We start from the raw sequence: 57,079 nt of genomic DNA, 5'->3' as shown, positions 1-57,079 counted from the left end.
GCAGCGTAGAAAACCGCTACGCTGGACTTGTGGCTGCTGTCGCTGGCGGCGCAGTTGCCAATCGAATGATGACACTCGATCGCCGGTTATCTCGTCTTTCTGTCGCCGCCAATTTAACCAGGGTTCAAACCAAAGAACTCTATGCCGATATTGAAGGGGCGAGCCGCGAATTTCGGATTGACCCATATGAAGCTCTCTCTGGTATTGAGGTCATCATGGAGAAAATTGGTGATCTCGATTTCGCACTAAATAACAAACGCAATATATCCATGGTTATCCAAGCAACCGGTGCGGATGGCGCATCTGTTGGTTCAGTATTTACTAACCTCAAAAAAATGGGGCTAGAAACTCAAGAAGAGATGCTTCAAGCCATCGATATTTTGAATATGCAAGGTAAGAGTGGAGCCTTCACCCTCCAACATTTAGCCCAGCATGGTAATGAGATTTTTGCAGCCTATGCCGCCACAGGTCGAACGGGCTTAGAAGCCGTTCGAGAGCTCGGCGCGGCTATGCAGGTCATTAATGGTGCAACAGGTTCGGAATCACAAGCGGTCACCTCATTTTCGGCTTTTATTCGTGACGTCACTTTGAGCGCCGAAAAGCGTAAGAAACTGAATCAACTAGGGGTTGATATTTTTGACCCAGAACAGCTTAAAAAAGGTGTTGAAATAATGCGTCCAATGCCGGACATCGCTTCTGATATTTTGACTAAAGGCGGAGAAGCAGCAAAGAACGCAGGTAAAACAATCAGTGATGTACTCGCCTGGATTGGTCTTGAATCTGAAGCGCTCAAAGTTGTGAATGCTTTGCGGTCAGGTTATTTAAAAGACGGAGAAGTAAAAAGCTTTGACCAATTTATGCAAGTAGACGGTGATGGCACAACGACCATGGCTGACGCACAAAAAGTCGCTGAAGATTCCCGTGCTGCTTTCCAGAGCTTAGCGACTGCACTTGATAACCTTGCTCGCAATGAACTTGCTGAGCCCATGCAAAAGTTGGCTGATGCGGTTAATTCTCTTGATAAAGAAGCCGTTGATAACTGGATGCAAACGGGTAAATACATCGCATACACGGTAGGGACTCTGCTAGTCGCCCGTAAAGCATTAGGCGTAGCGAAAGATCTAAAAGTGGTATTCGGCAAAAAAGGTGGCCAAGGTCAAACCGGAAATGACATGGGCTATGGTCTAGGCGTAATGCCAGTCTTTGTCACAAATATGGGCGCAAGTTTTTCAACGCAATCATCTCTGCCAGATAAGAGCGGTAAACATGACACTGGTCATGACAAAGGTTCTGCAGGTTCTAAGCTTGGCGGCATTGCTGAGAAAGCGGGCTTGCTATATGCCGGTTATGAGCTGACAGACCTCGCTCTTGATTCTTTGATTGGTGACACCTCATTTGATAAATGGGCGAAAAATACCACGCTGGGCGATCTATTCCCGAAATCAGAGCCAACCAATAAATACGAAGACGTTATCAATCCACAGTTTAGCTATTTAGCTGGCAACTATGGTCAGCAACCAATGCAAACGAATTACCCTGATTACGGCGGCAAACTGCGCGTCAGCGTAAACACTTATCACGATGGTCGCCCGCCTAAAGTGGGCATCGATATTAGTCAGTTGCCTGGTGCAACGATGGAGGACTAAATGAGCGAAGATATCGAACGCCTTGAAGCTTCTTTTCGCGGTGTGTCCTTTCCTCTTGAGAGCGTAAAAGGCAAGTCTGGTCGCAGAGCCATTGCTCACGAGTATCCTAAACGTGATGGCGGTTTTGCTGAAGATAACGGCGGCGTGCTGAATAACGAAACCATTCGTGCTGTGTTTGTTGGTCCAGCGGCAGAGCAAGAGTTTGAAAGCCTCGTGGCGGCATTAAATGTCGCTGGTCCTGGTGAACTTGTACACCCTTGGTTTGGCATTCTACAAGTGCAAGTGGGCGAAGTGGATTATGAGTTCAATAACGATGAATTCAATATCGCTCGTGTCAGCTTTCAGATTTACGCTGCAGGTAATGATTTCACTATCGAGCGCGTTGATAGCCAGAACGATACGTGTGAGAAATCAGACCAAGCCAAAGAAGCGAACCTCACTCACTTTGAAGAGCAAACGCAAGAGCTCACACCTGAGCAAGAATTAACGCTAGGTGAAAGCATTGATAACGCCCTTAATGACTTAGATAACTTTGTTGCTGATTTACCTGGATTACCCAAAGAGATTGGTCAATGGGTTGATCGCCTTGAACATGCCAAGTATTCAGTCTCTAGTTTGCTGGCTTATCCTGGTGAGTTGATGCGTGAAGTGACAAACCTTGTTCAAGATGTCGGTAACCTTGTAACAGAAATGCCGCAATCACTTGAGGTTTACGACCAAATGTCGAATCGCTGGAAAGGTATGTCAGAGGCATATAATCCAACATGGAATAGCGACCAGGCAAAGACGCAAGAGCTGACTTATCAAACACTGCAAACTGCAGCGGTGATTGCGAAGGTGGACGCTATCGTTGCCGCACCGGTAACAGGTGAAGATGGAGGTTTTAGTGATAGTGAACAAGCGAAAGATGCCTCAGAAACACTGAACAATCAGCTGAATGATTTAGCAGAGAACGCTATCGAGTCGGGTAACCGATTGAGCTGGCGTTCGCTGCGGGTACTTCGCACTGCAGCAGCAAAAGATTTGTCTGAGCGTATTCGTCAGCTGCCTAATGTTGTGGTTATCAGTCCTCGCAATCTTATTCCAGTTGCTTTGCTTGCTTATCAACAGACCGGAGATACAGAGCAGCGCAATCAAATCATTAAACGCAACAAGCTTTCACGTCCGTCATTTATCACAGTACATCATCAAGTTGAGGTGGTGAAACGTGGATAGAGTCGTCGCAAAAGTACGTAATAAAGCCATTGAGGGTTGGACTAGCGTTCGCATTCAACGCTCACTTAAGAACGTCGTTGGTGAGACTCGATTAAGTGTCACCAAAGAGTGGAACCAAGCACGAAAGCTCATCATGGATGAGGGCGAGCCGGTTGTTATCGAGATTGGTAATGACCGAGTGGCTACCGGCTACATTACGGAATTTGTCCCAAGTTATGACGGCAAAGAAGTGCGTTATGAGTTGGTGTGCCATGACAAGACTATCGATTTGGTTGAGTGCTCGCTTATCCATCCCTCTGGTGAGTGGAAGAACTCGACGCTTACACAGATTGCTGTAGATGTTTGTAAGCCCTTTGGTATCGATGTCGTGGTTGAAACGAGTATCGGTGAAGCTTTTAGTGTGGTTCGTGTGGAGCATGGTGAAACGGTCTTTAACTTTCTCGATCGTCTTGCTCGCCAGCGTGGTGTTCTGTTGACTTCAAATGCTTATGGCAATTTAGTCATCACGACTGCAAGCAAAAAACGCCTATCTGTAAAGCTGGAAACCGGCATAAACATTCGCGCTGCGCGTGGACGTTTCTCGATGCAAGGCTCTCATAGTGACATTACCGTCAAAGGTGATTCCGGTATCGGTGGCGAGTTTACGTTGGCGCAATCGGGTAACCAGTCGGTCACTGAAAAAACGAACGAGTGAAGCGCTATCGTCCATTAATCGTGTTGATGGAAGAGCCGTTTACGGTTGCCGGTGCAAGCCTTCGTGGTCAGTGGCATATCAAACACACCGAAGCACAAGCCAATACCAGTGAAATAACGGTATCGGGCTGGCGAATGGGTATCGATTTTAGCGGTGAACTCTGGCCCATGAATCGTCTTGTTCGAGTTGTTGACCCTATCCAGACCATCGATGATGACATGTTGATTAGCGGTTTTCTGTATTCAGAAGACGACAACGGTCGAGCCACGGTTTTAACTATGGCTTACCCAGAAGCATTAGAAGTTCCTATCGAGAAACCACAAAGCCAGGGAGATTTTCCATGGACGCCTTAAAGCGCTTAAGACGTGTTGTTGCCAACATGATAACCCGTGGTGTCGCACTGGCGATTAAAGATGAAGTCGCTAGACAGGTTATCCAGGTGCGCACAGTTTATGGTGATGTCCTTGATGATGTGCCACGCATGCAGCAATACGGGTTTTCATCCGTACCGCCGGAGAATTGTGATGTTCTTATTGCTGAGTTGAATGGCAATTCATCCCATCGTGTTGTGCTTTGCGCAGAAGATAAAGACGTGCGTTTAAAAGGCGGTAAACGCGGTGATTCGGCGCTGTATCACCTAGACGGTCATTACTTTCGTTTGACTGAAAACGGCGTACTGGAAGCCATTGGTGACGAACTAACGGTAACCGTAAAACGCATCAAGTTGGTTGCAACAGAGCAAGTCATCGTGGAGACACCCAAAGCCACCTTTTCCCAAGATGTCGAGATAGGCAAAAACCTATTAGTAAAAGGCAAAGTGGAAGGCGAGAAAGGCGGTAAGTTTGGTGATATCGATGTCGTAACACACGACCACGATTACACGGATAACGGTGCGACATTGCAAACGAAACGACCTAACGGAGTCTCAGAATGATTAAAGTGGTTTGGACTCAATACGGCACAGCTTACGACCTATCACAAGGCAAATTGGCTGAAGATGATGGCATGAGCAGTCTGGTTATTTTGATGCTGTTTACTGATGCGAGAGCCAAAAATTCTGATGTATTACCGACCCAATCGACTGATAAACGCGGTTGGCCAGGTAACACCTATTCAGAATTCGAATGGGGAAGCCGTTTGTGGTTAGTTTATCGAGAGAAAGTCACCAATGAGACTAAGAATCGCATCAAAGATTACGCTACCGAAGCTTTAAAGCCACTAGTTACTTATGGCTATGCTAAGACGTACAGCGTCACCACTGCCAGAACTGGTGGTCATCAAATCTCGATGTACATCAAAATTCAAAAGCCAGATGGCAGCACGATAAGTTATGAAGCAGCACTTCGCTGGGAACACACAATGAAAGAAGAGTTTTAACTATGGCCTACAAATCACAGTCACTCCGAGAAATCGTGCGTCAGGTTGAAAGCGATATTGCAACAGAACTCGACGTCAGCCAATTACCGCCTATTGGCGTAGAACGTGCCGTTGCGTTTGCTGTTGCTGCAGCTAAACGTGATACCCATGACCATATTGATTGGCTAAGTAAACAAATCGTGCCAATTAGCCAATCTGACGAACAAACAATTGTCGAGCGTGCTGCTTATGAAGGCGTACCACGTAAACTTGCTAAAAAGGCAAATGGTATTGCGATTGTTAATGGGCAGGTAAGCCAAATCGCTCAAAGCGATATCCTGCTGCAGCATGCTAATGGATTACGTTACATAGTCACTGAAGCAGAGCAATCGAATCAAGGTACAGTTCGCTTCACGATTCAGTGTAAAACGACAGGCCGTGCGGGCAACTTAGCTGGTGAAGCTCAAGAGCTTACTTTAGTTAACCCTATCGCTGGATTAGAAAGCAAAGCCACAATCGAAAGCCTTGATGGTGGTGCAGATTTAGAGCCGTTAAATGAGCTGCTAGGTCGTCTCTATTTCCGTAAGCAAAATCCACTAATGGGCGGCGCTGTTCACGATTACAAAGCGTGGGCTCTGGAGGTGTCAGAAGTCACCCGTGCGTGGGCGTATGACGCTTATCAAGGTGGAAGCACAATGGGTTTAACGTTCGTGTGCGACAATCTAACAGACATCATTCCAACCGACGCTAAACAGGATGAGGTAGATAAATACATTTACTGTCATCCAGACCCAGCGACAGGCATTGAAGTCGGACGACCAGGTGGTATTGAGCTAGTACCGTTTAAACTGCGTTTAAAGGTCGTTCAACTGCAGATTAAACTCACGCCAGATAATGAACAAACACGCAAATCGGTTGTTCAAAGTCTTAAGAACCTAGAGCGTAATTATTCTAATCCGGCTAGCACTATCACACTCTCTCAGGTGCGAACGGCTATTGGTATAAGCACTGGCGTACAGGATTACTCTTGTACATTAGATAAAAACATCACCAGCGAAGAGAAAGAGCTAATCACCTTTGGAGAACCACAATGGATCGTCTAAAGGCACAAAGTACAGATGCATGGCTTGAGGTATTAACACTGTTAATGCCTCGTGGGCTTGCCTGGAATACAGAAAAGAAAGCAGGTCAAACGAAGCTCTTAAACGCTTTCGCTAAAGCCCTAGCGGATACTGATTTGCAGTGCGATGCTATTCAGTTAGAAATGACGCCTTCACAAGCCAATATACTTCTACCTGAGTATGAACAGTATTTGGGTTTGCCTGAGTGTGAAGGGCAACTAGACTCTATTGAGTGGCGTCGTCATTCCGTTGAGACCAAAGACAAAATGCAAGGTGGTCTTGCTACTTGGCAAATTGAAAAGCTGGCTGAAGACCTTGGTTTTACCATCAAAGTGGAAGAGATATTTCCGCATCATTGCCTTCGTTCTTGTACCTATCCAATCTGGCCAGAGCGTTGGCGACACATTTTAAAGGTTACGGTTCTTGGCATGCCTGACGTTCGCATGACCTGCCTTGATAACGTAATGACGCCTTTAATCAGCAATGATGCACGTGTATTGGAGTGCACTCTGAACAAATACAAAATGGGTGGTAAGTTCTACGACTATAACTATGAGGAAACCATCTAATGCATCCACTGCAAAATGGATCTCAAACAACAGAAAAGCCACCAGCGAACAATCCTATTGGTGATGCGGGTTACTTTACAGAATCAGGTAATGATGCTCGTCCATCGTATCCAGGTGCAGATTATTTCAATGCACAAATTGATGAATTCAAAAGTTTGTTACTTGCAGCTGAGATAAAGTTTGATCCTCAAAAATTTAATCACTTGAGTCAAGCCGTAGTTGCAATCATCAACGCTAACAAATCAAGTCAATGGCAGCCTTGGAACAAAGATACAACCTATCATACTGGTGATATTTGCACTTGCATAATTGATGGAGAAGTTCGCCCAATGCAAATGTATGCAGGTCCAAATATGTCTTGTGTAGGGAAAAATCCAACAGATCCAACAAACCGTCACATCGAATGGCAAAGTATTAACTCACCTTTTTGGTGGATTGACTACAAAGCAGATATTACGGGAATGCCATTTTTGTGGCTTCACACGACAGCACCAGAGTGGGCAGTGATGGAAATCAACGTTGATTTACCTGTTGCTGTTTATTGGCGCTTGGCTCGTCGCTATCCGCATTTAGTCTCTGACGGCACTATCAATACAGGTGAGATTCGTGGCGAATTTTTACGTGTGCTTGACCAAGGGCGTGGAGCTGACCCAGGTCGTGTTATTAACTCTTGGCAGAAATCAACAGCCTTTATGGGGGACGGCGATGGTCAGAATATGGCAATACCAAACTTAAATGACTCGGCTCATTTGCGAGTTCTTGGGTTTGAGTTTGATGCTCCGGGAGATCCAAGAGAAGTCATTACGATTAAGTTTGGAACGCAGACAGGTGCGGTTAATACAGAGGGTATGGCAGGCCCAGGGCAAGGTAATATTAGCTCTGACTTTGCTCGAGGCCGTGTTCGAAACATTGCTCGCCCAATGGCGATTAGTATTTAGAGGTCGAGATGAAAGATAAAGTTAAAAAATACTGGCCGATAAACAAAACCACGCTAGAAGTGCTTTCAATGTGCAAGGCGGAATATCGCGGTGGCTTGTACCATATTCCAAAAGATGCTTTGGAATCAGAACCTTTACCACCGAAGCAAGGTTTTGCAGTAGTAGCAGTTCTTGATGAATCCGGAAAGGCTATTGATTCAGAGTATATCGAAGACCATCAAGGCACGATGATTTATGACGAATCGGATTGTACTAAGTCGGAAATGGTCTCTGAACTTGGGCCCATTAAAGAGGGCTTCACACCTGATAAGCCGTTAACCGAGTTTGATGAGCGTACCAATGGTGTTTGGGTCACTAATGAAACTAACAAGTATCTTCATGACTATGCGTCAACCGATGCAAAACGAGAAGCTTCGTATAGACAATTGACAGACAAACTAGAAATTGAATATGCACGCAAAGTACGTCAAGGAAAAACGGAAGAGGCTCTTATTCTGAGTGAGCGTATCAACGAATTAGAATCTCAAATCAAAGAAAATAATCCTCATCCAACTCCACCACAAGCTTAAACTTGAAACCGCTTAGTTTGAGACTAAATGCAAATCTCACATTAAGCGGTTTTGCATTTCATTTTTGGCGGCGGGCTACAATGTTGCGTCGGATAAGGTATTCGGCAATGGGGTAGGCATAAAGGCCAATCGAATAATGGGCAACACGATCAAACTGATTGCGTTCATGAGAGCCGATTAATTGATTGAACCAGTCAAATGGCACTTCTGCAAAGGTATATTTGGAGCCGATGGTGTGCAGCACTAGCCAGACAAACATCAGAATATAAGCGGTATTTGAAAAGGTATAATGGCGGGTAACCCACCAAATGAGTCCTAAGACGCCAATCGCGGGAATGATTTCTGCAAACCACACCGGCCGTGATACGGGTTCTATGGCGGAAAAGAGAAACACCAGAGTATAAAGTAGCGTAAGCAGTGTTAAGACCGGATTACGGCTTATAGTTATCATTTTTTCCTCCTCAAATTGGTCACCATCGAGCTTTGACGAATCCAATAATCGCGCTAGATTGCGTGACCGACGCGAGTTAACGCTTTAATTTGGTGATTCATCACGCTGATTAAAGCGATTTCCGACGTTTCCTATTTATGTAAGCATACATCCAAATAAAACAGTGTTCAATTGTTGTTTTGTGCGGTGTTTTCTTTATGAATAGGAGAGACATGTAGTCTTGGCAAGCGTAAAGACGAACAATGAAAGAGAAGATGAGGACTTGCTTCAAACTGTCGCAAAAAGTAAACCGATAGAGGTTGAATCAAACTTCACAGCAGAGGTAATCTACTACAATCTAGAACAAAGACGCCATTCTAATTAGGACGTTATGACTGAGCAATATGGCCTAGCGACACTCGGTGAAGTAGAAAACCCGCTTTTATGGCCAATATTAGAAATCTTGCGCAAAAAACCGATTGGCTGGAAAGTTCATATCTTGGCTGCACATCTCAGCGAAAAAGGGTTAATGCCAGCGCTAGATTCACGTCCAGATAAAGATTTGTTTAAAAGAAACTTTCTTATTATGAATGCCTTGTACCAGCTGCAAGATACCCTCTATCCTGAACGTTGGGTGCAAGTAGAGGCAATGGATATTGCATTGCTCCCTAATTGCCATCAAGGTAGGCAGTATGAAATTGACCTTCAAGATCCTCTGCGAGATTACTATACCCAATGGAGCAATTATGAAGCGGAAGAAGGTGAGATTAAGCGCCTTCTGAATGAATTTTGGACTCGATATCGTGAGTATGTGGGCAAGAACACCGACAGAACCGGCACGTTAGATCGAGTCAAAGCACTGCGTTTATTTGAGTTAGAGGAAGGGGCGAGTGATAGTGAAGTTCGGAAGAAATGGCGCAAACTTGCGTTAAAATGGCATCCCGATCGGCAAAGTGGCAACAGCGACCAATTCCGTCTTATTTGCGAAGCTTGGCATGTACTCAGAGCATGATGTTTGAATTGTGCGGGTAGCTCCGCTTTAAGACGAGAAAGTGTGTTGATATCGCCGTTAGATAAAATTAAAGCGCCAGTAGGCGCTTTAATTTTATTCGCTAAAGCGTTATTTCTCTGCTCTAAACTGCGCTTTACGTAAACGGTTTAAGGCTGCCATAACATCAAGCACACGAGGTTTTGCTAGATCGCCCTGTTTTGGCATCGTCTGGTGCCATTCACCGACAATCATCTGTGCGACTTCTTTGGCAGGATTGTTTGTCCAACCTGGCAATTGTGCCAATTGGAACCACAACCAACCGATCGCGTTCACTTCTGAGCTTGATTGAAGCTGCTCTAGGGCTGAAATGTCAGCGAATTCTTTACCAAAACGCAGTGACTCAGTACCTTTGCCTGATACGCGGAACTTGCCGTCAAGCAAGATGGCTTGCAAAGCGGCACCGTTAAGTGCACGAGGCGGGAACGTTTCAAGCGGGCTTTCACTTTCGTTACAGCGTTGTGTTGGATGCTGGGCAATCACTTGCTGCGCTTTTTCTGTGACGTCGACCGCTTGGTAGTCGTGCATTTGAATCACAGTATCTGCAACATCCAGATAGTCACCAGACCCACCCATAACGACGATGGTTGAAATATCGAGCTCAGAGCGCAATTGACCAATACGATCAACCAGTGGCGTGATAGGCTCAGCCCCTTTACTGACCAGAGCTTGCATTCGTTCGTCACGAATCATGAAGTTGGTTGCCGAAGTATCTTCATCAATCAACAAACCACGGGCACCAGATTCAATCGATTCTTGTAACCATGCCGCTTGAGACGTTGAGCCTGAAGCATCTTGGGTTGAGAAATTAGCGGTATCTTTCCCCATTGGTAGGTGGTTGATGTAGTTAGAAAGATTCAAGTTGTGCACACTGCGTCCATCTTCAGCTCGAATCTTCATCGCATCAAGGTTGGTCACGATGCGTTCACGACCATCACCTGGAATATGGTTGTAGATCGAGCGTTCAATCGCTGTCAGTAGCGTTGACTTACCATGGAAGCCACCACCAACAATTAGCGTAATACCTTTAGGAATGCCAAGGCCAACGATTGAGCCTTGGTTTGGAGTCTCTAATGTTACTTGCAAAGATTCTGGAGCGGTAAACTCGACTGCCTCTTTCATTGGCAAATCGCAGTTACCCGCTAGGCGCGGCAGAATAGAGCCATTACCAACAAAGGCAATAAGATTATGCTGCTCTAATTGAGCGCGCATGGCTTCTTGGTCTTCAACGATTTGGCAGTGGCGTTCCAGTGCTTCTATGTCGATTTCGCGGGCAATGGTCGCGCGGCGAACAAACTTAGGCAAATGGAAGGTCAAAATGTTGATGGTTTTTTTGCCCAGTACTGAGCGACCTTCTGCAGGTAAGTTGACGCGGAAACGCAACTCAATACCTTCTTCAGTGAAAACAACGGCAGTCGAGTCAAGTACCGTCTGGCCATGCAGTGCGATACTGACGTGTGATTCTTGCTTGGCAAAGTCTGCGAAAGTACGGGCAATAAAATCACGCGCGGCAATTTGATAAGCCGGTGATTTTTCTTTTAGCCAATCTAGGCCTGTTAATGACCAAGGGCGGAAAGCACGTAGACGTGATGCGGAAGCGAATGGGTCAGCTTGTACATGATCAACAAATAACGTGAAATCAGTCAGGTCGTACTGACCTTTGATTTGTTGATACGCGCGGTAGTTCTGTTTTTCGATTTTTTTTAGGGTCGCGATTAGCTGATCCATAAAGAACTCACATTAGGAATGTCGGTAAAGGCGAGGATTATAGAAACCGCTTGGCAGAGAGTAAAGCGCAAGCGGTCTATCTTAACCTTTTTATCGCCTTTGAGTGGCGTGTTTGGGGTATTTCAGCTTAGGCAAGTGGGTTTAACTTGCTTGAAAGTAGTTTTGACCCAATAAGTTTGTTTCAAATTCATCACAGGGCATGGGTTTACCGTAATAGAAACCTTGACCAAATTCGCAGCCTTCTTCGATGATGAACTCTTCATGTCGTTGGTTCTCAATTCCCTCGACGGTGACCGAGAGATTGAGTTTCTTGGCAACGGCAATGATAGAGCGCACGATCTCTTTATCTTCTTCACAATTATCGAATTGTTGAATGAAACTTTTATCAACCTTGATGGCGTCAAATGGAAATTTTTTCAAGTAATTGAACGATGAATAACCGGTTCCAAAATCGTCCAAAGACAAAGTAACTCCTAGCTGGTGTAGAGCGAGTAGTGAGTTTTTTGCCATGACTTCATCAGAAATTAAGCTGCTTTCTGTGACTTCCAGCTCAAGATATTCCGCAGGGAGTTGATAGGCAATCAACAGCTCTTCGATTTGTTGAGCAAAATGCGGGTTTTTCAATTGTACTGCGGAGATGTTTACCGCAATTTTGAAGTCGTTTACATGGGTTGCCCATTCGGCGGCTTTTTGAATCGCAGATCGTAAAACAAAAGTACCCACTTCGAAAATTAGGCCATTTTGTTCGGCCATATGGATTAATGTTTCGTTGGAAACGTCGCCAAGAATTGGATGACGCCAGCGTAACAACGCCTCAGCCCCAGTCCATTTGTGGTTAACGGGTGACACTTTGGGCTGAAAGTAGAGCAATAGGTCTTCACTACGAACGGCCTGCAAGAGATAGCTTTCCAACTGATTAATATTGGTTTGCAGCGTAGAAATATCGTGCGAATGGAAACTGTATTTATGGCCAGAATCTTTACACGAGTGCATCGCGCCGGCGGCGTATTTTAGTAAGAGATGACCAGAGGTGGCATCGTCTGTGGTACTAATGCCTATGTAGCTGTGGAGGTGATGGCTTTCGCCTTCAACCACAAACTCAGAATGACTTACGGTTAACAGTTGCTGGCATAAATCGTTGAGATGCTCAGTGAGCCGCTCTGATTGGACTAACATCACCAATTCGGTCGAGGTTGGTCTAGCGGTTCTAACATGAAATTGGCTCATTTGGCCTAATCGTTCACGAAATTTTACCAGAATATTTTCCCATACCCCGTAACCGTGCTTAGTTTGTAGCAATTTACCATTGGTGAAGCCGATATGGATGGCGGCAGCTTGATAATCAGGTTGTTCGAGGTGTGTTTTGATCATTTGATCGGCTTCAAATTCGAGTGAGTTGCGATTAAGAAAGCCGGTGCCTAAGTCATGGCGTTGGTGATACAAGATTTTCTGTTCCGCTGCCCGTCGTTTATCTATTTCCATATTTAACGAAAAATTCAGGTCGACGAGATCTTGAGTACGAGTTCTGACTCGCGATTTTAGCTCGTCATTGAGCAGTCTTAATTTTTCATTTTGATACAAAGTGACTAATTGGGCTTGAATAGAATCACGAAAGCTTTGCAGAAGATTCTGGTAAGTGGTATTTAACGATTTTGTTTGCGTGTCTAACACGCAAATAGTGCCAAAGGGTTTGCCATTGGGCCAGTTGATAGGAAATCCGCAATAAGCCACCATTCCCAGTTTTATGTCAGGGTTGTTATCCCAATTTGCATCATGAAGAGCGTTAGGTACCTCCAGCTTTTGTTGTTGCTGGATAACGTATTCACAATAAAGCCCTTGGCCAAGTTTTTCACTATCACCAATATGATACGGATGATCAGTGTTATCGTTGCGAGAGACAACTTCAATGGTCTCTGGATGAATTCGCATTATTAACGCAGCAGGAACTGAAACGATCTCAGCAAGTAAGTTGACAATATCTTGCCAACTTTGGGTCATCTCATCAGGGATGACTAAATTATTAGTATTGATTTTTGACATATTTGGGTAGTCCTTTTTGGCTAAAGCCAAAACTGCGCACTCCATGCTCATCTTTTAATAATAGACGGAAATTTCCTTTTGTAATCTGTAAGCTACTTTAACAAAAAAAGCCCCCAGTTTATGCTGGGGGCTGTGCGGTAATTGTAGGGTTCTCACATTTGAGACGCTAATGGCGTATAGTGAGTTGATGACGTGATTATATTAAGCTGTCAGCTTGGCAATGGTAGGTTGCAACAATCTCTTCAAGATTGACTTTCTCATCATAATTGACACCGGGAAGCTCAAAACCGTTGAGTTGCAAGAACTCTTGCTTCAAACCCGCGTAATCGCCAAGTTGTTGGAAGTTGCTTTCATTCATTGCTGCAACTAACTGGTGCACTTGTGCTTGCGTTTGTGGCTCTAATTCAAGGTCATCAATACGGATCAAACGTTCGCCATCAACGGGTACTTTATCGGTACCGTAAAGCTTAGTGGTGAACAGTCGTTGCATCTGCTCAATACACCCTTCATGAGTGCCATTTTGCTTCATCACTTTATACAACGCGATCAAATAAGGCGTTAATCCTGGAATGAACACGCTTGCTTTGGTGACTAAGGCTTTACAAACGCTCGCGTAGGCTCCACCACTGAAATTGGCGAGTTTAAGGTTAAGTGAATGGCTGGTTTGGTGTAGGTCGACTTTAGCTCGGCCAAGCGTGCCATCAAGATAAATAGGGTGAGTCAGATCTGAACCAATGTAAGAGAATGCGACTGTTTTACAGCCTTCCGCGATCGATTCTGCGTTAATCAGGCAGTCAACCCACGCTTCCCAATCTTCACCGCCCATGACTTTTAGTGTGCCATCAATTTCTTGTTCAGTTGCAGGTTCTAATTCGGCCTCTAACCATTGGTCATGCTCAAGAGAAACCGATGCGCCCGCTACAGACTGGCCAATCGGTTTAATGGCTGAACGCCACATTTCGCCTGTTTGATAGTTAGGGCGCAGGCCACTGGCAACACTATAAATAATTAAATCAACTTCACCTTCAAAGTAGGTTTCAATCGCTTCGATGACGCTTTCTTTTGTTTGTGGTGAAAAGGCATCACCATCAATATTAATCGCAATTCTGCCGTTTTTTTGCGCGTGTTCACGAAAGTAAAGGTTATTATAAAATCCTGCGCTGCCAGCGCCCTTTTCAGAAGGGCCTCGTTCAAAAGAAACACCGATTGTATCCGCTTGAGCTCCCCCGAACGTCAGTGCGATACGTGCAGCAAGGCCAAAACCAGAAGATGCACTAATAATTAGTACGCGTTTTGGCCCTTTGGTTATTGGCTCCGCTTGTCTGACATATTCGATTTGATTCAAGATGGCCTTTTCGCAGCCAAGAGGGTGTGCACTGCGAGCGATGACGCCTGATATTTCTGGTTTAATTATCATTTAGTTCTCCAAAAGCAACAGCTTAAGTACTCAATTTAGCGTAAAGCGTAGTGCTGTTTCTTGAGCTACGGCAATTAGAGATGGTTTATTAACTGATCAGAAACAAATTCTGCGATCCAAGGTTGTGCTTCAGGTTTTGGGTGTAAGCCATCATTCATCATCCATTGCGGGTGATCACGTAATATTGGTTCAAGGAAGAAAGGGATTAATGTGATGTTGTTTTGCTTGGCAACATTGGGGTATAAGTCAGAAAAAGCTTGTGTATAGCGCTTACCATAATTGGGCAATACGTGAATTTGCATCAAAATAGGGGTTGCATTGGCCGCTTTAATTGCGTCGATGATAGTGGTGAGGTTGGCGGAAATTAACGCTGGTGGGAAGCCCCGTAAACCGTCATTAGCGCCTAGTTCGATCATAACGTATTGTGGATTGTGTTCAGCCAATAATTGCGGCAAGCGTGCCAGCCCGTTTCCAGTGGTATCGCCTGAAATACTGCTGTTTATAATCGTCAATGATTTACCTTTATTGTCCATCACATTTGGTAATAAACTAGGCCAAGCTTTTTCAATCGGCATCTGATAGCCTGCACTGAGGCTATCACCCAGAATCAGTAAAGTCGTCGCACTTACCGGAAGGGTCGTTATTAACGCGAGAATTAAGGAAAGAAGTCGTAGCATGCAAACATCCGTGATCAAAGCCATCTCTTTAGGAAAGACAGTTTCCACCAATCAAGAGCATTTAACAATCCTTGATGATATTAACCTTGAAATAAAAGCGGGAGAAAGCATCGCGATTGTCGGGACTTCGGGCGCGGGTAAATCGACGTTAATGACATTACTGGCTGGCTTAGATACGCCAACCAGTGGTGAAGTTGAATTACTGGGTAAAGCATTGTCTTCTTTAGATGATGAGGCTAGGGCTGCGATACGTAGCCAGTCAATTGGGTTTGTATTTCAAAGCTTTCTCTTGATTCCGAGTTTATCGGCAATCGAAAATGTTACCTTACCGTGCTTACTAAAAGGAGAGGAGCAAGACACAGCAAGAGCGATCGCTTTGCTTGACTCTGTCGGGCTTTCACATCGAATTCATCATTCTCCAGCGCAACTTTCCGGCGGTGAGCAGCAGCGCGTTGCTTTGGCTCGTGCATTTATGACTGAGCCGAAAATTTTGTTTGCCGATGAGCCAACCGGAAACCTTGACCAGCATACCGCCGAAACCGTGGTTGAATTGCTGTTTGAACTTAACCAGAGGCATGGCACTACCTTGGTCCTTGTTACTCATGATATGCAGTTGGCGGCGCGCTGTGACCGCACCGTCACCATTCAGGCAGGTCAATTGGAGGCACAATAATGGCGAAGTTAAGTCAAAGTCATCTTAACCTGCAGTTATTTAAGTGGAGCACCAAAGAGATCCGTCAAGGTCAATTATGGCCAGTATCGATTGCATTAACTCTTATTATTTCGGCGATCTTTGCTCTGACAGCGTTGGCTGAACGGATGGAGCAAGTGGTGGTCAAGCAAGGAAAAGAGGCGTTGACCGCAGACACCGTTTATACGTCGTCAAACCCAATTCCCGACAAGCTGCTGGCGATGGCACAAAAGCAAAAGTTGGCCACAGCAACGATGACCCGCTTTGCCACAATGGCGTTCAGCGACAATGAGATGAAACTCGTGACGGTGAAAGCGGTCGATTCGACTTTTCCGTTACGCGGTGAGTTTAGGCTCGAAAATGATCAGCTGAAAAGCCAAAACGTACGCCCAAATGAACTCTGGCTTGATGAGCGGCTCTTTAGTCAGCTACAGGTTAACATCGGCGATAGTATTACGCTTGGCGATGCAGATCTGGTGATCAGCGGGCGAATTATTGAAGAACCGGGACTGAGTTTTAACCCTTTTCAGCAAATGCCTTCTGCCTATATCCATCAGGATGACTTAGCCAAAACAGGCGCCCTGCAGCTTGGGAGTCGGGTACGCTACAACTATTATTTCAACGGAAATGATGAGCAAATATCGGCTTTGCAACAGAGTGTCGAGCTAACGCCAAGCGATAGTTGGCGAGATCAAAATAGTGCAAGCCGCACAAATGAAGTGTTTCAACGCACACAACAATATCTCTCTTTGACCGTTGCCATTGTGGTTATCATGGCTGCTACCACTCTAGTCTTAACTTGCCAGCACTATGTCTCAACTCGTTTAAAAACCATCGCTATGTTAAAAAGCTTGGGAGCAAGTAAGCGTTGGATCGTTCACTGGCTCTTGATTCAAGTCTTCATTTTGCTAACGGTCGCGTCGATTTTAGGTTGTCTGTTTGGTGTTGGGTTGGAATATTTATTGCGTGTACCTTTGGCTGATTTGTTGCCTAACCCATTGCCAGGTTATGGGGCCGCACCTGTGTTTATCGCGATTTCAACCAGTGTGCTTATTGCTATTCCTGCGTTAGGCATGCCATTAATCAAGCTCATTAATGTCAATGCTGTGAATGTAATGCAACCACAGCAACAACCAAGTGGAAAGCGAAGATACGCGCTGCTGCTCGTGCCGGTGTTACCGATGTTGGTGGCTTATAGAGATAATTTGTTGGTATGGCTGGTTTTGGCGGGAATGGTGCTGCTATTTGCTATCTTAGCGTTGGTCTGTGTGTTAATAACTCGAACGATGACTAAATTCCCCCTTAATGCTGAATTTAGACTTGCGCTGAGCCGCATCAATCGCTCGTCACTGAGTAGCGGGATTCAATTTGGCGCGCTTGCTCTATCACTCATGCTGTTGGCGGTCATGTGGTTAGTGAGAACCGATTTATTATCGGATTGGCAAAGAACGCTCCCCGATGATGCACCGAATGCTTTTGCGTTGAATATTGCGCCATATGAAAAAGACACTTACCTGGCAGAGTTGGATCAACAGAATATTGAACGCTCGGATGCTTACCCCATCATTCGCGGGCGATTAGCGAGTATCAACCAAACTGATGCGATGGAATATGCTCAAGGTGGCGAGGGTAGTGATGCGCTACGTCGTGAAATCAACTTTACTTTTGCCGAAGCGATTCCTTCCCATAATGATGTACTTGCCGGTGACTGGCGACCGACAGGCGGAGTATCGGTTGAATCTGATGTGGCGACAGATTTAGGACTTGAGCTTGGTGATATGCTTGGTTTTGTGATTAACAGCCAAACGGTGGTCGCGCGAGTCGATTCTATTCGCCATGTTGAATGGCGTGACATGAAGCCGAATTTTTATTTCATTTTTACTCCCGATGTCATTAGCCAGATTCCAGCCACGTACTTAGTGAGCTTTCGAGTGGACCAGCAGCATGACCAATTACTGAACAAGCTCTCGCGCCAACACCCGACTGTGAGTTTAATGGATATTCGTGTTATGGGCGCCAAAATCCAAGAGTTAGTCGGGCAGATAGTTTGGGCGGTGACCTTATTAGCGGCATTAAGCGTTATTGCGGGGGCATTGCTGATTTTTACCTTGCTTCGATTGAGTTTAGGGCAGAGGCAAAATGAGATTCAGCTCTATCGCACTTTAGGGGCAAGTAAAAAACGGGTGATTAGAACCATATGGGCAGAATACGGCGTGATGGCACTGGTTGCGGGCTTAATTGCTATCCTGGGGGCGGAAATCATCGTTGCTGCGATCATGAAGTTCGGTTTTGATCTTGAAAATCAACTGCATTATTCACTATGGATCTTACTTCCTATGTTAGCCTTTGGTACGCTAGCCGTGCTTGTTAACAGTCTAATAAAACGGCTATTAATCCCTATAAATAAAGACTTTAGTTAACATTGAGTACGCTAAACAAAGTAGTTACCCACAGAACTTGTGGATAAAGTTAGGGATAACTCTTTGGGGGGCGAAAGGCACTTGTCGTGCTAAGCCAATGAAACCCGTGTTTAGCGGATTTTTATTATTCACACAGATGGATTTTCGTGAATTTACAAAAAATGCGTCAAGCTTTTTTTCGTTTTTTTTAGCTGAAAATCATTGAAAATTACCTTGCTAAAAATGTGATTTTCATAACGGCATAAAGCCAGTAAAATACCATCAGAAAGAATGAATTACTGATCTAAATGACATTAACGATTGATCAAAATAAACCGACAACAGTTGCGGTTATCGGTGGTGGTATTGCAGGTGCAACCACAGCCTTACACCTTGCAGAGCAAGGTATTAACGTCGATCTGATCGACAAGAACCCGAGCTTAGTGAGCGGGCCACCGATTTGCCATCTTCATGCTGGTGGAAATTTATACAGAGAAATTTCACTCAAACAATGTATCGAGTTGTTAAGGCAGTCGATAGATTCTGTGCGACTATATCCGCACACGTTAAATAAAAGACCAACTTTGATCGTGGTTCCACATAGTGATGGTGGAGACCCGTGTGCTTTGTTGCCTCGTTTGGAGCAAATTCGCTCGGCATATCAATCCCTCGTTCAACAAGATGGTGCCAATCAAGTATTGGGCGAGCCTAATGATTATTTTAGATTGTACTACCGTGACGATTTAGAATTGCTCAAGCAGCGCGTTCAACCTGAACAACCAAACGAACATGATGATTGGTTAATTCCTTTTGCCCAACAAGTTGATTTAGATAACATCAAATATCCTGTGGTTTCCGTTAACGAATTTGGTTGGAGCGTTTTTCGTATCGCCGCCTCTGCCATGTTGGCTTTAGAACGGTTACCTAACTGCCAAGTCAAGCTCTCTACCCAACTCACCGACATGACTTTGTCTGGTGCTCAATGGCGATTGACCACCACCAATAGTAATGGTCAACAACAGGAACGTACTCTCTACGACTATGTAATCAACGCTTGTGGCTTTGAAACAGGTATTGTGGATGACCTAGTGAATGCTCCCCGTAAGCGAATGGTGGAGTTTAAAGCGGCCTATGTGACGAAATGGAGCACTAATCAACAATGGTGGCCAGAAGTAATTTTTCACGGGCCTAGAGGCACCCCAGATGGCATGGCGCAGCTGACACCATACCATAGCTCTATATTCCAACTGCATGGCATGACCAAAGACATCACCTTGTTTGATGACGGTCTTGTAGGCTCTGATGGTCACTCTTCACAACCTCAGTTACCGCAAAGATTGGCCAAAAAGATAAGTAATGGTTGGTGTGAATCGGTGCGTATCGATCGCAGTAACAAAGCGATTGAACATATGAGCCGTTTTGTTCCTAACTATGCCAACGCTGAAGAGTTTGGCTTACCTTTGTATGGCGCACAGCAAATTCCGGGTGATGATGAGACGTTGCGAGCCGCTGATGTTTCTTTTGCTGGTCATCATTACGCTCGCATTGAAGTGGTCAAAGGTTCATCGGCGCTCGAGGCGGCAAATAAAATAGTTGAACAATGGCAGCTTGTTGGTTGCCACCAGGACGTGGTGGACAACAAGGCCGGTTCGGACTCAGCGTCAGGTATGACAATAGAAGCGCGCCATCCTGTGAGTTGCTCACTGACGGAAGAGCAGGTAGTGTTTAAGGCAGAGCAACTTGCTCGCGCTCGCGGATATCCGGTAGAGCTGGCACAGGTGTATGGGTATTAACTTAAACCTGAAATGACGATGTAATAAAAATGGCCTGTGAAATCAGGCCGTTTTTGTTATTACCGTTCAGTCGATTGAATTTGCCGTGAGTTAATAGCCAAAATAGTGAGCCCATTGAACCCAGTCTGATTGCAATTCTTGTAAGTGTCCTTTAACAAAACGCACTTTTTGCCCCGGTTTTGCTTGAGCGAGGCGCGGTAGATCAACACGCGACACGCAACCGATTTTGGGGTAGCCACCAACGGTTTGTCGATCGTTAAGTAATATGATTGGTTCACCATCGGGAGGGATTTGAATTGCACCCAATGCAATACCTTCACTCAACACGGCAATGTCAGGTGTATCGACGCTGCCACCACTCAAACGATATCCCATACGATTGATGTTAGCGCTGACTTCAAACTCGTGTTGGTAGAACTGTTCCATTGCTTGGCGGGTAAATGAGTCGCGTTGATAGCCTTCGATCACGCGCAAAGTGATGGGTAAGTCGTAATCAGGAATAAAACGAAAACTGAGCTGGCGCATTTGGAAGGCTTTGTTAGGTTGATCATCGCGGCGGGGAGGGTATCCGATGCAGTCGTTTTCTTGAAGTGCCTTTCCGCCCTTTAATCCACCGAGTTGGTCACGCTCAACGCTGGCGCAGCTTCCCAGTTGAGGTGAGAGTGAAAAACCGCCTTTGACGGCTAAATAGCAGCGTAAACCATTTTTTGGCAGAGCAAAGCTAAGAGATTGTCCTTTTCGGGCAAAAAATGTACTCCAATTAGTCAGCGGTGCCCCGTCTAAGCAGGCTTTAAGATCGGCACCGCAAATGGCAAATTCTCCATCTTGTTGGAGTGTAAACTCCGCTTGGCCAAGGGTGATTTCGATACAAGGTAGATTAACTTTGTTACCCAACAAAAAATTAGCCCAACTATAGGCGTATTCATCAAGAGGTCCTCCTTGGCTAATTCCGATCTGCGCATAACCAAATCGACCGAGATCTTGAATTAAACTAAGCGCTCCGGGTTTGACCACGACTAATCCTTTATCACTCATAACCAGTCCTTTGAAATAGATCCGCCTAGCGCAAGAAAGTCGTGCCGATTTATGGCGATGAACTGCACGCGATCTCCGATTGAAAATGGCGTCATAGGGGACTGCGCTGGGTCGTATAATGCGATTGGACAATTACCGATAACATTCCACCCTGCGGGAGAATCGCAGGGATAAACGGCGGTTTTACTCTCAGCAATCGCCACGCTTCCTTTTGGTACATTGAGTCTTGGAGTTACGTGCCTTTCTCGTTGAATTTCAGTGACAACGTCACCCAGAAAAGCAAAGCCGGGAGCAAAACCTGTCGCTTGAACTGTGTAAATTGTTGAGGTGTGCAAAGCGATCACTTGTTCGAGTTGAACTCCCGATTGCTCGTAACGAGCCAAGTCGGGGCCGACGTCCTGATGGTAGTACACTGGCAATTCGATCACTGGTCGTTTTTTCCCCTCCATTGGGGCAGTCTTCACCTGCGCGACGATAGTCAGTAATTGTTTTTGCAGTGTGGCCAAGTTGACTCGATGCGGTAGGTAGTCAACCAAGATTGTATTGTAAGAGGGAGTCACATTCATGACGCAGTGGTGTAATTGCTGATAGATACGCTCAGTGACCGCACCAATAGTGGTGGAGAGTTGTTTGCTGTCTGATTGGTTAAATTGCAGTAATAAAGCGCATTCAGACACGGGGCTAAAAGAGAGTTTATCGGTCATCGTTCTAGTCCCAAGGCATGATTAAGTTGCGTAAGAATCTCAACGGCATGAGGATTATCACCGTGTACACAGATGGTATCGGCTTCGAGCGTGAGCGTGTCACCATCTAACGTTCGAATTTTTCCAAATTGAGTTAACTGTTTGACTTGGTTAATCACCGACTCGCTGTCTTGTAGCACCGCGCCGATTTGATTGCGTGGAGCGAGTGAGCCATCACTTAAATAGGCTCGATCAGCAAAAGCTTCAAAGAGCAGCGGTACTTCGTATCGGTCCGCGATATCGAGAAATGGTTGAGTGTTAGAGACGGCCAGCATCATTAGTGGCACGTTAAAGCACGATACTGCATCCACCACCGCTTCGAAGATTTGATGATCTTGAAGCATATCATTGTAGAGTGCGCCGTGAGGCTTGATATAACAAAGTTCGGTATTGAAGCTCTCACATAAAGCTTTTAGTGCACCTACTTGGTAGATAACACTGTAAGTGAGCTCGTCTGCTTGCATGGCGAGTGAGCGTCGACCAAAACCAACCATATCAGGATAGCTGGGGTGTGCGCCTATTTTGATATTATGCTGCACTGCAAGTTGAACCGTTTCTGCCATTGTTTTGGGATCTGATGCGTGAAAGCCGCAAGCAATGTTCGCCATATCGATGAGTGGCATAACGTCTTCGTCACAGCCCATCTTCCACTGACCATAGCTTTCACCCATATCGCAGTTAAGCGTGATCTGCTGCTTACTCATTGTGTTGTCCCTTTTATTTCCATCAAGCACGAAATAACCATAACCTAAAATATAAACAGAGGTCTGTGATATAAGTAGGGGACAAATAAATTTGCGGTTCGACGCACGCTATCGGAAATGTATCGCTATATTTAAATCCCTGGAAATTACTGATTATAACTTTGAGATTGACTGTGAAAACAGCGTATAATTGGGGAACAACGGATAAGAAGGCAAATCGAATGAACGTATTAGTGACAGGTGGTATGGGTTATATTGGCAGCCATACATGCATTCAAATGCTGTCAGCAGGTATGACGCCCATTATTGTCGATAACCTACATAACAGTAATCAATCGGTATTAAAACGTATTAAAAAAGTCACCGGTACTGAGGTTAAATTCATCCAAGGGGACGTACGCGATAAAACGTTTTTGGTTGAGGTTCTTAATCGGCATGACATTCAATCTGTGATTCATTTCGCGGGTTTAAAAGCGGTTGGTGAGTCGGTACAAAAACCACTTGAATATTATGATAACAACGTTAACGGCACGCTTGTACTTGTTGATGCGATGCGTGAAGCAGGTGTCTCAAGTTTAATCTTCAGCTCATCCGCCACTGTATATGGCGATCCGGCTTCTGTGCCGATTACCGAAGATTTCCCGACCAGTGCGACCAATCCATATGGCCGAAGTAAGTTGATTGTTGAAGAGTGCTTGACGGATTTTCAACATGCTAATCCTGATTGGAGTATTACGTTATTGCGTTACTTTAATCCTGTTGGTTCACATCCATCTGGTGAACTGGGCGAAGACCCGCAAGGCATTCCAAACAACTTGATGCCTTATATTGCTCAAGTTGCCGTAGGGCGTCGTGATCATCTCTCGATTTTTGGTAACGATTATCCAACGGTTGACGGTACGGGTGTGCGCGATTACATCCATGTAATGGATCTAGCGGATGGTCACGTTGCCGCACTTAACGGAGTAGGATCTAAAGCCGGTTTACACATTTATAATTTGGGTGCAGGCAAAGGTTACAGCGTGCTTGAGATGGTTAAAGCATTTGAAACTGCCAGTGGCAATACGGTGGCTTATCAATTTGCCCCACGCCGCGCAGGTGATATTGCTGAATGTTGGGCTGATTCGAGCAAAGCTGAGCGCGACCTTGGTTGGAAAGCGACCCGTTCGGTTGATGAAATGACTCAAGATACTTGGCGTTGGCAGTCAAATAACCCACAGGGTTACACTGACGAATAAGCATGACGGCTTATTGATTTGAGTCATTATGTTTTCAGTACGATGAACTCAACATTGAAAGAGATATAAAAAAACCGAGCGATCAAGCTCGGTTTTTATTTTTTAGTAAACTCACTGTAATTAAGCAAGCAGCTCTTGTGCAGTGTTCACAACGTTTTCAACCGTGAAGCCGAACATTTCAAACAGCTGCTCAGCTGGTGCAGACTCACCAAATGTCGTCATACCGATAATACGACCATCAAAGCCTACGTACTTGTACCAGAAATCAGCAATACCGGCTTCAATCGCGATACGAGCCGTCACATCTGATGGCAATACTGATTCACGGTAAGCCGCATCTTGCTTATCAAACGCGTCGGTTGCTGGCATTGATACGATACGTACTGCTTTACCTTGAGCGCTTAGCTCTTCAGCCGCTTTTACCGCTAGCTCAACTTCAGAACCTGTCGTGATAAGGATTAGCTCAGGCGTGCCTACGCAATCTTTTAGGATGTAGCCGCCGCGAGCGATGTTCGCCACTTGCTCTGCATCACGAGGTTGTTGTGCTAGGTTTTGACGTGAGAAGATAAGCGCTGATGGGCCATCTTTACGTTCAATTGCCAATTTCCATGCTACCGCTGATTCAACTTGGTCACATGGACGCCATGTGCTCATGTTTGGTGTTAGGCGTAGAGAAGCAATTTGCTCAACCGGCTGGTGAGTTGGGCCATCTTCGCCCAGACCGATAGAGTCATGGGTGTACACTTGGATGTTCTGAATCTTCATCAGAGCTGCCATACGCATTGCGTTACGCGCGTATTCCATGAACATTAGGAAGGTTGCGCCGTAAGGAACAAAACCACCGTGCAGAGCGATACCGTTCATGATCGCCGTCATACCGAATTCACGCACACCGTAGTGGATGTAGTTACCAGAGAAGTCTTCTGCGGTTAACGACTTAGAACCCGACCACATGGTCAAGTTTGAAGGTGCTAGGTCAGCAGAGCCGCCCATAAATTCAGGTAGTATTGCACCAAACGCTTCTAGTGCGTTTTGTGATGCTTTACGTGATGCGATGTTGGCAGGGTTTGCTTGCAAATCAGCAATAATTTGGCTGGTTTTTGCTTCCCACTCAGCTGGTAGTTCACCGTTTACACGACGCTTAAATTCAGCAGCTTCTGCTGGGTAAGCCGCTGCGTAAGCTGCGAATTTCGCATCCCAAGCTGCTTCTTTGTCTGCGCCAGCTGCTTTTGCATCCCACTCAGAGTATACGTCTGCTGGGATTTCAAATGCAGGGTGGTTCCAACCAAGGAACTCACGCGCCGCGGCGATTTCTTCAGCACCAAGTGGCGCGCCGTGACAGTCATGAGAGCCTGATTTGTTTGGTGAACCAAAACCGATGATGGTTTTAGTACAGATTAGCGTCGGGCGAGGGTCTGCTTTTGCCGCTTCAATTGCAGCATTGATTGCGTCAGCATCGTGGCCATCAACCGCAGGAATAACATGCCAACCGTAGGCTTCAAAACGCTTAGGCGTATCGTCAGAGAACCAACCTTCTACGTGGCCGTCAATTGAGATGCCGTTGTCATCCCAAAATGCGATCAATTTACCTAGGCCTAGCGTACCCGCTAGCGAACATGCTTCGTGCGAGATGCCTTCCATCAAACAGCCATCACCCATAAACACATAAGTGTGGTGATCAACGATGTCATGGCCTTCTTTATTGAACTGAGCAGCCAAAGACTTTTCAGCCATCGCCATACCAACTGCGTTGGTGATGCCTTGACCTAGAGGACCAGTGGTGGTCTCAATACCCGGTGCGTAACCGTATTCAGGGTGACCTGGTGTTTTAGAGTGCAATTGACGGAAGTTCTTAAGGTCGTCAATAGACAGCTCGTAACCACTTAGGTGTAGTAGAGAGTAAATCAGCATTGAACCGTGGCCGTTGGAAAGAATAAAACGGTCACGATCAGCCCACTCAGGGTTGGTTGGGTTGTGGTTTAGGTGAGAGCGCCAAAGAACTTCAGCGATATCAGCCATACCCATTGGTGCGCCAGGGTGGCCTGAATTTGCTTGTTGAACGGCGTCCATACTTAGAGCACGGATTGCATTTGCTAAATGTTTACGATCCATAGTGGTTACTTCTCGATAAATTTGGAATTAAAGAGAACTTATTAAATAAGCTCAAATAGAAATTATTATGAAAGCGGATAATAAAAGCGAGTAGCTGGGCTACTCGCTTTCAGTAAGCAATTAAAGCTTAGCGGCAATCATTTCTTCAAGTTTGCCTTGGTCAACAGCGAAGTTGCGGATGCCTTCTGCTAGTTTCTCAACTGCCATTGGGTCTTGGTTATGATCCCATAGGAATTCAGCATGAGTCATCGCAGCAGGGCGCTCTTTAGTGCCGTTAGAGTCGATAAGCTTCTCTACTACTTCACCTTCTGCTGCTTCTAGGTCTGCAAGCAGTTGAGGTGCGATTGTTAGACGGTCACAGCCTGCAAGTTCAAGGATCTCACCGATGTTGCGGAAGCTTGCGCCCATAACAACAGTCTCGTAGCCGTGATCTTTGTAGTAGTTGTAGATGTCTGAAACAGAGATTACGCCCGGATCTTCTGAAGCTTCAAAATCACGGCCTTCTTTCGCTTTATACCAGTCCATAATACGACCGACGAAAGGAGAAATCAGGAATACGCCAGCTTCAGCACAAGCACGAGCTTGAGCGAATGAGAATAGCAGCGTTAGGTTACAGTTGATGCCTTCTTTTTCTAGGATCTCAGCAGCACGGATGCCTTCCCATGTTGAAGCTAGCTTGATTAAGATACGGTCATTAGTGATGCCCGCATCGTTGTACATTTTTACCAGCTGACGTGCTTTCGTTACGCTGCCTTCCATATCGTAAGAAAGACGGGCATCTACTTCTGTCGAGATGCGACCTGGGATGGTCGTTAGGATTTCTTTACCGATGTTAACCGCAAGCATGTCGCAAGTGTCTTGTACTTGTTGAGTTTTATCGTTGCTCTGCGCTTTTGCGTATTCGATCGCTTGGTCAATCAGTGGTGCGTACTCTTCAATTTGAGCCGCTTTTAGAATTAGAGATGGGTTAGTTGTTGCGTCTTCTGGTTGGTATTTTTTGATTGCTTCAATTTCACCAGTATCCGCTACAACTGTGGTTAGTTTACGAAGTTGCTCTAATTTATTGCTCATAATCGATCATCCTATTTTCTGTCTACGTTGATAAGAAGATTGACGTAGACATTTGCAAGCGAGTTAACGAATAGTCCATGGCTAAATTTAGACCGTTTCTACTCATTAACAGAAAACTTTTATTCGTTAGTTAAATTGCGTTGAGCATTTGATCTAACGATGAGTAAATGATGGGTTTATATTTATCTTATTGGCGCGCAAAGTCAATCGAGTAGTGGTGAATTAGGTGAGCTAAATCAACATTATTTTCGACTCTCTTCGCATTGTAGTTGAGATAAACGTTTGCCCAGGAACTGAAAGGGCTAAGCGATCGTCACTGGGGATGAAATTAATGCTGAACATTTGTATTGATTGTGCGCATATGTTTGCTTTAAAGTGAGGTGTAGCATTTGCTAATGCATTGAGCATATGCGCATTTTAGATATACTGCTTTAGTAGTAAAATAGACTGAACATGGAAATCACAGTGACGACAACGCCAGAAAAACCTATTAACAGTACTGACTTATTAACCGAAATTTCAGTGGCTTATTACCAAGATGGTGCAACGCAAGAAGAGATATCGAAAAAGTTTGCCATCTCACGCGCTAAAGTGGGCCGCTTACTTAAACAGGCGCGCGATGAAGGTATTGTTGAAATTACGGTTAAGTATCATCCGGTGTTCAGCGCCAAAATTGAGCAACGGTTAATTGATCGCTTCGGCGTCAAGCGCGCATTGGTTGCGCTGGATCAGCCGAGTGAAGAGCTGCAGCGTCTGCAAGTGGCAGGACTGGTTTCTAAGTATATGGCGGGCACGTTACAGAACGGCACGGTAGTTACCGTTGGCCAAGGGCGCAATGTCTCTGCCGTGGCACATCACATTGGCGTCATCCCGCAAAAAGATGTCAAATTTGTTTGCGGTATTGGCGGCATTCACCCAAGGGGTGGGATGTTCAATGCCGATCATATTTGTCGTCAGTTTGCCAAAAGTTACGGCGGAAGCTCTGAGACGCTCTATGCCCCGGCTTATGCTGAGAATCGCGAGCAAAAACTGGCTTTTATGCAAAATGCCACCATCAAGCAAACCCTAGATTTAGCGCGTAAAGCGGATGTCGCGTTAATCGGCATTGGTGATATGAGTGAAAACAGTTATATGGTGGACTTGGGCTGGTTTACTCCAGATGAAGTCGTTCAGGCGCGCCTGAATCAAGGGGTGGTTGGTGATTTTGCTGGATACGACTTCTTTGATATTCATGGCGACTCGGCAAAAACCGTGATGAGCGACCGGGTGATAGGACTCGGCATTGACGAGTTTAAAGCCATTTCAGAAGTGATAGCTATCGCAGCAGAAAACAGTAAACCGCTCTCTTTACTTGGTGCGTTACGTACTGGAGCAATAGATGTGATTGCCACGAGTGTAAGCAACGCGTTGACAGTATTAAACCTGGACGAACAGATATCCGATAATAAATAGCGCTTGTGTAACAAGTCTGCGGTGAAAGCGAGGTCATGAGTGGCAAGCTTATTACGGTGAGTTGGCAAACGGGGATTGTTATTCGAATGGCGGCGCATCATTTGGCACCGGTGGGCTGGTTGAGGCCATGGTTTAAGGAATCAAATAGACGAAAAATCCCCGCAGGCGGGGATTTTTTATGTGCGCTGGTACTTTTTTCGACCGTATTCTTTACGAAGACTCGATCGGCAGCTGAGGATTGCTACCCCATTCGGTCCATGAGCCATCATAAACTTTAAGCTGTTTAATATCATAGCCAACCATTGAAGCCGCAAGTAATAAAATACAAGCAGTGACGCCTGAACCACAGCTAAACAGATATTCTTGTTTTCCTGTGGCTATTGTTTGCTGCACGATAGGTATCAGTTGTTCAATGCTTTTTAGCTTGTGGCCATCGATTAACTCGGCAAAAGGCAAACAAACTGCGTTAGGAATATGGCCACTGCGCACACCCGCACGAGGTTCGGGGATCTGGCCGAGAAAGCGCGCTTGCCCACGCGCATCAATCGTTAAGCTATTATCACTACTAATTTTCTGTTCAACATAGGCGGCATCGACAAAATAATTTGGGTTTAGTTTACCAGTGAAGTTGCCTGTTGATGTTTGACGGTATTGAGTGACGGTCGGCAAGCCGTATTGTTTCCACTCGGTAAGGCCACCATCTAAAACAAACACCTGCTGGTGGCCCATCGCTTTTAGCATCCACCAGGCTCGCGGCGAAGCGAATGTTCCGCTGTTGTCATAGACCACGATAATAGAATCATTGTTCAGACCGATTTGTTGTGCGAGCTGATTGAATCGTGTTTCACATGGCATCATGTGAGGCAGTGATGAGTCAGGATCGCAAAACTGCGTGTCGTAATCGAAGCGAATCGAATGCGGGATCAGATTGTCTTTGTCTTTTGCACATTCTGATGGAATTTGAAATTCAATACTGGCATCTAAAATCACCAAGTTTGGATTTTCGAACTGCTGATAAAGCCATTGAGCCGTTACGACTGGAGATGAAATAGATAATGTCACGTTGCCTCCTATTGGCAAGAGATAAAGTGGTAGCTTTGGCGGCCGAATGATTTCGTTACGCGCTCGATCTTAGCCGTTTCCTGAGGGGAACATTGAACATTGGTTGGGGCGGGGATCACCACCGGCTCTTCAGCGCCAATGTCGAGCGTTAGGAAGCGTCGTTGTCCATCTAATGATTGGGTGAGTGTCGATTCGAGCACTTGAGCTGTGAGCACTTGGGTCGTGCTGTTTTTGTGCAACAGCAATAACCCAAGTAAAAGCACTAAGCTCGCGAGTAGGGCCATAACATAGTATTTTGGGTTGTCCATAACCTAACGATCCTTATGTTATCCCTTCGGCTGACTGCACACTGGGCAATGGGGCATTTTCATCAAATTCATATCTCGCCATGACATTGTCATCGCGTCCAGAATCAAAATCTTGCCTTGTTTTGGCTTGCCGTAGTTGGCAATCACTTTAATCGCTTCCATCGCCTGCATTGCGCCAATGATGCCGACCACTGGCGCCATGACGCCCGCTTCAACACAACTAAGCGCACCACCACCAAATAAACTGCTCAAGCATTGATAACATGGCTCTTGATCATCTTGGTAGGTGAAGACACTGATCTGGCCTTCCATACGAATCGCGGCTCCAGAAACCAAAGGCGTTTTATGTTGATAGCATAAACGGTTCAGTTGGTTGCGTGTTTCGACATTATCACAAGCATCCAATACCAACGAGTGGGTCGCGATTAAATTTGACAGTTCGTCATCACTCAAGCGCTTATCAATGGTCACGATATTAATGTGTGGATTGAGTAAACTTAAAGACTGCGCCGCAGAGTCAACTTTCTTGCTGCCGATATCTGCATCATGGTGCAGTACTTGACGCTGCAAGTTAGATAACTCAACCACATCATCATCGATAAGCGTCAGTTTACCTATGCCTGCGGTGGCCAGGTACTGGCTAGCAGCACAACCTAAGCCGCCCGCGCCTAAAATCAAAATAGATGCCTGCTTAAGGGCTTCTTGGCCATCGAAATCAAATTGGTTTAACACAATTTGTCGATTGTAACGAAGCATCTCTTGATCGGATAAGATCTCCACATCAACCTCTAGTATAACGTTGAATTAAACAGTTGAATCTGTACAGTTTCACCTGCTTCTACACGGCCTCGCTCGCGCTCCAATACAACAAAGCAATTGGCTAGACTCATAGAGCGGAAAGCACCTGAGCTTTGGTTGCCCGTGGTCTCAACAACAAATTGACCATCTTCAAGTGAATAGATGCCACGTTGGTAATCCGTTCGACCTGGGGCTTTCTTGAAGCCTGTTTTGGTGATAGCAGGAATGGATTGCGGTGCTTGCCATTCACTATGTCCCGCCAGTTTCGCCAGCATAGGTTGAACTAATACATACATAGTGAGAACTGCAGAGACAGGGTTGCCAGGTAAACCACAGAACCACGCTGATGAAAGCGCGCCAAACGCAAAGGGTTTACCCGGTTTGATCGCCAGCTTCCAAAACCCGATTTCGCCAAGTTCTTCCAGAATGTCCTTGGTGTAGTCAGCTTCGCCTACGCTTACGCCGCCAGAAGTCACCACGACATCGGCAACTGATTGCGCTTTTTCAAACGTCTCTTTTAATGTTTGTGGGCAATCAGGAATAATACCGAGATCGATGGCTTCACAACCGAAATTTTCGATAAGTGGTTTAATACCATAGCGGTTACTGTCGTAGATTTGCCCGGCTTCAAGAGGTTCACCAAGGGGCTTGAGTTCATCGCCCGTAGAGAAAAAGGCCACTTTCGGTTTGCGGATAACAGTAATGTGGCTAACCCCAAGTGAAGCAATCATTGGGATATCACGTGGCGACAAACGCGCGCCTTTGGCTAAAACCACATCTCCTTGCTTAATATCATCGCCGGTAGGGCGGATGTTATTTTGTGGTTTGAGGTTCGATTCGTTAAATACGATACCAGCATCGGTGACTTGCGTATTTTCTTGCATGATAACGGCGTCACAGCCTGCTGGGATTTGTGCGCCCGTCATAATGCGAATGCAAGTATTCAGTGGCCACTCACCATTAAAAGGCTGACCCGCGAACGATTTGCCTACCATAGGCAGCGTGTTCGATTGTTCTAAATCGGCGATGCGCACCGCGTAACCATCCATTGCAGAGTTGTCGAATGGCGGTACAAAAATTGGAGAAAGAATGTCTTCTGCAAGTACAAAACCCAGCGCCTCAGCAAGCGGCAATTCAAGGGTAGTTTGAAGTGGTTCAATGCGCGACAGCATTTTATCCATCGCGTCTTCAATTGGCATTAAGCCAGGAGCATCACAGCAACCCATGGAGTCATTCCTAATCTAGTTATATTTTTGCCTAACTCTACCACAAATTCCTCGTGACACTAAGCGTACCGTGGCGTGCAATCGTATTAAGAATAGATACCATAGTTAAAATATGGGTGTAATTATTAAAAAATCCGAGTATCCTTGTCACCCATCCGCAAGGAGTAATATGAGGAAGTGGAATGTCAGGTCTTAGCGAGTCCGCATTGTTAGTAAAAGATGCACTTGAAAGCCGTGGATTAGAGACACCGATGGTGCCTAGCCAATTTAGTCGTGAAGAGAAAAAGGAAAAGATTCAACATCATATGAGAGAGATTCTTTCTCTGCTTGATCTTGACCTGACTGACGACAGTTTAGAAGAAACACCGCATCGCATTGCTAAAATGTATGTGGACGAGATTTTTTCTGGTCTTGACTACCAAAACTTTCCCAAAATTACCGTGATTGAAAATAAGATGAATGTCAGCGAAATGGTTCGCGTAAAAGACATCACCTTAACCAGCACTTGTGAACATCACTTGGTGACAATTGATGGTAAAGCTGCGGTGGCGTATATCCCGCGTGGAAAGATTATTGGTCTGTCAAAGATTAACCGTATTGTACGATTTTTTGCTCAGCGCCCACAGGTTCAAGAGCGATTAACGCAGCAAATTTTGGTGGCATTACAGACTTTGCTAGAATCTGATGATGTCGCGGTGACAATTGACGCAACACACTATTGTGTTAAGTCACGTGGGGTTATGGATGCCACTAGCCAAACAACCACAACAGCGCTGGGTGGTATTTTTAAATCGATTCCAGCAACACGAGCAGAGTTTTTACACGGCTTGCGTTAAGTGACTGATAGCAAAGAGTTGTATTGCTCTTTTGTTTATCAACAGATTGATAAAACCGCCGTTTAAAGGCGGTTTTTGTTTTTACATTTGCTGGCGCATGTTGCTTTAACCAACATATTTGCCACTGTTTGATTAAAATTTTAATAAAATTCGTGTTTAAATGACGCGATATAGATCCATTAAGGGATACACATAGTGACCACATCATTCAAAACGCTCGCATTACAACCTGAGCTATTAAGCACTCTTGATTCTTTGGGTTATACCGAGATGACACCAATTCAAGCGCAAAGTTTACCTATCGTCCTAGAAGGTAAAGATGTGATTGGCCAAGGTAAAACGGGTTCTGGTAAGACAGCGACTTTTGCATTGGGTTTGTTGTCAAACTTAAAGGTAAAGCGTTTTCGTGTTCAATCATTGGTGCTGTGTCCTACGCGCGAATTGGCAGATCAAGTGGCAAAAGAAATTCGTACCTTGGCGCGTGGCATCCATAACATTAAAGTTCTGACGCTATGTGGCGGTATGCCAATGGGGCCACAAATTGGTTCTTTAGAGCACGGTGCCCACATTTTGGTTGGTACTCCGGGTCGTATTCTTGACCACTTGAGCCGTGACCGTATTGATCTTTCAGAGCTAAATACCTTGGTGCTTGATGAAGCTGACCGCATGCTAGACATGGGCTTCCAAGATGCACTCGATGCGATCATTGACCAAACGCCAACTGAGCGTCAAACATTACTCTTTAGTGCGACTTTCCCGAAAGAAATTGAAGCGGTTGCGTCTCGCATTATGAAAGCGCCACAATTAGTGAAAGTAGAATCAACGCACCAGACCTCAACCATTGAGCAGCACTTCTACAAAATCAACTCAACAGAAGATCGTGATGAAGCATTAGAAACATTGCTGATGGCGCATCGCCCAGAATCGTCGGTTGTATTCTGCAACACTAAAAAAGAAGTGATGGCAGTGGCTGATGAGTTGCACAACCGTGGATTTAGCGTGATTGAACTGCATGGTGATCTAGAGCAGCGTGAACGTGACCAAGCGTTAACCATGTTTGCGAACAAGAGTATCTCAATTCTTGTTGCTACTGATGTCGCAGCTCGCGGTTTGGATGTCGATAACCTAGATGCCGTATTTAACTTTGAATTGTCACGTGATCCTGAAGTACACGTGCACCGTATTGGCCGTACAGGTCGTGCGGGCTCAAAAGGTCAAGCGTTTAGCTTCTTTAGCGATAAGGATGGCTACCGTACCGCTTTGATTGAAGAGTACATGGATATTGAGATCGCACCATCTGCTTTACCTCATCGTCCAGCCGGCGAACCGTTTGATGCAGCGATGACGACCATTCAAATTCTGGGTGGTAAGAAATTGAAAGTTCGTGCTGGCGACATTCTTGGTTCATTGACCAAAGAAGCAGGCATTGACGGCAAGCTAATCGGTAAGATCAACATTCTTGCGATGGTTTCGTATGTCGCAGTTGATAAGTCAGTGGCGAATCGTGCATTGAAGCAACTGCAAAACGGTAAGATCAAAGGTAAGGCGTTTAAAGCGCGTATCATGAAATAACCTTCTACCGGTTAACAAATAGCAACGGCCTCTCAATTGAGAGGCCGTTTTATTATCTGCTGGGGGAGAGTAACGATTTAATGACAACAATTGCAATTGCGTTTGTATTTACTCATTTTACCTATACCGGGATTGAAGGTATTGGTTGGATCTAGCTGATGATAGAATTCTTGCAGTTGTTTTTCCGCTTCGTAGAGGTGACCCACGTTGTGCTCTGCTGGGTATTTCGCGCCTTTTTCAGTCAATAACTTCAGCATTAATGCTTTCATCTGCTTAACGTCGGTACCTTTTTTGAAAATGTAATCTTGATGGAATACGTGACACATGAAGTGACCATAATAGAGGCCAACAACCAAGTCCTTCGCGATGGCTGGTGGTAATTGTTCTACCCAATCAATATCGTTACGGCGTAGGGCAATATCCAGCGCTAAGATCTCTTCCACTTGTTTGGCGTGGACTGTTTCATAACGAATCGCAGCGCCTGCGGCAGCAAATCGGTGCAGTAAAGCTTTTTTGCCTTCTTCTGCAGTACATTCAAAGTAATCACACTCTTCTTGTAGAGACCATACGTTGGCAAGATATTGTTTCGCCTCGTCAATGCCTTCATCGCTCATTTTTAATATCAAATAATGCTTATATTGATCGCGGAATTGCAGCATTCTTGTTGGTAAATGCTGTGGAAATAATTTGCTTAACCAATACAGAGCAAGGTCCGGTAGGTGATTAGAAATGAAAGGTACGCGCTTGAGTAACGATTCTACTTTGGCTTTTAAGGCAAAAAAGCGCGGTAAATTGTCAGTCCCTAAGTGGTGAATTGATAAGAACACATCTTTGCCATATTGCTCGGCTAAGTTGAAAATATCGCGATGCATGTATTCGCCCATTTCAGGCAAGTGCTTAAATTGGCTTAGCATATCGCGACGTAGTGTGGTGAGTTTACTTGCGTCATTACAGCCAATGTAAAACAGTTGCTCCTTTTTCGGCACAGGATAAGTATCAACGCGTACCGCAAAGACGGCCAACTTACCGGCGCAGCCACTTGCTTCAAATAATCGACGTGAATCTGCATTAAAGCGAGAAGGGGTATCTGCATCTACGTCGCGAACGCGCTGTTCATACTCTCTATCGGACGCCATCGCATCGCTATTATCAATTGAAGTAACGTTAAAATGTCCCTGTTCGACATTGGCTAGAATTTGCTCTGGCGTTTCGCCAAGATCTCGAATGCCAAGGTGATTCACCAGCTCCAGTTTTCCCGCTTTTGTTACGCGTGCGTACAGTGATAATTCGGTATAAGCCGGTCCTCTTTTTACTAATGCACCTCCGGAGTTATTGGCAATACCACCCACAACGGTTGCACCGATCGAAGAGGAACCGATCACCGAATGAGGGGCTCTGTTTATCGATTTGAGACGCTTATCGAGTTGATGCAAGCTAACACCGGGTAGGCTGATGATTTGCTGCCCATCATTGATTAGATGCAAAGCTTTGATGCGGGTAATGTTGATGATCACCACTTCACGATCATAATCATCACCGCTTGGGGCTGAGCCTTCCGTCAGGCCTGTTTTGGCCGCTTGAATGATGATAATGCAATTAGCATCAACAGCGGCTTGCAATAGCTGCCATTGTTCAACAAGCGAATGAGGAAAGAGGACGGCAAGCGCTTGACCTTGTCCGGAACGAAAATCAGAACGGTAATATTCCGTTTTATTGGATTCAACCAGCACATTTTCAGTACCGACAATGCTAATGAACTTATCAATTAACGCTTGTTTATTCATAGACTTCCCTGTCACTCGGCGATATACAATTTTGAATTAGTGGCGATTTCACAGTGTAATAACAATTGCAGTGACAGGCTAGGGGGGATACAGGGTTAAGGGAAAGCAAAGCAGGCTGACGAGAGAGTGATTTTAATTATTGTCATATTTTTCAATCCCTTAAGATTTAAGTGGCGGGCGTTTATGTCTAAAACTGCGGTACACTATTTCCAAAATTGCTATTAAGCGAATCCCACAACGCAATATGTTGCTCAATTGAGTGTGACCAAACTCACTGAATAATAAAGGGAGCACGATTGGCTCCCTTACAAACTATGTTACTGACCAATGCAGTTTGTTAGCATCGCTTGCCAGTGTTTTTGCTGAGCTTTACGCTCAGCTTTAATCTGGCGGTAGCGGATGACTAGTAAAGAGTGTTCGTATTTGGCGACGAGACCACTGCGTTTTTGTTCAATAAGCTGTCGTTTTAGTTCGTAATAGTCTTTGATTTTTCCCATGAGTAGCTCAAATTCATCATTTAATGCTTGTTTAAGGTGCTGCATGTTTGGATGACCTTCTATCTTATCCAGCGCCTTTTTGAGCGCTTGTTTGGCCATCGCTTGCTCAATCTTGATTTTAGGCGTGGTACGTAATTTGTCAGCTAGACCTAACCATTGTGAGCTCTTGATAAACCATTTTGTCGGATCGTATTGCCACCAGTGAATACCGTTACGGTAATCATTTTCAAAGATGTGGTGGAAATTATGATAACCCTCACCAAAGGTGAAGATGGCCAAAATACCATTATCACGCGCAGTATTTTTATCCGTGTAAGGTTGAGAGCCCCAAACATGGGCCAAAGAATTGATAAAAAAGGTAGTGTGATGGCTAAGAACTAGACGTAATACACCAACAATCAATAACATACCTATGATGTCCTGGTATATCAGCCCAAGGAGCAATGGGATACCAATGTTGGTCAGTAGTGCGAGCAACAAATAGTGTTTATGTTGCCATTGTACCACCCAATCTTTTTGCAAATCACGGCAGTTAGCGTAATCATGGTAGGTTTCTTTATTGTAATGTCTTAGCATCCAACCGATGTGTGAAAACCATAAGCCGCGCTTTGCTGAGTAGGGATCAACGTCATTTTTATCGACATGTTTGTGATGTACTCGGTGATCAGAACTCCAATGCAGAGCACTGTTTTGCAGCGCAAAAGCTCCCCCAATTGCAAAAATCACCCTTAGTACAGGGTGTGCTTGGTAGGTTTTGTGTGACCACAAACGATGATAACCAGCGGTAATCGATAAATTACAAAAAGAAAACGCAACCAGTAGCCATACCCAGTGTCCAGTTTGATAACCGTGCACCATGCCATACCAAGGTACAGCAATAACGGCAGCAAGGAATGTGCTGAGGAAAAGCAACACATTAAGCCAGATTAAAGGTGGTTTGACGGAGTGACGCATTAAAATATCCTTTTAGCGAACAGTTGTGCGCTAGATTATCAGCGTACACGTGTAAGTCAAATCAGTGTTGTTTCAAATTGTGATGGTAAATTGTTTTAGAATGTTTTGCTTTTCGTCTGTTAATGAATAGTATGGATAAGGAATGGAATCCTTACAGGAAGTTATAAGGAACTAGCAATGGAAATAAAAGTAGCTGAATATAAAGACTACGAACGTATTGCGCACTTGCACGCGCAAAGTTGGCAGACCTATTATCAAGGAATATTGGGAGCTAACTATCTCGATCATGACGTTGTCGATGACCGTTTGGTTATCTGGCAAACACGCCTTATCAATCCACCGTTTAACCAACATGTTTTGATTGCCGAGGACGATGGGCAGCTGTGTGGCTTTGTCTGTGCTTTTGGTAATCATGATTATGATAAAGGGACCATTGTTGATGCGCTGCATATTGACAGCCGTTTTCGAGGTCAAGGTTTAGGTGCGAGACTATTAGCTGAAACGGCAAAATGGATTGAACAACATTTCGCTGATACGGGTGTTTATTTGGAAGTGATGGCTAAAAACGGCCAGGCGATCGATTTCTATGAACACTTGGGTGGAGAGAACTCTCTTGAGAGGTTATGGGATGCGCCTTGTGGCAATCAAGTGCCAGAGTTGGTGTATACATGGTCATCCCCCAAACAGTTATTGAACATTCTATCAAATAGTTTGATCTCAACCGCAGAAACAGATTGAAACAAATTCAAACCTGAGTCTTGATGTTGTTCGGACATTAAACCATGTACCGTTGGGTAAGTTACTGTAATTATAGCCACTTATCTAACGGTATAGACCATGAAAAAAACCATTTTGGCCTCGGTTCTCCTAAGCTCACTTGTGTTAGTGGGCTGCGGCGAGTCTGATAAAGCCTCAAAACAACCACCGTCCGCTTTAGTCTCTGCTGAGCCTGTCCTTAGTACTTCACACCAACAAAGTAAGTCTTATATCGGCCGTGTCCAAGCGGTAGAAGATACCAATATCACCGCCCAAGTTTCAGGTTATCTTAAAGAACGCCATTTTGATGAAGGTCAAATGGTCGCAGCAGGTCAGCTACTTTATTCGATTGAGCCATCTTCGTTTGAAGCACAATTGGCTGCAGCCAAAGCGAGTGTCGCTCAAGCTAATGCCAATCTCAAGAAAGCTCAGTTAGATTTTAATCGCGGTAAAAACCTTTTGCCGAAAGGCAGCATTTCTCAATCTGAATTTGATAATTTAACCGCACAATTACTTGGTGCTGAAGCCTTAGTTGAATCGTCAAAAGCGCAACTAAAACTGGCTGAAGTCACTCTTTCATATACCCAAATCAAAGCGCCTTTTGCTGGGCGAATCAGTTCTAGCAAAGTCAGTACTGGCGATCTTGTCTCTCCTCAATCCGGCATATTAACGACATTAGTCAGTCTTGACCCGGTGCATACCATGTTTAGTGTTAGTGAGCGCGAGCGCTTAGAAATGGGAATGGATAGTGTCAAAGGTGATGGCAGTGAAAATGCCGATGCAGTTGAAGTGCAGGTTATTCTAGAAAATGGCCAGCCGTTTGATCATCTAGGTTCACTTGATTTTCTTGGCAACCGCATCGACCTTGCAACAGGCACATTGGCAATGCGCGCGATGGTGCCAAACCCAGACTACCGCTTACTGCCGGGCCAGCATATCCGTGTCGAATTGCGTGAGAAAGCACCGACGGACGTTTTGGTTGTGCCACGTCGCGCCGTACAAACTGACTTAGAAGGTCATTTTGTAATGCTGGTTGCTGAAGGCAATGTAGCAGAGCGTCGTAATGTTGAGCTTGGCCGTCAACTTGATCAAGGCATTGTGATAACCAGCGGCTTAAATGGTGAAGAAGTGGTGATCACACAAGGTCTTCAGCGTATTCGCAACGGCGTTCCTGTGCGTATTGAATCACCAACTGAGCAGTAATCGGGGGCTAGATGTTAAGTCGTTTCTTTATCCAGCGTCCTAAGTTTGCGCTGGTAATCTCAATCATACTCACGTTGGCAGGGGCGATCGCTCTGGCGATCTTGCCAATTGCTGAGTATCCGAAAATTAGTCCACCTTCAGTGAGTGTTTCGGCCTTTTACACCGGGGCGAGTGCTGAAGTTGTTGAACAAGCGATAGCCGACCCGTTGGAATCTGCTGTAAACGGCGTAGAAGACATGATTTATATGTCTTCCAAAAGTGCTAACGATGGTTCTTATAGCCTTAACGTAACGTTTGATGTCGGTACTGATCCCGATATGGCGCAGGTTAACGTACAAAACCGTGTAGCGCAGATTGAATCTAAGCTGCCGCAAGAAGTTCGCATGGCCGGCATTACGGTGAAAAAGCGTTCACCTGATCTGTTAATGGTGCTGAACTTTTACGAGCCGGACGGCAAGTACGATGACCAATTCTTGATTAACTACATCAACCTGAATGTAAAAGATCAGTTGGCGCGTGTAACAGGGATCAGTGAAGTTAACGTGATTGGTGGTGGCGAATACGCTATGCGCGTATGGCTTGACCCAGAGAAAATGGCGAACTTAAAGATCACCACAACCGATGTGAACACTGCACTTAAAGAGCAAAACGTGCAGGTTGCCGCTGGTCGTGTTGGTGCTGCGCCCTATAATGACGCGCAGGAAGTCCAATTTAACCTGGTAACCAAAGGTCGCTTAGAATCTGTCGACGAGTTTGAACATGTTGTGCTCCGTGCTAACAATGATGGTTCAACCGTTTATCTGAAAGATGTCGCTCGTGTTGAGTTGGGTAAAAAATTCTACGACGGTAGCGGTAAATTCCGCGGTCAAGATGCGTCAATTGTTGCGCTTTCTCTGCAATCTGATGCCAATGCGTTGGAAAGTGGTCAAGCGGTTATGGCTCTACTGGAGAAACTCAGTACCAACTTCCCTGAAGGCATGGCGTATGAGACCAGCTATGACACTACCGTGTTCGTCGCTGAATCGATCAAAGGTGTGGTTAAAACCTTAATCGAAGCGATTTTGCTGGTAATCGCCGTGACCTATCTATTCTTAGGCAGTGCGCGTGCTACCTTGATCCCCGTTGTCGCGATTCCTGTGTCGCTAGTGGGTACGTTTGCAGTGATGCAAATGACCGGTTTTACGATTAATACGGTGACTCTATTTGGCTTGATTCTAGCGATTGGTATCGTGGTAGATGATGCAATTTTGGTAATCGAAAACGTCGATACCACCATGGCAAAGGACCCTACGATTTCACCTCGTAAAGCCACATTGTTGGCGATGAAAGAGGTAACCGGCCCGATCATCACTTCAACATTGGTACTTTTAGCCGTGTTCTTGCCTGTGGCAATGTTGCCGGGGATTACCGGCATCATGTACCGACAGTTTGCGCTGACAATCTGTATCTCGGTGGTGATTTCATCCATTAACGCGTTGACGTTATCTCCGGCGATCTGTTCTTTGGTGCTAAAGCAGGGCGGTGGTAACACAGCTCGTTGGTTCCAAGCCTTTAATAATGGTCTTGAAACGGTTACGACGCATTATGGTCAAGTCGCGGGATTCCTCGTGAAGAAAACCATTCTCTTAGTGGGTTTCTTTGTTGTGGCCGTCGCGGCGGTGGGCTTTTTTGCCAAAACAACGTCAACGGCTTTTGTGCCGCAAGAAGATAAAGGTATCTTACTGGTTAACGTACAGCTTCCCGATTCAGCTTCGCTTTCTCGAACCGAAGAAGTGACCGAAGAGCTGATTGGCATGGTTGAGCAAGAACCAGGTGTCGATGGTGTTACGGTTGCAAATGGTTTTGCATTTATGACCGGCGCTGCGGCTTCTAACGGCGCGTCTTTGTTTATCAAACTGCATGACTGGGAAATGCGCAATGGTTTGGATGGCGATCATTCATCGAATGCGATCGCGCAACGTATTAACGGTCGTGCGGCGATGCAACTCCCTCAAGCTGTGGTATTTGCTATGGGACCACCCGCCGTTCCGGGGATGGGCGCAGCGTCTGGATTTGAGTTTGTATTGGAAGACTCACTGGGACGAAGCCGTACCGATTTATCAATTTTGATGAACCAGTTGATTGAAGAAGCGAAAAAGCAACCAGAAATTGGCTTTGCCTTTTCGACCTTCCGCGCCAATGTTCCACACTACTATGTGGATATTGACCGTGAAAAATCACAGCAGTTAGGTGTGCCTCTATCAAGCATCTTTCAAACGCTACAGGGTAACTTAGGTTCGTTGTACGTTAATGACTTTACGATGTTTGGTAAGAACTTCCGTGTGACCATGCAAGCCGATGCGGAACACCGCAGTGGTATGGAAGATCTTGAGCGTTTCCATGTGCGTTCTTCATCAGGACAAATGGTACCTTTAAGCACGCTAGTGAGTTATGAGCAGATCTTTGAGCCTGATGTTGCATGGCGCTATAACATGTACCGTAGTGCCGTGATTCAAGGCCAACCTGCACCGGGTTATTCAAGTGGCGATGCGATTGCTGCGATGGAGCGAGTTGCCGCTGAGATGCTACCGCAAGGTTATCAATATGAATGGACGGGTATGGCATACCAAGAAGTGCTAGCAGGTAATCAAGCGATCTTTGCTTTTGCACTCGCTTTGATTTTCATCTATCTCTTCATGGTTGCCCAATATGAGAGTTGGAGTATTCCTTTGGCGATCATCTTAGTGGTACCTGTGGCGACATTTGGCTCGTTCCTCGCGCTTAATCTCACGGGTACGCCGCTTAACTTGTACGCTCAAATTGGTTTGGTTCTCTTGATAGCACTCGCGGCCAAGAATGCCATCTTGATTGTCGAGTTTGCTAAGATGGAACGTGAAGACAACGAAGCGTCGATTGATGATGCGGCAGTGAAGGGCGGTACGCTGCGTTTCCGTGCGGTTAACATGACATCATGGTCGTTTATCTTGGGCATTTTCCCGCTGATCTTTGCCTCTGGCGCGGGACACATCAGCCAAAACTCACTTGGCGTATCTTTGATTGGCGGCCTGCTGTGTGTGCTGCTTGCGGGTACGTTACTTATTCCGGGCTTCTATGCGATGGTGCAGCGCCAACGTGAAAAAGTTCATGGTGGTAGCACCAAGTTGGTTGAGCTTGATGATGAGTAAGCTCGGCTTGCTTGATGGTTAATTCACGAAGCCCCGCATTGAGCGGGGCTTTTTTATGCCATCGATTTGGTGATTACGTTTGGTTCTTCTTGCACCAAGTTATTGATCCATTTTTTAGATCGTATACGTTGGGTAGATAAGAAAATCTTGGCTATTTCTTCTAGCATGACGATCGCAATGACCCACTCCAATGACCAACCTAGAATGATGCCGGTAAAGTAGGCGAGTGGAATACCGATCGCCCATTGACCAAACAGATCAATAAAAATGGAATAGTTAATATCACCGCCGCTTTTTAATACCCCACCAATCGCCACCATATTGAAGACGCGAAAGCCCATACCAAACAACATAATGATAAAGGTATTGGTCGCCATGACAGGATCGGATATAGGTGTCAGCGAGATCGCATTTAATAGGAGCGGCTTTGCTGCAAAGCAGAGTAATGCGATTGAGAATGCTGCCAGTGTGCTGATGAATACATACCACCATGCGGTCTCTTCAACTCTTTGATACTGCTGCGCACCAATTTCATTCGCTAAAATCACGGAGGCGGCAACGGCAAAACCTAAAAAGGCGGAAAATAGCACGCTCTCAATAGGGGCCAACAAAGAAAAAATCGCCAATTCTGTTACACCAAGCTGACCGATCAATACGTTGTAGAATAGAATGCCACCCGCCCATGCGCTGTCATGGATGATCATAGGTAGGCCTATTTTAAAATAACGGCCACGATGAACGGGAGTATTGGCTTGTTTGATATTTGATTTACTGGCGATAAGGCAAGGAAAGCGCTTGATGACGATCGCACTCAACAAAATCGTTTGGAAAAGACGCGAGACAGCCGTACCAATGGCCGCGCCAACCACACCAAGCTCGGGTAACCCAAACAAACCAAAAATGAGTAACGAATTTAGCAGTAAGTTAAGCAAGATAGCGTAAATACTAATTTGAGTTGGCAGTTTCGCTTGGCCGATTGCTCTGAGTGCACTTTCGAGGGGAACACAGACTGCAGTACAAATCAAAGTGCTAGCGGTGATCCACAGGTAGTCGCTCGCCAAAGCAATATAGTCGCTGTTATCGGAAACGATAGAAACAACTCGTACTAAGTCAAATGCATACCAAAGTGAAAAGGGCGCCGTGACCAAAATGGCGACGAATACCGATTGGAATAGCGTGATTCTAACGCCATCCATATTCTTAGCGCCAAAATATTGTGAAGCTAGCACACTGACCGCTCCGCTTACGCCGCAGACGACAATTAAATTAAAGAAAAAAATCCGGTTTCCGACTCCGACTGCCGCGGTTGCCGCTTCACCCAGTTGGCTGACCATGAGAATGTCAGTGACGCCCAATAATGCAAATAACATTGATTGTAGTGAAACGGGTAGGCCGATTTTGATCAGATTTTGATAGAAGGTTCTATCAGGAGTTGTGGCTAGCATCGCATTCACCTTGGTTGGAATCGGTATTTAGTTTATCTGCATTCGGTAATTACGTATTTTCTCTAAGTATCTATTTGTTATGTGAAACTATCAAAATGAACAATATGCAAGAGTGTGCCTCTATTTCTGATAAAACAGAGCATGAGTTTATCGATTATCACCATGTACTTGAACTTGAGCGTTACGGATTCATCCAATGCGGCATTGCGCACTGTTGGGAATTATTTACGATCAGTCGTAAAAATATGCATAAACATATGCTGCTTTACACTGTAAAAGGACAGGGTTGGCTTGAGAGTAATGGACAAAAGTATGAGCTTGAGCCGGGTTCTTTGATGGTGGTACCTGCGGGTATTTCCAATACTTTTGGTATTGGACAGGAGGAATGGCGTATTGCTTGGGTATTCCTTGAACCACAGAAAAATTGGCAAGGTTTGGTTAATAAGCAGTTAGAGTACTACCTAAGTTCAGTGACAGAAGCGATTTACGCTGCGATTTTGTTGTTACTCAGAGCGAGAATGCCCCCGATAGCGATTAGTGGTGAAATTGTTGAAGCAACGACAGCACAATTGGCCATTTTAGTGAAAGCTTCTGTAGAACATCAACTTAGTGGTAAGCAACTACGCTTGAGACGGGTATTTGATGAAGCACAACGGCAATTGCATAAAGAGTGGGATGTTGAACAACTTGCAGCGCTCTATCCTTGTTCACCCCCTCATTTTCATCGTTTGTGTAATCAATATTTTGCTCATAGCCCGATGACCTATTTAACCAAAAAACGCATGGAATATGCATCTAGGTTGTTATTATCAACGGATTGGGCTGTTCAACATATTGGTGAACTGGTTGGTTATCCAATTTTGGCCAATTTTAGTGCAAGATTTAAAGTGTGGAGCGCTCAAACCCCGAGCCAATATCGCAGAAATAACGGTGAACCGATAATGTAGGCTTGTGTGGGATAGCACAAGAACTGCGATTGCCGTAAAATGGTCGGCCTAAATTAAACACGACAATTAGATGTGATCATATGGAATTGAATAACTTTTTAGAACAGTTGAAATCTAACCCATCAACCATTGAATTTGAGCAAACCATGACGGTGATTGACTCAAACTATCAATTTTCCCCAACATCGTTTAGTAATGGCACTGCGCGTAATCCTGCCGGTGAAAATAATGGTTCATGCAAAATCTTTTCGTTTGCCAAAAAACATCAGTTATCTGAGGATTTGACGCTAGCGCTATTCGGTGGTTATTACCGTCAAGACGTATTGGGTAATCCTGATGGAGAAGATCATCAAAATATCCGAAACTTCATCGCCCATGGCTGGTCTGGGATCAAATTTGAAGGCTCTGCGCTGAGCTAATTGAGTATCAACTTGTTAAAAAGGAGCCAAGAGGCTCCTTTTTTGTTTCTGTCATATAGCGCTGTGGCTAAACGGCCAGAGGCATTTCATTTGATGGATCTTGACGTTTATTCACGCGAACCAGACCTATCATGGCCAGAATAGACATCACTAACATCAATATGCCTAACGGCAGTTGATTAGGCGCAGGGATTAAAGAGGCGCAAAGTGTTGCAAGACCAGCCCCCAGATTTTGCATACCACCGAGTACCGCGCCGCCAGTCCCTGCATGGTAAGGCAGTGGTGACAGAGCGCCAGTTGTTGCCGCTGGAAATAAGATGCCAGAGCCTAAAAAGTAAATAGTGGCGCCGCCAACGAGCGTCAAAGCGGTGGTATAACCGAATAATCCTGGTATCAGTACAATCACTGAACCTAAAGTAATGGCGACTAGGCCAAAGTTGAGTGCCGCTCGTTCTGAACGACGTGACGCAATCAGACTCGATAATCCGGCACCAACCAGATAGCCCGGGATCGGCAGTACAAACAGTAAACTAACCGTCGTTGCTGGCAGTTGCAATACACCGCCCAGCAGCACACCAGCCGCGGCTTCAAAAATCGCAACGCCTGAAAAGGTCGCGACGAGACAGATTAGATAGCCTTGGAAGCGCTTGTTCGATAACACGAACTTATAGCTATTCGACACTTTTTCGTAGCGACGCTTTTCTTGCGGTAAAGTTTCGGTAAAGCTGGTGGCCATGGTAATGACAACCGCAATACCAAATAGCGCTAAGAAGAGATAGCTAGAACGCCAACCGAACATTTCTGTTAGTACACCGCCAAGAACTGGCGCCATTAAAGGCGAAAAAATCACACACATGCTGATCAAGCTATTAACTCGATGCAGTTCGGCGCCTGAATAACAGTCACGGGTTAAAGTGCGAGACATCGCGCCGCCACAGCCAATCCCCAAGCCTTGAATAAAGCTACCCGCAAGGAAAAGTTCGAAATTCGGCGCAAAGAGCGCGGCGATAGTGCCAACGATGTAAATCGCTAAACCACCGAGGATAATGGGTTTACGACCAATGCGATCAGAGAGTGGTCCGTAGACAAATTGAGATAATCCATACGGGATCAAATAACAAGCCATAACAGCCTGAAGGCTGGTTGGAGTAACCAAAAATTCATTCGCCATCTGACCAATAGATGGAACGTACATTGTTTGCGTCATTTGACCCACAGCGGTCAAAATTGCCACAAGAAACGTGAATTTGAAGATTGGTGAAGTAGCAGACATCCGCAAGTGACCTTAAAAAAGTACAACAACCTTTAACGGAGCGATAGCTCAGCTAATTTAAAAATGTATAAGGGAATTAACAGCGGCGGAATATTAGTGTTTGTCTGTCCGGTTATCAACGGAAATGTATGATTTTCAGCAAGATAAAAATCTATGATTTGCGTTAGAAAAACTAATGCGAAATGAACTATGCTACTGGGTGTTTAGATAAGCATTGGCGACATAAGCATTGTGACGATTTTGGTGTGTTTGTCAGGTCGCGCTTTTCGATGGAAAAACACCAGCATTCCGTTTTTCCAGCACTGATATCACAGTGGGTGGGCTGGGTGCATGAAGGGCATTGATGCGTGTAGGTTGCGCCCGATAGACGCGCCATGATGGCTTGCTGATCGGTTTCGTCATAGTGGCGCCAATGTGTGATTTCATTGATGGTGCGATAGCAACCACTACAGATTCCGGCATTGTTTTTACAAGCAGCGATACAAGGGCTTTTCACGGGTGGCTCCAAGGGGTGAGTTACAGAGAAAGGGACTCATTTAATTTGATCATAAACATTAGCTAGCAAGCTGAGACTCTGTTGCTAACTTGTTTAATCAGCTTTCGTTATGCTGCCTAGTTCAAGCACCGGGGCAACATCAATATCTTCTGCGTTCATCATTGTTGACAATCTTTGAACGGATGAAAGCAACAAGGTTTGTTCCCACTCTTCGAGCTGTTGGTATTTGTTGATGAAGCTTTGTTGTAAAGGCATCGGAGCTTGTTCTAAACGCTCTTTACCTTGATCGGTCAATACAGCGTGCACTTTACGCTTATCGGTTTCACTGCGTTTACGCTCAATAAGGCCATTACGTTGTAAGCGATCAAGGATGATGGTTGCTGTGGCTTGGCTCATGTTGGTGTGGTTGGAAAGCTGTTTGATTGTGACCTCTCCGAGATCACGGATAGAGCGCATTAGAATCAATTGCGGTGCGGTCAGACCTGACTCTTTGCTCAATTTTTTTGAGTGTAAATCAATGGCGCGGATAATTTGTCTTAATGACACCAGTACTTCTTCGTGCTTTTCCAAGATGAACCCTTAAAACCTAATTTTTTCGCAGATGAACATAACTCAAAAGAACAACAAATAGAAGTTAAAGTGAAAACATCGGCTTAATCAACAAACCTTAGAGGACAAATTGATTTGAGGTCGAATAATTTACTTGCTGTCCAAACGTACTCGTTATTATTCGTCATTATAGGCGGTATTTTAACGAATAATCGCTAATTTACTACCGAATGCTGGCGTATCTCACTAATGTGCGTACACTGTTGAGAGATTAATCAAGATTTATCGTGTCGATAATCATTTTAACTCTAAGTGATTGCGGGCGAGGATCTGTCAAATAAACACTTAGAGAGAAACTATGACAAAAGGAATCGATAAGTACAGCATAGATAGTACTGACTACACAGTGGGTCAGGATAACGTACAGAAGTGGGGATTTGATGTACACAATCCCGTCTTTGGGGTAAGTGCGGGTTTTATTGCCCTCTTTTTGATTGCCGCTCTTGTGCTCGATGCTGACTCCGCAAAGGCCGCTCTTGATGGCGTTAAATGGCAAATTATTGGCAGCTTTGATTGGTTGTTTATCTGGTCTGGGAACATTTTTGTGGTCTTCTGCTTAGCATTGATCGTTAGCCCGTTTGGTCGAATTCGTCTGGGTGGTGTTGATGCCAGCGCTGACTATTCTTACCTTTCTTGGCTTTCGATGTTATTTGCTGCAGGTATGGGTATTGGTTTGATGTTTTGGAGCGTCGCTGAGCCCGTAGCGTACTATACCGGTTGGTATGAAACGCCATTAGGCGTCGAAGCCAATACTGCTGAGGCTGCCCGTTTAGCGATGGGGGCTACCATGTATCATTGGGGTCTGCACCCTTGGGCGATTTATGGCGTAGTCGCGCTGTCTTTAGCTTTTTTTGCTTACAACAAAGGGCTACCACTTTCGATACGTTCAATTTTTTATCCTATTTTAGGCGATAGGGCTTGGGGCTGGGCTGGGCATGTTGTAGACATTCTTGCCGTATTGGCTACCTTATTCGGTCTCGCTACCTCTCTGGGCCTCGGAGCCCAACAAGCTGCGAGTGGTATTCATCATGTCTTTGGTATACCTGCTGGTTTGGGTCTGCAAATTGTGGTGATCACCGTGGTGACACTACTTGCGGTGGTGTCGGTGATCCGCGGTATTGATGGCGGCGTGAAGGTGATTAGTAATATCAATATGATCGTCGCGTTCTTGCTACTGATTTTGGTTGCATTAATTGGCTGGGCAGTGGCGCTCGGCAACATTCCAACCACCTTTATGGCTTATGTGGAAAACATTATTCCTTTAAGCAATCCACATGGTCGTCAAGATGAAGCATGGTTCCAAGGTTGGACGGTATTCTATTGGGCTTGGTGGATTTCATGGTCACCATTTGTGGGAATGTTTATTGCCCGTGTATCAAGAGGCCGAACGGTACGCGAGTTTATTACTGCTGTGCTACTTGTTCCTACCGCAGTGACCATGCTTTGGATGTCAGTATTTGGTGGTTTAGCGATTGATCAAGTCGCCAATCAAGTTGGTATTTTAGGCACAAAAGGCTTGAACGATATATCGCTCGCGATGTTTGAAATGTTTGATGCGTTGCCTTACAGCGGTATGCTGTCAATAATCGCCATCGTGCTTGTGTTGGTGTTCTTTATCACGTCATCGGATTCTGGTTCACTCGTGATCGATAGTATTACAGCTGGTGGCAAAGTCGACGCTCCCGTTCTACAACGTGTATTTTGGGCCTTTATGGAAGGCGCTATTGCGGTTGCCTTGTTATGGATTGGTGGCACTGAAGCCATACAAGCATTACAAGCGGGCGCAATTTCAACCGCGCTGCCGTTTACCTTTGTTTTGTTGATGATGTGTGTCAGCTTAGTAATGGGGATGCGAACCGAGAAATACTGATTTCGATCGCTGAATGGATTTTTATCATCAAAGGGACGCATTGCGTCCCTTTTTTACGTTTCTTTGCGGGTTATATTGGTGAGAATAAGCGGGTGTTTATTCCCATAATTGGCCTATTTGTGTGGTTTTGGTGTAGTGGTAGGCGAGTTGAGCTTGCAGCAGTTCTGCTGTGGCGACCGCATCGGTGAGTGCATGATGCGGTGAATAGGGCGGCAGGTTATAACGCGTTCGGGTTTTACCCAACCGAACGGATTGCGGTGTCACGCCCCGCAGTTTATTCCATAAGCCACCGTGTTTACGCTGTTGTACGCTGGCTTCTATCGCCATGGTATCGATGAGCGGAAATTCGATACCCTCGTGGATTCGATCGCGCAGGGCACGGTCGAAAAATTCTCGTTCGATACGTTTGTAATGCACCACGACCACTTTGGCCGCCATTTGGTCTAATACGTCTGCAAAGACCGCACTCAAGTCTGGCGCATCAACTAAATCACTGTGTGTGATGCCATGAATAACAATCGAGTCTTCTTCCAGTTGCTTGCGTGGTTTGATAGTCCAATGTCTGGCTTGATTTAAGTAAATTCGATTCAGATCGAATGGTACGGTACCGATGGTAATAATATCATCGGTTTCTGGATTTAAGCCTGTGGTCTCAAAATCCATCGCGAGAAATTTGATTTGCTCTAAAGGCGTATTGGCTGGCGGCAATGCTTGTTGGTAGAAGCTCTTGAGCACTTCATTGTGGCAGCGATCAACTTTATGGGCGTACTTTTGTTGCCAATTGATCATCGGTACCTGAGTGAGTCGTTTTAGCATAAGAGCCTCATTTTAATGCGCTGTTGCCTTGATAGCGAAATTTTAAGAAATTTTGTGCATTGCTCAGTACCTGAAAAGCATCTTTTAAGTTTCGGCGTTCGAACTCAGATAGGTTTTCTGGTTCAATGTTGTTATCGGGCTCTATGTTGCTCTCAACATCAAAAGCTTGATGGCGAATACGCACCATAGAAATGAATTCAAGAGCGTCTCGAAGAGCGTGGGCTTTGCCTTTTGGTAGGATGGCGGCGTCATGAATGTCATCTAAACGTTCAAAGGAGTTTTGTGAACGCGATCCAACGGCAAGTGCGTGAACTCGAACCAAGTCGGCAAGTGGCGCGGTACCACGTCGTTTTAAGTTAATCGAGTTTTTGTGTTGGCCATCTTTCTCAACCACGAAATCTTTAAAAAATCCCAGAGGTGGGGTTCGGTTGAGGGCGTTACGCGCCAAGCAAGCAAGGAAACGATTATTTTTTCTTGCTCTTCGAACGATAAAACCATTGAGATGTTCGGCCCATTTTAGCCGGCCATAGACACCATCGAGATCAAAAAAGATAGAGGCATTAAGTAGCGCCTTTGGATTCGGGTTATCAATCCAATCAGCAAAACACTCTTCCCATTCATTGCGCGTCATTCGCCATTCTGGATTTGTTGCCATAATATCACCGGTGCAATAGCTGTAGCCGCATTTCGCAAGGCCATCGCATACCAGTTTTGCCATGTGAGCAAAATACTCACCGTGCAGTTTTTCGTCATAGCTATTGTCAAGAATGATGGCATTGTCTTGGTCTGTCACTAGCAGTTGTTCATCACGCCCCATGGAACCTAACGCGAGAAAACAATAGGGTATTGGCGCAAGTCCGAGCTGCTCTTCGGCCAATTCAACGATGCGTTGTTTAAAACTTCGACCAATCACTGACATCGCACTGCCAACCATATGAGAGTTGGCATCTTCATTGACTAAGCGAACGAAACTGTCTTTGACTTGCTCAGAGAGAGCGGCAAGATCATCTATGCTCTGCTGTTGGAAAATGCTGCTGACTAACAGTAGGGAGTTTTGCGATTCGTAACGAACGATATCGGTGGTTTCAATAATACCGATCGGCTGGCGATCTTTAAGCACTGGCAGATGATGCACGTTATAGCGAAGCATGGTCAGCATTGCTTCATATACATAGGCATTATGATCAAGTGAGATGACTTCAGTCGTCATCACTGACGCTACCGCGTCGTGCGGATCTAAACCTTGAGCCAAAACGCGAGTGCACAGATCGCGGTCTGTAATAATTCCGACTAGTCCCGAACCATCATCGTCATTTTGCGCAATGTCAGGGTCAATAATCAGCAGTGAAGATACATTTTCATCGGCCATTTTAATTGCTGCATTTTGAATGGTCTCACTGGTATGAACAAAAGGCGCGGCAGAGGTTAACAGGGTGCGTACTTTCGACGTACTGAGGTCATTGTCATTCTGCGAGGAAGAGACTGCTTGTCTCAAGCGCGTGTTGTGTTCCACCTCGACAAAATCAGCAAAGCTTTCGTGATTGTCGTAAAGCTGTTGGAATACCGATTCCGGGATACAGTAGATGAGTGAATCTTTGACCGCTTTAGCCGGAAATCGAACTTTGTTGTTAGTGAGTAATCCCATTTGGCCAAATAGGGCGCCTTCATCGAGTCGATTATATAATTCCCCTTTACGGCGATAAATTTCGACCACACCGCTGCGGACCATATAAAGATCATGAATATGGTCACCAAAGTGAATGATTGGCGTGTCTTCACGATAGTAGGCGATCTCAACGTTACGACAAATGTGGCTCAATACATCGTCTTCGAGCTCATCAAACGGTGGATGTTGTGATAAGAAATGTTTAATTTCTAAAAGTTCTGCTTCCATTGAGCAACCCATAGCATTCATTACGTGGTAACTAAATGGTACATGATTCTTACAGGACCTGCCTAGAAAGCAGCAATATATGGCTGCTAGCTTGTGCTAGCGTGATCCTATGGGGGAAAGGTTATGAGGAGAATGGCAAGCCGCCATTAAGCAAGGCTTAGCGAATGACTAAGCCTTGTTTTATCGGTTGTATTAGGTCGTTGCAATGATAGTAAATGCGACGACGAAGCAACTAGCCTAATGCAGGTAAGAAGCCCATGGTGATTAAGATTTGCGCTGAAACGATCATTACGCCAATTCCGCTACAAATCACCAAGCCCAGATTGCCACCTCTTACTTGGTAAGGCGCGTCATGAACGGTGCGGCGTACTTTATGGATCATCACAATGGGTAGGAAGATAGCCAATATTGCAAGCGCAATCGCCGCGTATCCCAGAGCCATGATAAAACCTTGTGGGTAAAACAGCGCAAAGCACATCGGCGGCGTAAAGGTGATGAAGCCAGTCAGCACGCGCGAACTCTTTTCTTTATTGATGCTATCACCAAGAAATTCGAATAACCCCAGACTCACCCCTAAAAATGACGTTAGCAAGGCAAGGTCTGCAAACAGGCCAATCGCATGGCTGATGTTATTTTGCTGCACAGTGGCCGCAAGCGTTGAAATTAGAGCTGATAACCCTTGATTATCAATGAGTTCGTCCTGGCTAACAACACCAAGTGTCACCAACTGCCAGAAGATATAGATGACGAGGGGGATCGCAGAGCCAATCACAATTGCTTTTCTAAGTGCAGGGGTATCTCCATCGAGATAGCGCACAATGGCGGGAATACTGCCATGAAACCCGAATGAGGTAAAAATGACTGGAATCGCCGCAATGATCAAACCTTGTTGAATAGGCATACTCAGTAGGTAGGTTTGCGTCACATTGGGTGCAAGAAACAACAATACGGTCGCCATGGAAATAAGTTTGAGGGTAAACAGCACGCGATTGACTTTATCGACGGTTGCCGTACCTATCACCACAATTGAAGCGACCAGTAACGTAAAGATAACGGTACCACTTGCAGCCGATAGTTCTAGATCGAACCATTGATCCAAGCGCTGATTAAATTGCGAGCCACCGCCTGCGATATAGGCTGCACACAATGAATAGAATAAAAATAGCATCGCGAAGCTGGCAAGATATTTCCCTTTGGTACCTAAAATTTGCTTGGCTAAAGTGTGTAGCGTTGCATCACTGCTCGCGTGTTGATGCAATTCAACCATAATAAGGGCGGTATAAGCCATCAAAGCCCACAATCCAGCCATGATGGTAAGAGATGTTGAAAAACCAATGCCTGCCGAGGCGAGTGGCAGGGCTAGCATCCCTGCGCCAATAGTAGTACCGGCGATAATCAAAGTACTACCTAAAACCTTTGATTTACTCATGTGTATATTATTCTTTACGTTGATGGTTTGATTTGTATTCGAAAATCTGAAGAATACGGTGAAGTTAGAGCTTTAGACTCCATTTTTACTTATATTGTGGTTAATGGCGCTAAACGTCAAGTGTTGTGTACATATAAAGTGCCGATTGTGTAAGATATTATTTACGGTGTGAGCGCTAATTCTAAGCTAAACGTTTGCTTGTGCGCATCAGCAAGGTTTTGGAACAAAGCGCTTTTGCCTTCGGTCGCTGTGTCATATAAAGTCGGTAGAAAGGAACGGCTGAATAATCCGCTTAGTTAGCCAATAACAAAGAAGGAGGTCGACATGAGTGACCAAACAATTAACGAAGAAAGCCTCGAGCTGCTTGACGCGATTGAAATAGGTATCGACCTGTCTCATTACGAGCAAGATTACGAAACATCGAAAGACGATTAGTGTTCTTAACCAAATCGATACAGAAGCGACAACAACGATCGTCGTCATTCATCTAGAGAAGCCAGTGCAAATGCGCTGGCTTTGTGCTTTTATAAACTTATGTTTTTAGTCATTAGTTAATACGAATGAACTTTCTTGCACATCTTCATATTGCCCATCACTGCGGTTCGAATTTACTCGGTAACCTTTTAGGGGACTTTGTAAAGGGTGATCCGAACCGTGACTACGAACCTGAGATTGCAGCTGGGATTCGCTTACATCGCTTTGTTGATAGCTATACTGACAGCGCCACTATTCTATTACGGGCAAAACAACATTTTCCTCAAGGACATCGACGCTTTGCTGGGATTGCGTTGGATGTGTTTTGGGATCATTGCCTGGCAACGCATTGGGAGAATTACCATCCATTACCACTGGATTTGTTTTGCCAGCAGTCAGAAAGCATAGTCAAACAGACCGATGTCGGCATGTTGCCAGAGCGTTTTATCCTCGTCAGCGAAAACATGTGGCGTGGTCGCTGGTTGGAGTCATATCAAAGTCTCGATAATATCGAAATTGCTTTAAGTCGTATGTCAGCTCGTAGAGATTCAATGGCGCCGCTAAAAGAATGTTATCCCTATTTACAGCGTCATTATGGTGATTTACAGCAGCTATTTGCCGAGTTCTACCCTGAGTTGCTCCGCGCTAGCCAAGATTTCTCGGTCGAACGCTAGGCATAGTAGGGTGCTTGAGTATAGAATCGCAGCCGTTAATTGATTGAGTAGTTGAAAATATGTCACAACCATTTGCGAATTTGGGCCTCGAGCCAACTCTTGTTGATACCGTAAACCAGTTAGGTTTCAACACTCCTACTGAAGTTCAACTTCATGCCATTCCACCAGTACTTGAAGGTCATGACGTTTTGGCTGGTGCACAAACCGGCACCGGTAAAACAGCAGCATTTGGTTTGCCAATCATCCAGCGATTGAGTAATCAAACCTATTCGCGAGACCCACAACGTAATGATGTATCTGCATTGGTTTTGGTTCCGACTCGAGAACTCGCTCAACAGGTGTTCGATAATCTTACCGCTTATGCAGTCAATACATCACTGAAGATTGTGACAGCGTATGGTGGGACAAGTATGAATGTGCAAACAAAAAATTTATATCAAGGTTGTGACATTCTTATCGCGACGCCAGGTCGTTTGCTTGATCATATGCATTGTAAAAACATATCGCTGCAGCGTACCCAAACTTTAGTTCTCGATGAAGCCGACCGCATGCTTGATATGGGATTTTGGCCTGATTTGAAGCGTATTTTGGGTAAAATGAACTCAGATCGTCAAACATTGTTCTTCTCCGCAACGTTTGATAAAAAAATCAAAGATCTTGCTTACAAAATGCTCAACAATCCGATTGAAGTGCAGGTGGCGTCACAAAACAGTACCGCCGACACTGTCGAACAAATGGTTCACCCTGTTGATAAAAAGCGTAAATCTGAGTTATTGGCGTATCTGATAGGTTCACGCAACTGGCAACAAGTTTTAGTTTTCACCAAAACCAAACAGGGTAGTGATTCGTTGGCAAAAGAGCTGAAGCTAGACGGGATCAAAGCCGCTTCTATTAATGGTGATAAAAGCCAAGGCGCTCGCCAAAAAGCACTCGATGACTTTAAAGCCGGGAAAGTTCGCGCATTGATCGCAACGGACGTGGCAGCACGAGGCTTAGATATTAATCAGCTAGAGCAAGTGATTAACTTTGATATGCCATTTAAGGCTGAAGACTATATTCATCGCATTGGACGTACAGGACGCGCAGGCAAAAAAGGCCTTGCGGTATCGTTAATGAGTCGCGATGAAGAATACTTGCTGGAGGCGATTGAACGACTGCTAGATAAAAAGTTACCTCAGGAGTGGCTTGAAGGCTATGAGCCAAGCTTAATTGAAGATCTTGAGCCTGAGCATCCTTCTCGTCGTAATAGTCGTTCCTCAGAGAAGCGTCGAATGAAGGCAAAAATGAACATTCACTCAGGAAGAGGTAAGCGTCGATAGAATTTATCTAACTCGCTCGCTTCCTTTAGAGCGCCAACGCTCGTTTACCGGCCCCAGGATTGTGGGCCGGTTGTGTTTTGAGTCTTAAAATCTGTGATTGAATCTAGATTGTATCGCACCGCAATGTTCTACGTCGCTTATTCACACGGAACTTCCTCAAAGATAATGTCTCAGCAATCTCCCCCTATTTGCATATAATTCTGTTGTTATCGACGGATTTACAGTGGTGATGGCTATGCTACTTTCCAATACCATGTTGATTTAAAAATACCGTGGAGTTTCGACATCTCGCGCCGATGAACTATTCACGGTTGCCTACTTCAAACAGCCAAGGCTTGTGCCATGCTTAAATGCAATTGAAATCAATGATATAAAATTGGTTATACCAGCATTGAGCAAGAAGTTGCCTAGCCGGGCAATTTCTTGCCTATTGTCATTATTGTTTGTATTTAGTTTTTATGAACTCTATTCCATAAATTTACCGAATTATATTCATTAGTGTAATTTGTCGACTGATGAAATTGTTGGGAAAAATGTAACGAAAAGTACGTTGTCGTTAATATGGTTC

The 57,079-nt window shown here is 45.2% G+C and carries 48 protein-coding genes and 1 pseudogene; 26 read left to right on the top strand and 23 right to left on the bottom strand.

What is annotated here, in order from left to right; translation table 11 throughout:
- The 10 genes from RH85_RS17385 to RH85_RS17345 all read left to right on the top strand — a co-directional run.
- Positions 1 to 1,646, top strand: a 1,646-nt coding sequence (locus RH85_RS17385; protein WP_006714017.1) for a phage tail tape measure protein, incomplete at its 5' end; no start/stop codon positions are given.
- A complete protein-coding gene (locus RH85_RS17380; protein WP_006714016.1) occupies positions 1,647 to 2,861 on the top strand; it encodes a DNA circularization protein in 1,215 nt (404 codons plus the stop codon).
- Positions 2,854 to 3,555 carry a phage baseplate assembly protein gene (locus RH85_RS17375; protein WP_050799210.1) on the top strand — a complete coding sequence of 234 codons (702 nt, stop codon included), beginning with the start codon at positions 2,854 to 2,856 and terminating at the stop codon, positions 3,553 to 3,555. Before RH85_RS17380 ends, RH85_RS17375 begins: the two co-directional genes overlap by 8 nt.
- Positions 3,552 to 3,908, top strand: coding sequence for a phage baseplate assembly protein (locus RH85_RS22095; RefSeq protein WP_050799209.1), 357 nt, complete (start codon positions 3,552 to 3,554; stop codon positions 3,906 to 3,908). Before RH85_RS17375 ends, RH85_RS22095 begins: the two co-directional genes overlap by 4 nt.
- Complete coding sequence (locus tag RH85_RS17370) at positions 3,896 to 4,489, top strand: phage baseplate assembly protein V (protein ID WP_006714015.1); 594 nt, start codon at positions 3,896 to 3,898, stop codon at positions 4,487 to 4,489. The genes RH85_RS22095 and RH85_RS17370 overlap by 13 nt, the downstream gene beginning before the upstream one ends.
- Positions 4,486 to 4,932 carry a phage GP46 family protein gene (locus tag RH85_RS17365; RefSeq protein ID WP_006714014.1) on the top strand — a complete coding sequence of 149 codons (447 nt, stop codon included), beginning with the start codon at positions 4,486 to 4,488 and terminating at the stop codon, positions 4,930 to 4,932. Before RH85_RS17370 ends, RH85_RS17365 begins: the two co-directional genes overlap by 4 nt.
- 2 nt (positions 4,933 to 4,934) lie before the next feature.
- Entirely contained in the window at positions 4,935 to 6,014 is a 1,080-nt protein-coding gene (locus RH85_RS17360) for a baseplate J/gp47 family protein (protein WP_006714013.1), read from the top strand.
- A complete protein-coding gene (locus RH85_RS17355) occupies positions 6,002 to 6,601 on the top strand; it encodes a YmfQ family protein (protein WP_006714012.1) in 600 nt (199 codons plus the stop codon). Before RH85_RS17360 ends, RH85_RS17355 begins: the two co-directional genes overlap by 13 nt.
- Complete coding sequence (locus tag RH85_RS23525; RefSeq protein ID WP_006714011.1) at positions 6,601 to 7,539, top strand: hypothetical protein; 939 nt, start codon at positions 6,601 to 6,603, stop codon at positions 7,537 to 7,539. Before RH85_RS17355 ends, RH85_RS23525 begins: the two co-directional genes overlap by 1 nt.
- 8 nt (positions 7,540 to 7,547) lie before the next feature.
- Complete coding sequence (locus RH85_RS17345; RefSeq protein ID WP_006714010.1) at positions 7,548 to 8,108, top strand: hypothetical protein; 561 nt, start codon at positions 7,548 to 7,550, stop codon at positions 8,106 to 8,108.
- Positions 8,109 to 8,181: 73 nt separating this feature from the next.
- Here the strand turns inward: RH85_RS17345 and RH85_RS17340 are convergent.
- Positions 8,182 to 8,559, bottom strand: a pseudogene (locus RH85_RS17340) (DUF2238 domain-containing protein); the annotation flags it as partial.
- Positions 8,560 to 8,929: 370 nt separating this feature from the next.
- Between RH85_RS17340 and RH85_RS17335 the strand changes: the two are divergent.
- The gene (locus tag RH85_RS17335; protein WP_006714008.1) at positions 8,930 to 9,550 is read left to right on the top strand and encodes a DNA-J related domain-containing protein; all 621 of its coding nucleotides are present in this window, start codon (positions 8,930 to 8,932) and stop codon (positions 9,548 to 9,550) included.
- Between the two features lie 108 nt (positions 9,551 to 9,658).
- Here RH85_RS17335 and RH85_RS17330 read toward each other — a convergent pair whose 3' ends face one another.
- From RH85_RS17330 to RH85_RS17315, 4 genes are all read right to left on the bottom strand, one after another.
- On the bottom strand, positions 9,659 to 11,314 hold the full coding sequence (locus tag RH85_RS17330) for an ABC-ATPase domain-containing protein (RefSeq protein WP_006714007.1): 1,656 nt from the start codon (positions 11,312 to 11,314) through the stop codon (positions 9,659 to 9,661).
- Positions 11,315 to 11,455: 141 nt separating this feature from the next.
- Positions 11,456 to 13,354 (bottom strand): sensor domain-containing phosphodiesterase, encoded by a 1,899-nt coding sequence (locus tag RH85_RS17325; RefSeq protein ID WP_039949260.1) that lies wholly within the window; start codon positions 13,352 to 13,354, stop codon positions 11,456 to 11,458.
- 196 nt (positions 13,355 to 13,550) lie between these two features.
- Positions 13,551 to 14,771 (bottom strand): enoyl-ACP reductase FabV, encoded by a 1,221-nt coding sequence (gene fabV / locus RH85_RS17320; protein ID WP_006714005.1) that lies wholly within the window; start codon positions 14,769 to 14,771, stop codon positions 13,551 to 13,553.
- A 74-nt stretch (positions 14,772 to 14,845) separates the two neighbouring features.
- On the bottom strand, positions 14,846 to 15,448 hold the full coding sequence (locus RH85_RS17315) for an arylesterase (protein WP_006714004.1): 603 nt from the start codon (positions 15,446 to 15,448) through the stop codon (positions 14,846 to 14,848).
- Between RH85_RS17315 and RH85_RS17310 the strand changes: the two genes are divergently transcribed.
- The 3 genes from RH85_RS17310 to RH85_RS17300 all read left to right on the top strand — a co-directional run bounded on the left by RH85_RS17310 (position 15,447) and on the right by RH85_RS17300 (position 20,331).
- Positions 15,447 to 16,121: an ABC transporter ATP-binding protein gene (locus tag RH85_RS17310; RefSeq protein WP_006714003.1), complete on the top strand. Its 675-nt coding sequence runs from the start codon at positions 15,447 to 15,449 to the stop codon at positions 16,119 to 16,121. The two genes, RH85_RS17315 and RH85_RS17310, sit on opposite strands and share 2 nt — an antisense overlap.
- Positions 16,121 to 18,559: an ABC transporter permease gene (locus RH85_RS17305; RefSeq protein WP_006714002.1), complete on the top strand. Its 2,439-nt coding sequence runs from the start codon at positions 16,121 to 16,123 to the stop codon at positions 18,557 to 18,559. Before RH85_RS17310 ends, RH85_RS17305 begins: the two co-directional genes overlap by 1 nt.
- A 287-nt stretch (positions 18,560 to 18,846) precedes the next feature.
- Complete coding sequence (locus tag RH85_RS17300) at positions 18,847 to 20,331, top strand: FAD-dependent oxidoreductase (protein WP_006714001.1); 1,485 nt, start codon at positions 18,847 to 18,849, stop codon at positions 20,329 to 20,331.
- A gap of 90 nt (positions 20,332 to 20,421) precedes the next feature.
- Here RH85_RS17300 and RH85_RS17295 read toward each other — a convergent pair whose 3' ends face one another.
- The 3 genes from RH85_RS17295 to RH85_RS17285 are packed head-to-tail and all read right to left on the bottom strand — an operon-like array spanning position 20,422 to position 22,813.
- Complete coding sequence (locus RH85_RS17295; RefSeq protein WP_006714000.1) at positions 20,422 to 21,366, bottom strand: 5-oxoprolinase subunit C family protein; 945 nt, start codon at positions 21,364 to 21,366, stop codon at positions 20,422 to 20,424.
- Complete coding sequence (locus RH85_RS17290) at positions 21,363 to 22,070, bottom strand: 5-oxoprolinase subunit B family protein (protein ID WP_006713999.1); 708 nt, start codon at positions 22,068 to 22,070, stop codon at positions 21,363 to 21,365. Before RH85_RS17290 ends, RH85_RS17295 begins: the two co-directional genes overlap by 4 nt.
- Positions 22,067 to 22,813, bottom strand: a complete 747-nt coding sequence (locus RH85_RS17285; protein ID WP_006713998.1) for a 5-oxoprolinase subunit PxpA — start codon at positions 22,811 to 22,813, stop codon at positions 22,067 to 22,069. Before RH85_RS17285 ends, RH85_RS17290 begins: the two co-directional genes overlap by 4 nt.
- Positions 22,814 to 23,034: 221 nt before the next feature.
- Here RH85_RS17285 and galE point away from each other — a divergent pair, with 221 nt between their 5' ends.
- Complete coding sequence (galE, locus tag RH85_RS17280) at positions 23,035 to 24,051, top strand: UDP-glucose 4-epimerase GalE (protein WP_006713997.1); 1,017 nt, start codon at positions 23,035 to 23,037, stop codon at positions 24,049 to 24,051.
- A gap of 120 nt (positions 24,052 to 24,171) precedes the next feature.
- On the opposite strand, the gene tkt is transcribed toward galE, so the two are convergent.
- Positions 24,172 to 26,163, bottom strand: coding sequence for a transketolase (gene tkt, locus RH85_RS17275; RefSeq protein WP_006713996.1), 1,992 nt, complete (start codon positions 26,161 to 26,163; stop codon positions 24,172 to 24,174).
- Positions 26,164 to 26,283: 120 nt separating this feature from the next.
- A complete protein-coding gene (gene tal, locus RH85_RS17270) occupies positions 26,284 to 27,234 on the bottom strand; it encodes a transaldolase (protein WP_006713995.1) in 951 nt (316 codons plus the stop codon).
- 453 nt (positions 27,235 to 27,687) lie between these two features.
- On the opposite strand from tal, the gene RH85_RS17265 reads away from it, so the two are divergent.
- On the top strand, positions 27,688 to 28,686 hold the full coding sequence (locus RH85_RS17265) for a sugar-binding transcriptional regulator (protein ID WP_006713994.1): 999 nt from the start codon (positions 27,688 to 27,690) through the stop codon (positions 28,684 to 28,686).
- Between the two features lie 210 nt (positions 28,687 to 28,896).
- On the opposite strand, the gene RH85_RS17260 is transcribed toward RH85_RS17265, so the two are convergent.
- From RH85_RS17260 to moeA, 4 genes are read right to left on the bottom strand one after another with little or no spacing between them, the layout of a single operon-like run.
- Complete coding sequence (locus tag RH85_RS17260) at positions 28,897 to 29,748, bottom strand: sulfurtransferase (protein ID WP_006713993.1); 852 nt, start codon at positions 29,746 to 29,748, stop codon at positions 28,897 to 28,899.
- 8 nt (positions 29,749 to 29,756) lie between these two features.
- Positions 29,757 to 30,056, bottom strand: a complete 300-nt coding sequence (locus tag RH85_RS17255; protein WP_006713992.1) for a hypothetical protein — start codon at positions 30,054 to 30,056, stop codon at positions 29,757 to 29,759.
- 18 nt (positions 30,057 to 30,074) lie between these two features.
- A complete protein-coding gene (gene moeB / locus RH85_RS17250; protein ID WP_006713991.1) occupies positions 30,075 to 30,836 on the bottom strand; it encodes a molybdopterin-synthase adenylyltransferase MoeB in 762 nt (253 codons plus the stop codon).
- An 8-nt stretch (positions 30,837 to 30,844) separates the two neighbouring features.
- The gene (gene moeA, locus RH85_RS17245; protein ID WP_006713990.1) at positions 30,845 to 32,080 is read right to left on the bottom strand and encodes a molybdopterin molybdotransferase MoeA; all 1,236 of its coding nucleotides are present in this window, start codon (positions 32,078 to 32,080) and stop codon (positions 30,845 to 30,847) included.
- 182 nt (positions 32,081 to 32,262) lie between these two features.
- Here moeA and folE point away from each other — a divergent pair, with 182 nt between their 5' ends.
- Both folE and dbpA read left to right on the top strand, forming a co-directional pair.
- Positions 32,263 to 32,916 (top strand): GTP cyclohydrolase I FolE, encoded by a 654-nt coding sequence (gene folE, locus RH85_RS17240; protein WP_005599495.1) that lies wholly within the window; start codon positions 32,263 to 32,265, stop codon positions 32,914 to 32,916.
- A gap of 195 nt (positions 32,917 to 33,111) precedes the next feature.
- Positions 33,112 to 34,488: an ATP-dependent RNA helicase DbpA gene (gene dbpA / locus RH85_RS17235; protein ID WP_006713989.1), complete on the top strand. Its 1,377-nt coding sequence runs from the start codon at positions 33,112 to 33,114 to the stop codon at positions 34,486 to 34,488.
- 77 nt (positions 34,489 to 34,565) lie between these two features.
- Here the strand turns inward: dbpA and dld are convergent, their stop codons facing one another.
- The gene (gene dld / locus RH85_RS17230) at positions 34,566 to 36,272 is read right to left on the bottom strand and encodes a D-lactate dehydrogenase (protein WP_006713988.1); all 1,707 of its coding nucleotides are present in this window, start codon (positions 36,270 to 36,272) and stop codon (positions 34,566 to 34,568) included.
- Between the two features lie 317 nt (positions 36,273 to 36,589).
- On the bottom strand, positions 36,590 to 37,723 hold the full coding sequence (locus RH85_RS17225) for an acyl-CoA desaturase (RefSeq protein ID WP_006713987.1): 1,134 nt from the start codon (positions 37,721 to 37,723) through the stop codon (positions 36,590 to 36,592).
- Positions 37,724 to 37,900: 177 nt separating this feature from the next.
- On the opposite strand from RH85_RS17225, the gene RH85_RS17220 reads away from it, so the two are divergent.
- The 3 genes from RH85_RS17220 to RH85_RS17210 all read left to right on the top strand — a co-directional run bounded on the left by RH85_RS17220 (position 37,901) and on the right by RH85_RS17210 (position 42,846).
- Entirely contained in the window at positions 37,901 to 38,461 is a 561-nt protein-coding gene (locus RH85_RS17220; RefSeq protein WP_006713986.1) for a GNAT family N-acetyltransferase, read from the top strand.
- Positions 38,462 to 38,560: 99 nt separating this feature from the next.
- Positions 38,561 to 39,682 (top strand): efflux RND transporter periplasmic adaptor subunit, encoded by a 1,122-nt coding sequence (locus RH85_RS17215; RefSeq protein ID WP_006713985.1) that lies wholly within the window; start codon positions 38,561 to 38,563, stop codon positions 39,680 to 39,682.
- An 11-nt stretch (positions 39,683 to 39,693) separates the two neighbouring features.
- A complete protein-coding gene (locus tag RH85_RS17210) occupies positions 39,694 to 42,846 on the top strand; it encodes an efflux RND transporter permease subunit (RefSeq protein ID WP_006713984.1) in 3,153 nt (1,050 codons plus the stop codon).
- Positions 42,847 to 42,899: 53 nt separating this feature from the next.
- Here RH85_RS17210 and RH85_RS17205 read toward each other — a convergent pair whose 3' ends face one another.
- Positions 42,900 to 44,291, bottom strand: coding sequence for an MATE family efflux transporter (locus RH85_RS17205; protein ID WP_006713983.1), 1,392 nt, complete (start codon positions 44,289 to 44,291; stop codon positions 42,900 to 42,902).
- A 95-nt stretch (positions 44,292 to 44,386) separates the two neighbouring features.
- Between RH85_RS17205 and RH85_RS17200 the strand changes: the two genes are divergently transcribed.
- Both RH85_RS17200 and RH85_RS17195 read left to right on the top strand, forming a co-directional pair.
- Entirely contained in the window at positions 44,387 to 45,238 is an 852-nt protein-coding gene (locus tag RH85_RS17200) for an AraC family transcriptional regulator (protein WP_039949259.1), read from the top strand.
- 80 nt (positions 45,239 to 45,318) lie between these two features.
- Positions 45,319 to 45,657, top strand: a complete 339-nt coding sequence (locus tag RH85_RS17195; RefSeq protein WP_006713981.1) for a HopJ type III effector protein — start codon at positions 45,319 to 45,321, stop codon at positions 45,655 to 45,657.
- 67 nt (positions 45,658 to 45,724) lie between these two features.
- Here the strand turns inward: RH85_RS17195 and emrD are convergent, their stop codons facing one another.
- The 3 genes from emrD to RH85_RS17180 form a co-directional block, all read right to left on the bottom strand.
- On the bottom strand, positions 45,725 to 46,930 hold the full coding sequence (gene emrD / locus RH85_RS17190) for a multidrug efflux MFS transporter EmrD (protein WP_006713980.1): 1,206 nt from the start codon (positions 46,928 to 46,930) through the stop codon (positions 45,725 to 45,727).
- Between the two features lie 187 nt (positions 46,931 to 47,117).
- Positions 47,118 to 47,426 (bottom strand): cysteine-rich CWC family protein, encoded by a 309-nt coding sequence (locus tag RH85_RS17185; protein ID WP_006713979.1) that lies wholly within the window; start codon positions 47,424 to 47,426, stop codon positions 47,118 to 47,120.
- Between the two features lie 93 nt (positions 47,427 to 47,519).
- Positions 47,520 to 47,996, bottom strand: coding sequence for a MarR family winged helix-turn-helix transcriptional regulator (locus RH85_RS17180; RefSeq protein ID WP_006713978.1), 477 nt, complete (start codon positions 47,994 to 47,996; stop codon positions 47,520 to 47,522).
- Positions 47,997 to 48,333: 337 nt separating this feature from the next.
- On the opposite strand from RH85_RS17180, the gene RH85_RS17175 reads away from it, so the two are divergent.
- Positions 48,334 to 49,905: a BCCT family transporter gene (locus RH85_RS17175; RefSeq protein WP_006713977.1), complete on the top strand. Its 1,572-nt coding sequence runs from the start codon at positions 48,334 to 48,336 to the stop codon at positions 49,903 to 49,905.
- Between the two features lie 96 nt (positions 49,906 to 50,001).
- Here RH85_RS17175 and RH85_RS17170 read toward each other — a convergent pair whose 3' ends face one another.
- The 3 genes from RH85_RS17170 to RH85_RS17160 form a co-directional block, all read right to left on the bottom strand.
- On the bottom strand, positions 50,002 to 50,721 hold the full coding sequence (locus RH85_RS17170; protein ID WP_006713976.1) for a 3'-5' exonuclease: 720 nt from the start codon (positions 50,719 to 50,721) through the stop codon (positions 50,002 to 50,004).
- Between the two features lie 7 nt (positions 50,722 to 50,728).
- Positions 50,729 to 52,615, bottom strand: coding sequence for a DUF294 nucleotidyltransferase-like domain-containing protein (locus RH85_RS17165; protein ID WP_006713975.1), 1,887 nt, complete (start codon positions 52,613 to 52,615; stop codon positions 50,729 to 50,731).
- 232 nt (positions 52,616 to 52,847) lie between these two features.
- Entirely contained in the window at positions 52,848 to 54,044 is a 1,197-nt protein-coding gene (locus RH85_RS17160) for an aromatic amino acid transport family protein (protein WP_006713974.1), read from the bottom strand.
- Positions 54,045 to 54,604: 560 nt separating this feature from the next.
- On the opposite strand from RH85_RS17160, the gene RH85_RS17155 reads away from it, so the two are divergent.
- Together RH85_RS17155 and RH85_RS17150 are read left to right on the top strand one after the other, a co-directional pair.
- The gene (locus RH85_RS17155) at positions 54,605 to 55,192 is read left to right on the top strand and encodes an acyl carrier protein phosphodiesterase (protein ID WP_006713972.1); all 588 of its coding nucleotides are present in this window, start codon (positions 54,605 to 54,607) and stop codon (positions 55,190 to 55,192) included.
- 59 nt (positions 55,193 to 55,251) lie between these two features.
- Entirely contained in the window at positions 55,252 to 56,511 is a 1,260-nt protein-coding gene (locus tag RH85_RS17150; protein ID WP_006713971.1) for a DEAD/DEAH box helicase, read from the top strand.
- Positions 56,512 to 57,079 lie beyond the last annotated feature (568 nt).

Source organism: Vibrio ichthyoenteri ATCC 700023 (assembly GCF_000222605.1).
Classification (GTDB): Bacteria; Pseudomonadota; Gammaproteobacteria; order Enterobacterales; family Vibrionaceae; genus Vibrio; species Vibrio ichthyoenteri.
Note: the sequence above shows the minus strand (reverse complement) of the source record. Positions and strands in the feature narration are given on the sequence as shown.

Excerpts from the sequence above, each read along its gene's own strand:
- RH85_RS17360 (WP_006714013.1), top strand. The coding sequence starts at position 4,935 with ATGGCCTACAAATCACAGTCACTCCGAGAAATCGTGCGTCAGGTTGAA.
- RH85_RS17165 (WP_006713975.1), bottom strand. The coding sequence starts at position 52,615 with ATGGAAGCAGAACTTTTAGAAATTAAACATTTCTTATCACAACATCCA.
- RH85_RS17315 (WP_006714004.1), bottom strand. The coding sequence starts at position 15,448 with ATGCTACGACTTCTTTCCTTAATTCTCGCGTTAATAACGACCCTTCCG.
- RH85_RS17325 (WP_039949260.1), bottom strand. The coding sequence starts at position 13,354 with ATGTCAAAAATCAATACTAATAATTTAGTCATCCCTGATGAGATGACC.
- RH85_RS17200 (WP_039949259.1), top strand. The coding sequence starts at position 44,387 with ATGAACAATATGCAAGAGTGTGCCTCTATTTCTGATAAAACAGAGCAT.
- RH85_RS17210 (WP_006713984.1), top strand. The coding sequence starts at position 39,694 with ATGTTAAGTCGTTTCTTTATCCAGCGTCCTAAGTTTGCGCTGGTAATC.
- RH85_RS17255 (WP_006713992.1), bottom strand. The coding sequence starts at position 30,056 with ATGGACAACCCAAAATACTATGTTATGGCCCTACTCGCGAGCTTAGTG.
- RH85_RS17305 (WP_006714002.1), top strand. The coding sequence starts at position 16,121 with ATGGCGAAGTTAAGTCAAAGTCATCTTAACCTGCAGTTATTTAAGTGG.
- RH85_RS17220 (WP_006713986.1), top strand. The coding sequence starts at position 37,901 with ATGGAAATAAAAGTAGCTGAATATAAAGACTACGAACGTATTGCGCAC.
- RH85_RS17265 (WP_006713994.1), top strand. The coding sequence starts at position 27,688 with ATGGAAATCACAGTGACGACAACGCCAGAAAAACCTATTAACAGTACT.
- RH85_RS17205 (WP_006713983.1), bottom strand. The coding sequence starts at position 44,291 with ATGCTAGCCACAACTCCTGATAGAACCTTCTATCAAAATCTGATCAAA.
- galE (WP_006713997.1), top strand. The coding sequence starts at position 23,035 with ATGAACGTATTAGTGACAGGTGGTATGGGTTATATTGGCAGCCATACA.
- fabV (WP_006714005.1), bottom strand. The coding sequence starts at position 14,771 with ATGATAATTAAACCAGAAATATCAGGCGTCATCGCTCGCAGTGCACAC.
- tal (WP_006713995.1), bottom strand. The coding sequence starts at position 27,234 with ATGAGCAATAAATTAGAGCAACTTCGTAAACTAACCACAGTTGTAGCG.
- RH85_RS17295 (WP_006714000.1), bottom strand. The coding sequence starts at position 21,366 with ATGAGTGATAAAGGATTAGTCGTGGTCAAACCCGGAGCGCTTAGTTTA.
- emrD (WP_006713980.1), bottom strand. The coding sequence starts at position 46,930 with ATGTCTGCTACTTCACCAATCTTCAAATTCACGTTTCTTGTGGCAATT.
- RH85_RS17300 (WP_006714001.1), top strand. The coding sequence starts at position 18,847 with ATGACATTAACGATTGATCAAAATAAACCGACAACAGTTGCGGTTATC.
- RH85_RS17150 (WP_006713971.1), top strand. The coding sequence starts at position 55,252 with ATGTCACAACCATTTGCGAATTTGGGCCTCGAGCCAACTCTTGTTGAT.
- RH85_RS17380 (WP_006714016.1), top strand. The coding sequence starts at position 1,647 with ATGAGCGAAGATATCGAACGCCTTGAAGCTTCTTTTCGCGGTGTGTCC.
- RH85_RS17365 (WP_006714014.1), top strand. The coding sequence starts at position 4,486 with ATGATTAAAGTGGTTTGGACTCAATACGGCACAGCTTACGACCTATCA.
- RH85_RS17370 (WP_006714015.1), top strand. The coding sequence starts at position 3,896 with ATGGACGCCTTAAAGCGCTTAAGACGTGTTGTTGCCAACATGATAACC.
- RH85_RS17195 (WP_006713981.1), top strand. The coding sequence starts at position 45,319 with ATGGAATTGAATAACTTTTTAGAACAGTTGAAATCTAACCCATCAACC.
- RH85_RS17290 (WP_006713999.1), bottom strand. The coding sequence starts at position 22,070 with ATGACCGATAAACTCTCTTTTAGCCCCGTGTCTGAATGCGCTTTATTA.
- RH85_RS17285 (WP_006713998.1), bottom strand. The coding sequence starts at position 22,813 with ATGAGTAAGCAGCAGATCACGCTTAACTGCGATATGGGTGAAAGCTAT.
- RH85_RS17170 (WP_006713976.1), bottom strand. The coding sequence starts at position 50,721 with ATGCTAAAACGACTCACTCAGGTACCGATGATCAATTGGCAACAAAAG.
- RH85_RS17355 (WP_006714012.1), top strand. The coding sequence starts at position 6,002 with ATGGATCGTCTAAAGGCACAAAGTACAGATGCATGGCTTGAGGTATTA.
- RH85_RS17310 (WP_006714003.1), top strand. The coding sequence starts at position 15,447 with ATGCAAACATCCGTGATCAAAGCCATCTCTTTAGGAAAGACAGTTTCC.
- RH85_RS17225 (WP_006713987.1), bottom strand. The coding sequence starts at position 37,723 with ATGCGTCACTCCGTCAAACCACCTTTAATCTGGCTTAATGTGTTGCTT.
- tkt (WP_006713996.1), bottom strand. The coding sequence starts at position 26,163 with ATGGATCGTAAACATTTAGCAAATGCAATCCGTGCTCTAAGTATGGAC.
- RH85_RS17155 (WP_006713972.1), top strand. The coding sequence starts at position 54,605 with ATGAACTTTCTTGCACATCTTCATATTGCCCATCACTGCGGTTCGAAT.
- RH85_RS23525 (WP_006714011.1), top strand. The coding sequence starts at position 6,601 with ATGCATCCACTGCAAAATGGATCTCAAACAACAGAAAAGCCACCAGCG.
- dld (WP_006713988.1), bottom strand. The coding sequence starts at position 36,272 with ATGAATAAACAAGCGTTAATTGATAAGTTCATTAGCATTGTCGGTACT.
- RH85_RS17330 (WP_006714007.1), bottom strand. The coding sequence starts at position 11,314 with ATGGATCAGCTAATCGCGACCCTAAAAAAAATCGAAAAACAGAACTAC.
- RH85_RS17335 (WP_006714008.1), top strand. The coding sequence starts at position 8,930 with ATGACTGAGCAATATGGCCTAGCGACACTCGGTGAAGTAGAAAACCCG.
- RH85_RS17215 (WP_006713985.1), top strand. The coding sequence starts at position 38,561 with ATGAAAAAAACCATTTTGGCCTCGGTTCTCCTAAGCTCACTTGTGTTA.
- RH85_RS17175 (WP_006713977.1), top strand. The coding sequence starts at position 48,334 with ATGACAAAAGGAATCGATAAGTACAGCATAGATAGTACTGACTACACA.
- folE (WP_005599495.1), top strand. The coding sequence starts at position 32,263 with ATGTCAGGTCTTAGCGAGTCCGCATTGTTAGTAAAAGATGCACTTGAA.
- RH85_RS17345 (WP_006714010.1), top strand. The coding sequence starts at position 7,548 with ATGAAAGATAAAGTTAAAAAATACTGGCCGATAAACAAAACCACGCTA.
- RH85_RS17160 (WP_006713974.1), bottom strand. The coding sequence starts at position 54,044 with ATGAGTAAATCAAAGGTTTTAGGTAGTACTTTGATTATCGCCGGTACT.
- moeA (WP_006713990.1), bottom strand. The coding sequence starts at position 32,080 with ATGGGTTGCTGTGATGCTCCTGGCTTAATGCCAATTGAAGACGCGATG.